Annotated in this window: 49 protein-coding genes, 4 tRNA genes, 3 rRNA genes and 1 pseudogene (2 of these 57 running past the window's edge); 34 read left to right on the top strand and 23 right to left on the bottom strand. The window is 61.2% G+C overall.

What is annotated here, in order from left to right:
- Window positions 1–2,015, bottom strand: partial view of a monovalent cation/H+ antiporter subunit A gene (locus L1P09_RS09440; RefSeq protein WP_154211276.1) — the 5' portion only. Its footprint begins 901 nt before the window's first position; only the first 2,015 of its 2,916 coding nucleotides appear in the window; the start codon lies at window positions 2,013–2,015; its stop codon lies off the left edge, out of view.
- A 149-nt stretch (window positions 2,016–2,164) separates the two neighbouring features.
- The gene (locus L1P09_RS09445; protein WP_054906209.1) at window positions 2,165–3,115 is read right to left on the bottom strand and encodes a DMT family transporter; all 951 of its coding nucleotides are present in this window, start codon (window positions 3,113–3,115) and stop codon (window positions 2,165–2,167) included.
- Window positions 3,116–3,199: 84 nt separating this feature from the next.
- Here L1P09_RS09445 and L1P09_RS09450 point away from each other — a divergent pair, with 84 nt between their 5' ends.
- Window positions 3,200–3,763 (top strand): helix-turn-helix domain-containing protein, encoded by a 564-nt coding sequence (locus L1P09_RS09450; protein WP_054906208.1) that lies wholly within the window; start codon window positions 3,200–3,202, stop codon window positions 3,761–3,763.
- 78 nt (window positions 3,764–3,841) lie between these two features.
- On the opposite strand, the gene L1P09_RS09455 is transcribed toward L1P09_RS09450, so the two are convergent.
- A complete protein-coding gene (locus L1P09_RS09455) occupies window positions 3,842–4,396 on the bottom strand; it encodes a cysteine hydrolase family protein (protein WP_054906207.1) in 555 nt (184 codons plus the stop codon).
- A gap of 82 nt (window positions 4,397–4,478) precedes the next feature.
- Here L1P09_RS09455 and L1P09_RS09460 point away from each other — a divergent pair, with 82 nt between their 5' ends.
- Window positions 4,479–5,462, top strand: coding sequence for a GlxA family transcriptional regulator (locus L1P09_RS09460; RefSeq protein WP_054906206.1), 984 nt, complete (start codon window positions 4,479–4,481; stop codon window positions 5,460–5,462).
- 90 nt (window positions 5,463–5,552) lie between these two features.
- Window positions 5,553–5,933: an antibiotic biosynthesis monooxygenase gene (locus tag L1P09_RS09465; RefSeq protein WP_192439885.1), complete on the top strand. Its 381-nt coding sequence runs from the start codon at window positions 5,553–5,555 to the stop codon at window positions 5,931–5,933.
- On the opposite strand, the gene L1P09_RS09470 is transcribed toward L1P09_RS09465, so the two are convergent.
- Both L1P09_RS09470 and L1P09_RS09475 read right to left on the bottom strand, forming a co-directional pair.
- Entirely contained in the window at window positions 5,912–6,682 is a 771-nt protein-coding gene (locus tag L1P09_RS09470; RefSeq protein WP_235768747.1) for an alpha/beta hydrolase family protein, read from the bottom strand. The two genes, L1P09_RS09465 and L1P09_RS09470, sit on opposite strands and share 22 nt — an antisense overlap.
- Entirely contained in the window at window positions 6,666–7,778 is a 1,113-nt protein-coding gene (locus L1P09_RS09475; protein ID WP_192439886.1) for a DUF3182 family protein, read from the bottom strand. Before L1P09_RS09475 ends, L1P09_RS09470 begins: the two co-directional genes overlap by 17 nt.
- 186 nt (window positions 7,779–7,964) lie before the next feature.
- On the opposite strand from L1P09_RS09475, the gene L1P09_RS09480 reads away from it, so the two are divergent.
- A complete protein-coding gene (locus L1P09_RS09480; RefSeq protein WP_235768748.1) occupies window positions 7,965–9,773 on the top strand; it encodes an aminopeptidase P family protein in 1,809 nt (602 codons plus the stop codon).
- A gap of 39 nt (window positions 9,774–9,812) precedes the next feature.
- On the opposite strand, the gene L1P09_RS09485 is transcribed toward L1P09_RS09480, so the two are convergent.
- Window positions 9,813–10,094: a hypothetical protein gene (locus L1P09_RS09485; RefSeq protein WP_009684158.1), complete on the bottom strand. Its 282-nt coding sequence runs from the start codon at window positions 10,092–10,094 to the stop codon at window positions 9,813–9,815.
- Between the two features lie 189 nt (window positions 10,095–10,283).
- Complete coding sequence (gene rhtA, locus L1P09_RS09490) at window positions 10,284–11,171, bottom strand: threonine/homoserine exporter RhtA (protein WP_235768749.1); 888 nt, start codon at window positions 11,169–11,171, stop codon at window positions 10,284–10,286.
- 527 nt (window positions 11,172–11,698) lie between these two features.
- On the opposite strand from rhtA, the gene L1P09_RS09495 reads away from it, so the two are divergent.
- The 5 genes from L1P09_RS09495 to L1P09_RS09515 all read left to right on the top strand — a co-directional run bounded on the left by L1P09_RS09495 (window position 11,699) and on the right by L1P09_RS09515 (window position 19,298).
- A 16S ribosomal RNA gene (locus L1P09_RS09495) occupies window positions 11,699–13,235 on the top strand.
- Between the two features lie 281 nt (window positions 13,236–13,516).
- Window positions 13,517–16,409 (top strand): 23S ribosomal RNA (locus L1P09_RS09500).
- A 134-nt stretch (window positions 16,410–16,543) separates the two neighbouring features.
- A 5S ribosomal RNA gene (gene rrf / locus L1P09_RS09505) occupies window positions 16,544–16,659 on the top strand.
- The 16S, 23S and 5S rRNA genes sit together here, the layout of an rRNA operon.
- A 220-nt stretch (window positions 16,660–16,879) precedes the next feature.
- Window positions 16,880–18,688 (top strand): ABC transporter ATP-binding protein/permease, encoded by a 1,809-nt coding sequence (locus tag L1P09_RS09510; RefSeq protein ID WP_192439888.1) that lies wholly within the window; start codon window positions 16,880–16,882, stop codon window positions 18,686–18,688.
- A gap of 49 nt (window positions 18,689–18,737) precedes the next feature.
- Window positions 18,738–19,298: a histidine phosphatase family protein gene (locus tag L1P09_RS09515; protein ID WP_192439889.1), complete on the top strand. Its 561-nt coding sequence runs from the start codon at window positions 18,738–18,740 to the stop codon at window positions 19,296–19,298.
- Here L1P09_RS09515 and L1P09_RS09520 read toward each other — a convergent pair.
- The 4 genes and pseudogenes from L1P09_RS09520 to L1P09_RS09530 all read right to left on the bottom strand — a co-directional run bounded on the left by L1P09_RS09520 (window position 19,280) and on the right by L1P09_RS09530 (window position 23,105).
- Window positions 19,280–20,065 (bottom strand): sulfite exporter TauE/SafE family protein, encoded by a 786-nt coding sequence (locus L1P09_RS09520; protein WP_009682648.1) that lies wholly within the window; start codon window positions 20,063–20,065, stop codon window positions 19,280–19,282. The genes L1P09_RS09515 and L1P09_RS09520 overlap by 19 nt on opposite strands.
- A gap of 132 nt (window positions 20,066–20,197) precedes the next feature.
- A complete protein-coding gene (locus L1P09_RS26330) occupies window positions 20,198–20,938 on the bottom strand; it encodes a methyl-accepting chemotaxis protein (protein ID WP_408005360.1) in 741 nt (246 codons plus the stop codon).
- 114 nt (window positions 20,939–21,052) lie between these two features.
- Window positions 21,053–22,084: pseudogene (gene mcpA / locus L1P09_RS26335) on the bottom strand (methyl-accepting chemotaxis protein McpA); the annotation flags it as partial.
- Window positions 22,085–22,226: 142 nt separating this feature from the next.
- Window positions 22,227–23,105 (bottom strand): LysR family transcriptional regulator, encoded by an 879-nt coding sequence (locus tag L1P09_RS09530; protein ID WP_110679587.1) that lies wholly within the window; start codon window positions 23,103–23,105, stop codon window positions 22,227–22,229.
- Window positions 23,106–23,206: 101 nt separating this feature from the next.
- Between L1P09_RS09530 and L1P09_RS09535 the strand changes: the two genes are divergently transcribed.
- Window positions 23,207–23,635, top strand: coding sequence for a PACE efflux transporter (locus tag L1P09_RS09535; protein ID WP_009682645.1), 429 nt, complete (start codon window positions 23,207–23,209; stop codon window positions 23,633–23,635).
- Between the two features lie 86 nt (window positions 23,636–23,721).
- Here L1P09_RS09535 and L1P09_RS09540 read toward each other — a convergent pair whose 3' ends face one another.
- The 4 genes from L1P09_RS09540 to folD all read right to left on the bottom strand — a co-directional run bounded on the left by L1P09_RS09540 (window position 23,722) and on the right by folD (window position 27,748).
- Window positions 23,722–24,390 (bottom strand): GntR family transcriptional regulator, encoded by a 669-nt coding sequence (locus L1P09_RS09540; protein ID WP_054905976.1) that lies wholly within the window; start codon window positions 24,388–24,390, stop codon window positions 23,722–23,724.
- A 16-nt stretch (window positions 24,391–24,406) separates the two neighbouring features.
- Window positions 24,407–25,111 (bottom strand): FadR/GntR family transcriptional regulator, encoded by a 705-nt coding sequence (locus L1P09_RS09545; protein WP_009682643.1) that lies wholly within the window; start codon window positions 25,109–25,111, stop codon window positions 24,407–24,409.
- A gap of 44 nt (window positions 25,112–25,155) precedes the next feature.
- Window positions 25,156–26,466, bottom strand: a complete 1,311-nt coding sequence (locus tag L1P09_RS09550) for a C4-dicarboxylate transporter DctA (protein WP_009682642.1) — start codon at window positions 26,464–26,466, stop codon at window positions 25,156–25,158.
- Between the two features lie 427 nt (window positions 26,467–26,893).
- Window positions 26,894–27,748: a bifunctional methylenetetrahydrofolate dehydrogenase/methenyltetrahydrofolate cyclohydrolase FolD gene (folD, locus tag L1P09_RS09555; protein WP_009682641.1), complete on the bottom strand. Its 855-nt coding sequence runs from the start codon at window positions 27,746–27,748 to the stop codon at window positions 26,894–26,896.
- Between the two features lie 270 nt (window positions 27,749–28,018).
- On the opposite strand from folD, the gene L1P09_RS09560 reads away from it, so the two are divergent.
- From L1P09_RS09560 to L1P09_RS09610, 11 genes are all read left to right on the top strand, one after another.
- Window positions 28,019–28,095: transfer RNA gene (locus L1P09_RS09560), tRNA-Arg, on the top strand.
- 41 nt (window positions 28,096–28,136) lie between these two features.
- Window positions 28,137–28,212, top strand: a tRNA-His gene (locus tag L1P09_RS09565).
- 51 nt (window positions 28,213–28,263) lie between these two features.
- Window positions 28,264–28,348: transfer RNA gene (locus tag L1P09_RS09570), tRNA-Leu, on the top strand.
- Window positions 28,349–28,384: 36 nt separating this feature from the next.
- A tRNA-His gene (locus L1P09_RS09575) sits at window positions 28,385–28,460 on the top strand.
- 196 nt (window positions 28,461–28,656) lie between these two features.
- Window positions 28,657–28,956: a DUF6388 family protein gene (locus tag L1P09_RS09580; RefSeq protein ID WP_009683823.1), complete on the top strand. Its 300-nt coding sequence runs from the start codon at window positions 28,657–28,659 to the stop codon at window positions 28,954–28,956.
- 247 nt (window positions 28,957–29,203) lie between these two features.
- Window positions 29,204–30,517: a trigger factor gene (tig, locus tag L1P09_RS09585; protein ID WP_029884960.1), complete on the top strand. Its 1,314-nt coding sequence runs from the start codon at window positions 29,204–29,206 to the stop codon at window positions 30,515–30,517.
- 92 nt (window positions 30,518–30,609) lie between these two features.
- Window positions 30,610–31,251, top strand: a complete 642-nt coding sequence (clpP, locus tag L1P09_RS09590; protein ID WP_009683825.1) for an ATP-dependent Clp endopeptidase proteolytic subunit ClpP — start codon at window positions 30,610–30,612, stop codon at window positions 31,249–31,251.
- A gap of 108 nt (window positions 31,252–31,359) precedes the next feature.
- Window positions 31,360–32,643 (top strand): ATP-dependent Clp protease ATP-binding subunit ClpX, encoded by a 1,284-nt coding sequence (gene clpX / locus L1P09_RS09595; protein ID WP_009683826.1) that lies wholly within the window; start codon window positions 31,360–31,362, stop codon window positions 32,641–32,643.
- Window positions 32,644–32,806: 163 nt separating this feature from the next.
- A complete protein-coding gene (lon, locus tag L1P09_RS09600; protein ID WP_009683827.1) occupies window positions 32,807–35,203 on the top strand; it encodes an endopeptidase La in 2,397 nt (798 codons plus the stop codon).
- A 152-nt stretch (window positions 35,204–35,355) separates the two neighbouring features.
- Window positions 35,356–35,628, top strand: a complete 273-nt coding sequence (hupB, locus tag L1P09_RS09605; RefSeq protein ID WP_009683828.1) for a nucleoid-associated protein HU-beta — start codon at window positions 35,356–35,358, stop codon at window positions 35,626–35,628.
- Window positions 35,629–35,808: 180 nt separating this feature from the next.
- Window positions 35,809–37,680: a SurA N-terminal domain-containing protein gene (locus L1P09_RS09610; protein WP_009683829.1), complete on the top strand. Its 1,872-nt coding sequence runs from the start codon at window positions 35,809–35,811 to the stop codon at window positions 37,678–37,680.
- Window positions 37,681–37,746: 66 nt separating this feature from the next.
- Here the strand turns inward: L1P09_RS09610 and L1P09_RS09615 are convergent, their stop codons facing one another.
- Window positions 37,747–38,787: a patatin-like phospholipase family protein gene (locus L1P09_RS09615; RefSeq protein WP_054905356.1), complete on the bottom strand. Its 1,041-nt coding sequence runs from the start codon at window positions 38,785–38,787 to the stop codon at window positions 37,747–37,749.
- Between the two features lie 178 nt (window positions 38,788–38,965).
- On the opposite strand from L1P09_RS09615, the gene L1P09_RS09620 reads away from it, so the two are divergent.
- The 3 genes from L1P09_RS09620 (at window position 38,966) to L1P09_RS09630 (ending at window position 40,913) form a co-directional block, all read left to right on the top strand.
- Window positions 38,966–39,244 carry a hypothetical protein gene (locus tag L1P09_RS09620; RefSeq protein ID WP_003259403.1) on the top strand — a complete coding sequence of 93 codons (279 nt, stop codon included), beginning with the start codon at window positions 38,966–38,968 and terminating at the stop codon, window positions 39,242–39,244.
- A 14-nt stretch (window positions 39,245–39,258) separates the two neighbouring features.
- Entirely contained in the window at window positions 39,259–40,038 is a 780-nt protein-coding gene (locus tag L1P09_RS09625; protein WP_235768750.1) for a CHAD domain-containing protein, read from the top strand.
- Between the two features lie 77 nt (window positions 40,039–40,115).
- Entirely contained in the window at window positions 40,116–40,913 is a 798-nt protein-coding gene (locus L1P09_RS09630) for an acyl-CoA thioesterase (RefSeq protein WP_235768751.1), read from the top strand.
- A gap of 23 nt (window positions 40,914–40,936) precedes the next feature.
- On the opposite strand, the gene L1P09_RS09635 is transcribed toward L1P09_RS09630, so the two are convergent.
- The 3 genes from L1P09_RS09635 to L1P09_RS09645 form a co-directional block, all read right to left on the bottom strand.
- Window positions 40,937–41,305 (bottom strand): Mpo1-like protein, encoded by a 369-nt coding sequence (locus tag L1P09_RS09635; RefSeq protein WP_235768752.1) that lies wholly within the window; start codon window positions 41,303–41,305, stop codon window positions 40,937–40,939.
- 74 nt (window positions 41,306–41,379) lie between these two features.
- Entirely contained in the window at window positions 41,380–42,858 is a 1,479-nt protein-coding gene (locus L1P09_RS09640) for a methyl-accepting chemotaxis protein (RefSeq protein WP_235768753.1), read from the bottom strand.
- Window positions 42,859–42,996: 138 nt separating this feature from the next.
- The gene (locus L1P09_RS09645; protein ID WP_009683836.1) at window positions 42,997–43,791 is read right to left on the bottom strand and encodes a TatD family hydrolase; all 795 of its coding nucleotides are present in this window, start codon (window positions 43,789–43,791) and stop codon (window positions 42,997–42,999) included.
- A gap of 153 nt (window positions 43,792–43,944) precedes the next feature.
- Here L1P09_RS09645 and L1P09_RS09650 point away from each other — a divergent pair, with 153 nt between their 5' ends.
- The 4 genes from L1P09_RS09650 (at window position 43,945) to greB (ending at window position 46,940) form a co-directional block, all read left to right on the top strand.
- Window positions 43,945–45,348 (top strand): MltF family protein, encoded by a 1,404-nt coding sequence (locus L1P09_RS09650; RefSeq protein ID WP_235768754.1) that lies wholly within the window; start codon window positions 43,945–43,947, stop codon window positions 45,346–45,348.
- 113 nt (window positions 45,349–45,461) lie between these two features.
- Complete coding sequence (locus L1P09_RS09655; RefSeq protein WP_235768755.1) at window positions 45,462–45,899, top strand: DoxX family protein; 438 nt, start codon at window positions 45,462–45,464, stop codon at window positions 45,897–45,899.
- Between the two features lie 248 nt (window positions 45,900–46,147).
- Window positions 46,148–46,456: a hypothetical protein gene (locus tag L1P09_RS09660; protein WP_009683839.1), complete on the top strand. Its 309-nt coding sequence runs from the start codon at window positions 46,148–46,150 to the stop codon at window positions 46,454–46,456.
- 10 nt (window positions 46,457–46,466) lie between these two features.
- Complete coding sequence (gene greB / locus L1P09_RS09665; RefSeq protein WP_009683840.1) at window positions 46,467–46,940, top strand: transcription elongation factor GreB; 474 nt, start codon at window positions 46,467–46,469, stop codon at window positions 46,938–46,940.
- 48 nt (window positions 46,941–46,988) lie between these two features.
- On the opposite strand, the gene L1P09_RS09670 is transcribed toward greB, so the two are convergent.
- A complete protein-coding gene (locus L1P09_RS09670) occupies window positions 46,989–49,496 on the bottom strand; it encodes an ABC transporter permease (protein WP_235768756.1) in 2,508 nt (835 codons plus the stop codon).
- Window positions 49,496–50,179, bottom strand: coding sequence for an ABC transporter ATP-binding protein (locus tag L1P09_RS09675; RefSeq protein ID WP_054905364.1), 684 nt, complete (start codon window positions 50,177–50,179; stop codon window positions 49,496–49,498). The genes L1P09_RS09670 and L1P09_RS09675 overlap by 1 nt, the downstream gene beginning before the upstream one ends.
- 10 nt (window positions 50,180–50,189) lie before the next feature.
- Between L1P09_RS09675 and L1P09_RS09680 the strand changes: the two genes are divergently transcribed.
- From L1P09_RS09680 to L1P09_RS09690, 3 genes are all read left to right on the top strand, one after another.
- Complete coding sequence (locus L1P09_RS09680) at window positions 50,190–50,795, top strand: arylesterase (protein WP_009683844.1); 606 nt, start codon at window positions 50,190–50,192, stop codon at window positions 50,793–50,795.
- 58 nt (window positions 50,796–50,853) lie between these two features.
- Window positions 50,854–51,144, top strand: a complete 291-nt coding sequence (locus L1P09_RS09685) for a hypothetical protein (RefSeq protein ID WP_009683845.1) — start codon at window positions 50,854–50,856, stop codon at window positions 51,142–51,144.
- 113 nt (window positions 51,145–51,257) lie between these two features.
- Window positions 51,258–52,235, top strand: coding sequence for a L,D-transpeptidase family protein (locus tag L1P09_RS09690; protein ID WP_009683846.1), 978 nt, complete (start codon window positions 51,258–51,260; stop codon window positions 52,233–52,235).
- 129 nt (window positions 52,236–52,364) lie between these two features.
- Here the strand turns inward: L1P09_RS09690 and oprI are convergent, their stop codons facing one another.
- The gene (oprI, locus tag L1P09_RS09695) at window positions 52,365–52,616 is read right to left on the bottom strand and encodes an outer membrane lipoprotei OprI (RefSeq protein WP_003259780.1); all 252 of its coding nucleotides are present in this window, start codon (window positions 52,614–52,616) and stop codon (window positions 52,365–52,367) included.
- A gap of 508 nt (window positions 52,617–53,124) precedes the next feature.
- Between oprI and L1P09_RS09700 the strand changes: the two genes are divergently transcribed.
- The gene (locus L1P09_RS09700) at window positions 53,125–53,406 is read left to right on the top strand and encodes a GNAT family N-acetyltransferase (protein WP_235768757.1); all 282 of its coding nucleotides are present in this window, start codon (window positions 53,125–53,127) and stop codon (window positions 53,404–53,406) included.
- 49 nt (window positions 53,407–53,455) lie between these two features.
- Here L1P09_RS09700 and L1P09_RS09705 read toward each other — a convergent pair whose 3' ends face one another.
- On the bottom strand, window positions 53,456–54,532 hold the full coding sequence (locus L1P09_RS09705) for a 3-deoxy-7-phosphoheptulonate synthase (RefSeq protein ID WP_009683848.1): 1,077 nt from the start codon (window positions 54,530–54,532) through the stop codon (window positions 53,456–53,458).
- A gap of 232 nt (window positions 54,533–54,764) precedes the next feature.
- Here L1P09_RS09705 and L1P09_RS09710 point away from each other — a divergent pair, with 232 nt between their 5' ends.
- Entirely contained in the window at window positions 54,765–55,712 is a 948-nt protein-coding gene (locus L1P09_RS09710; RefSeq protein WP_235768758.1) for a putative 2-dehydropantoate 2-reductase, read from the top strand.
- A 126-nt stretch (window positions 55,713–55,838) separates the two neighbouring features.
- A protein-coding gene (locus L1P09_RS09715) for a universal stress protein (protein ID WP_009683850.1) crosses the window boundary here: on the top strand, window positions 55,839–56,108 show its 5' portion. It continues 228 nt past the right edge of the window; 270 of the gene's 498 nt are visible here — the first part of the coding sequence; it begins with the start codon at window positions 55,839–55,841; the stop codon falls past the right edge of the window.

The raw sequence follows: 56,108 nt of genomic DNA on the forward strand, positions 1-56,108 counted from the left end.
AGGATAAGCACGGTGGTGACGACTTCCACCACCAGCTGGGTCAGGGCCAGGTCGGGTGCGGAGAACCAGACGAAGGTGATGCAGGTCATCAGGCCGCAGACGCTGACCATGGTCAGGGCTGCCAGGCGATGGTACTTGGCCTGGTAGGCAGCGCCGACGGCGCAGGCGATTGCGATCAGCCACAGCGCGACGAATACCCCGGACCCGGGAATTTTCGGCCGCTCGCCCCAGCTCAGGCCGCTGTAGAGCATGGGCGTGAGCCCGGCCAGGAATGCGGCGACCACCAGCATGAACAGCTGCGACTGCAAACGCCGGCTGGTGAGCAGGCGCTCGATGCGCCGGGCAAGCAACATCAACTGCACCTGGCCGTATTCGAACAGGCGCTTGCCGTTGAACCGCTCGATCACCGGCGGGGAAGGGAAGCGCCCCCGGCGCAGTTGCTTGCGCAACATGATGTACAAGACGATACCGCCGCTCATGGCGAGCAGGCTCATGATCAGCGGCGCATTCCAGCCATGCCAGATCGCCAGGCTGTATTCCGGCAGGGTGCCGCCGACCACCGGCAATGCCGCGGCAGCCAGCAGCGGCCCGACCGACTGTGCGGGGAAAATACCCACGACCAGGCAGGTGAGTACCAGCAACTCTACCGGTGCACGCATCCAGCGCGGCGGTTCATGCGGGGTGTGCGGCAGGTCCTGGGCCGTAGGGCCGAAGAACACATCGACGGTAAAGCGCAGCGCATACGCCACGCTGAACGTGCCGGCGAGGGTGGCGACTACCGGCAGGGCGGCTTCGACCCAGGCGGTGGAGCTGATGAACACTGTTTCAGCGAAGAACATTTCCTTCGACAGGAAGCCGTTCATCAAGGGCACGCCAGCCATCGAGGCACTGGCCACCATGGCCAGGGTGGCGGTGTACGGCACCAGGCGGATCAGGCCACTGAGGCGGCGGATGTCGCGGGTGCCGCTTTCGTGGTCGATGATGCCGGCGGCCATGAACAGCGAGGCTTTGAAGGTGGCATGGTTGAGGATGTGGAACACCGCGGCGACCGCGGCCAGGGGGCTGTTCAGGCCGAGCAGCAGGGTAATCAGGCCGAGATGGCTGATGGTCGAGTAGGCCAGAAGGCCCTTCAGGTCATTCTGGAACATGGCGGCGAAGGCGCCGAGCAACAGCGTGATGGCGCCGGCGCCGCCGACGATCCAGAACCACTCCTCGCTGCCGGAGAGCACTGGCCACAGGCGGGCCAGCAGGAATACCCCGGCCTTGACCATGGTTGCGGAGTGCAGGTAGGCCGATACCGGCGTTGGCGCAGCCATGGCGTGGGGCAGCCAGAACTGGAAGGGGAACTGTGCGCTCTTGCTCAGGGCGCCGATCAGGATGAGGGGCAGTAGCACTGGATACAGCGCGTGCTGGCGGATGGTGTCGCCGGCAGCCAGGACCTTGTCCAGGTCGTAGCTGCCGACCACATGGCCGAGCAGCAGCGCCCCCACCAGCAGGCACAGGCCGCCTGCGCCCGTTACCATCAGTGCCATGTAGGCGCCGCGGCGGGCGTCTGCCCGGTGGTGCCAGTAGCCGATAAGCAGGAAAGAGAACAGGCTGGTGAGCTCCCAGAAGAACACCAGCTGGATCAGGTTGCCGGAGATCACCAGGCCCAGCATGGCGCCCATGAACGCCAGGAAAAAGGCGAAGAAGCGCGGCACCGGGTCTTGGGGTGACATGTAGTAGCGCGCGTACAGCGACACCAGCGTGCCGATGCCCAGCACCAGCAGCGAGAACAGCCAGGCGAAGCCGTCCATGCGCAGCACCAGGTTCAGGCCCAGGCTGGGCAGCCACAGGAACTCTTCGCGAATCACGCCCCCGTGGGCGACCTGAGGGTAAAGCAGTGCTACCTGGACGGTACCGACCAGGGCTACGAGCCCGGCAAGGATGGACTCGGCGTTTCGTGCGTTGTGCGGCAGCACGGCTGCCAGGCAACTGCCCACGAACGGCAGAAGCAATAGCACTATCAAAGACATAGCGGCCTATTCTGGAGAAGTTTGCAAGGATCATACGTGCCGGGGGGGTGATCACCAACACGCAAGCTGTCGCAGAATCCTACAAATAGACTGTGACAAGTGATTTTTTTATAACAGTTTTTTACAAAGCATAGCTGCAGTTGGCTGCTTCACAGCCCTGCCTGCCGCTCACCCGGTACCCCTTGGCCGTCCACAGCGGCGCCTTCGCTGCGCCGCCGTACCTTGAGTTCGCTGACTACCACCGCGATCACGATCAGCAGGCCGCCCAGCAGCGCCACGCCGGGGAGCCGTTCGCCGGCGATACGCCCGACGATACCAGCCCACACCGGTTCACCAGCATAAATAAGCGTTGCCCGGGTGGGCGAGACCGACTTCTGCGCCCAGTTCATCGCCACCTGGATTACCGCACTCATCGCGCCCAGGCCGATAGCGCTGACCAGCAGCAGCCAGGAAAAGTCGGGGATGCGCTCCTGGGTCGGGACGATCATCAAAAACGCCAACACCGACGCGGTCGCCAACTGGACGACGGTGACCCGACGCACATCGACCTGGCCGGCGTAGCGGCTGATCAGGATGATCTCGCCAGCGATCGCCACAGCGCTGACCAGGGTCACCATTTCGCCTTCGCTGAAATGCAGGCTGCCGCCTTCCGGGCCGGCCAGCAGCATCAGGCCGGCGAACGCCAGGCAAATGCCGATGCTGGGCATCAGGCCTGGCCGGCGGCCAAGTACCAGCCACTGCAACAGGGGCACGAACGGCACATACAGCGCAGTGATGAACGCCGACTGGCTGCTACTGATGGTTTGCAGGCCCATGGTCTGCAAACCATAGCCGAGCATGATCGTGACACCGATCAGCATGCCGGCCTTGAGCTCGGTGAAGGTCAGCCCAGGCAGCGCCCGCGCTGAGACCACGCCCACGAACAACGCCGCTGCCGCAAAGCGCAGGCCGACGAAGAACATCGGGCCGCTGACACTCATCACGTTATGGACAAGCAGAAAGGTGCCGCCCCACAACATGGTAATGAACACCAGCACGACTTCGGCCTTGCTCAGGCGAAAGGTAACGGTGGGGGTCGGCTTGCTGCTGGGCTGGATCATGGTCTTGCACACTCGGCGTCAGGCGGCGCACAATCGCCGCAAAGTGGGCAGTATACTGCGCAATACACAACGGTGAGCAATATAGTGCACAAAGAATCCGCGCACCGTGCTTCGGTGCTGCAACACGTCAGCCTAAATGTTCGCAGCCTGCGCAATGCCGCTGGTATGAGCCAGGCGGTGCTGGCTGAACGCTCGGGGGTCAGCCGGCGCATGCTGGTGGCCATCGAGGCGGGGGAAAAGAATGTCAGCCTGACCACCCTGGATTTGATCGCCGAGGCGTTGGGGGTGGCCTTCAGTACGCTGATCCAGGCGCCGGACCTGCGTGATCCAGGGCGTATCGAAGAGCTGGCCTGGGCGGGCGAGCACCCCCAGAGCCGGGCGGTTTTGCTGGGCACCAGCGCGGCGCGGCGCGAGGTCGAGCTGTGGGAGTGGACGCTGGCGCCGGGCGAGCGTTATGCCAGCGAGGCCGATGCCGAGGGTTGGAGTGAGCAGATCTATGTGTGCGCAGGGCAACTTACCCTGATCATCGAGGGGATAGAACATCGCCTGCAGGTGGGGCAGTTCCAGGTATTTCCCAGCAATTGCCAGTACGCCTACCGGAACGATGGCACTGTGCCGGTGCGGTTTGTGCGTAATGTGGTGATCTGAGGCCCCGCAGGTTCGTCGCCCCGTGGTGGTTTGCAAGCGATCTGCCGGCGGGATGGGGCGCAAAGCGCCCCGAGCACCTCAAGCCTGTTCGGCCACCATTTCGCTCGTCTTCACGACTTTGGCGTAGGCAAAGGCCAACGCTGCCATGGTCGCATCCTGTACCTGGGCCGCTGGCACCTGCTTGCCGTCGAACGTCAGTGCCAGGGTCGCGCAGGCATCGTGCACCACGGTCACTTCAAAGCCCAGGTCGGCGGCTGCCCGGGTAGCGGCATCAATGCACATGTGGCTCATGCTGCCAACGATGGTCACGGCTTCGATGCCATGCGTTCGGAGCGTTTGTTCAAGGCCAGTTTCGAGAAAGGCGTTGACCTTGTGCTTGAGTATCACCGGCTCGCCTGCAGCCGGCTGGACCTTGCTGTAGAAGGCGGCGCCCGGCGAACCCGGGGCAAAGAATGGCGCATCGGCGCTGGTGAACTCATGCCGCACGTGCACCACCAAGTCGCCGCGCGTGCGGGCCGCGGCCAGCACGCGGGCCGCGTTTTCGGCCGCTGCCTCAGCCCCATCGAGGGGCCACTTGCCGCCTGGGAAGTAGTCGTTCTGGATGTCGATGATGATCAGCGCGTGCTTGTTCATGCTGCCTCCTGTGGCAGTAGTCGTGGGTTGGCGTTAGTTATAGGCTGTGGGGCCCGACCTGAGGATTGGCGTGAACGACACTATGCGGGTGAAAACTGACAACACGGCCAGGCTGGACATCGGCTTGCTGCTTTACCCTGGGGTACAGCAGGCTGCCCTGTATGGCCTGCGCGACCTCTTTACCGTGGCCAATCGGGTCGCAGCCGAACTGGGTGCTGTCGCGTTGCCGCAGGTGCGCATCAGCTTCTGGCAGGCCGACGTCGCAGGTCACTTGCAGCTGGCCCCTGGCAGCCCGGCTGTCGACTTGGCAGGTGTGCGTGTCCTGATCATCCCGCCAAGCCTGGAATCGACCCCGCATGGCGACCTGCTGGAACAGCATCGGCCGTCCCTGTGCCTGTTGCACGGGCGTGGCGCGGTGCTGGCGTCGGTGTGTATCGGCGTGTTTTTCATCGCCGCCAGTGGCTTGCTGGATGGTCGCCCGGCCTGTACCCACTGGAACTACGTGCAGGCGCTGGCGCAGCGGTTCCCCAACGTGCGCGTGCAGACCCAGCAGCCGGTACTGGACGACGGCGACATTGTCACCTCGGCGGGGTTGATGGCCTGGACCGACCTGGGGCTGCGGCTGCTCGAACGTTTTCTGGGGGCGACGGTAGCGCGGGAAACTGCCCGCTATCTGGCAGTCGAACCTGTCACCGCGGCATTGCCCGGGGCGTTGTTCAACCCTCGGCTGGACCATGGCGACGAAGCCATCCTGAAAGTGCAGCATTGGCTGCAGGGCAGTGACGGGCAGCATGCAGACCTGGCTGCAATGGCGGCCTGCGCGGGGTTGGAAGCGCGCACGTTCCTGCGGCGTTTTCGAGCCGCCACCGGGTTGCGCCCCACCGAATACTGCCAGCAGGTGCGCGTAGGGCGCGCGTGCCGGTTGCTGGAGTTCACCCGGCGCAATGTCGAGCAGATCGCCTGGGGGGTTGGCTATCAGGATCCGGGGGCGTTTCGCAAAGTCTTTCAGCGCATCACCGGGTTGACGCCGAGTGAGTACCGGCGACGCTTTGCGGTAACGGCGTAGCGCGTGCACAAACCGCTTGACCTTGACTTAACTTGAGGTTTTACCCTGCTCGGCATCGCGCTGCATGCGCCCGTAGCCAGGAGACTGTCGATGTCGGCAAACCCTCAATCCCTGTGGTTCACCCAGATGATCGAATATGAAGTGCCGAGCCCGTGCCAGCAGGCGTTGGCTCAAGCGCTGGTGGTGCGCAGCGAAGTGTTGGCAGCGCGCTGTGAAGGCCTGCAAGGCGTCAGCATTCAGGCAAGCGACGATGGCAGCCGGGTGCTGCAGTACCTGCAATGGCAGTCACGCCAGGCCTGGTCGGCGGCGGCCGAGTATTTCAACGAGGAACCCTTCCTCGAGCTGTTGCGCCGGCACCAGGCACGGGGTGTCAATTTTGCGGCCTACCAGACCTTGCGCAGCCTGGTGCGCAGCGCCGATGGCGGCCTGCATTGCCAGGTAGGAGAGGGTCAGGCGTACCACGGTGCGTAGTGTGGGTAGCGGTCCAGGCGGGCACCGATGACCATTTCGCTGATCCATGCCGCCAGCATCGAGCTGTAGGCTTTCTGGCTTTCTTCACTGGATAACGCGTGGTCGGCGCCGTCGACCATGCGGTGGGTCAGTGAGTGGGCGCTGACGAATGCCGAGCGGTAGCTCATCAAGGTGCTGTGCGGGACATAGTCGTCCTGTTCGGACTCCACCAGCAGCACATCACCGACGAACTCGGCGCAGGCGGCCAGGGCGCGATTGTCGGCCGGCCCCAGGGGGCGCTGGCGGTAGGCGTTCAAGCGCTGACGATCAAGGGCTTGCTTGGGGCTGTCCCATTCTTCGTCCCAGTACATGGCCGGCACCCGCAGGGCCAGCCATTTCACCGGGCGTTCGCGGGTCAGCAAGGTGGCCAGGTAGCCGCCATAGCTGCTGCCGATGATGGCGATGGCGTTGCTGTCGACCGCCGGGTGGCTGATCAGGCGGTCGTAAGCCGCCAGCAGGTCTTGCAGGTTCTGCTCACGGGTAACGGTCAGGCGCTGGCTTTGGGTTTTTTCATGGCCGCGCAGGTCGAAGGTCATGCATACGCAGCCCAGGCCGGTGATGTGTCGGGCGCGAGCCAGGTCACGTTGCTGGCTGCCACCCCAGCCGTGGACGAAGAGAATACCTGGCATCTTGCTGCCAGGGCTGACCAAGGTCCCGGCGATGCGGTCGTTCTCGACCTGCAGTTCGACGGTTTCACTCTGAATGGCCATGCTCGCGAATCCGCGCAAATTTGCTGAGTTGTCCGAGTTCACTGTCGTTTCCTTGGTAGAAAAGGGTGGCATCCGCGGGCAGGTCGGCGCTGCCGAACACTTCATGGGTGGACGCACGTACCTGCTGCAGTGCCGGGTCGTCGGCAAATGCCTGCAGGGCCAGCAGCTCGGCGCTGCTGGCACCGCCCAGGCGCCAGGATTGTTCGAGTACCCCGCTGCATGGCTGGCCGGAGGCAGTGGTGCCGCGGGCGATATCGTAGTTGCGCCGCGACGCCACAAAGCCCGGAAAATGCCGTTCGGCAGCCTGTTCGTAGACCATGGCCTGGTTCACGGCCAGCCGCAGGTGGTCTTCAAGGGGGCGTTGCAACAGGGCCTGATAGTCGCCACGGACTACGATCAGGTCAGATCCCCCGTACACCTCGCAGCCCTGATGGTCACGGGTGAGTTGCTGGGTGCCATGGTAGCTGCAGGTCAGGCCGGCCACCCTGACCTGACCAACGCTGAAGGTCTGCACTTGGCTCAGGTCTTCTTCCAGCACCAGTCCCCATACCGCCAACTGCTGGTCGTCCATACCGTTCAACAAAGGGGTCAGCTGATCCAGTTCTGTGATCACCTGTTGCCCGCGGCCTGCGCTGGCCCGTACTGGCTTGACCCGCACAGGGCCAGCGCGCAACAGCAAGGCTGCAGCATGGCGGGCATCGGGTTTGCTGAACACCGTAAAACCGCGCAGCAAGGCGCCGCCGGCCTGGCGGGCGAAGCCATCGGTCCAGCCCTCAGGGCCGGAGGCTCCCGCAGGCAGCGGGTGGGAAATGGCTTTGGTGGCCATGTAGGGGCAGGGTACCAAGCCGCCGAATAGATCGGACTCACTGACAATGCCCAGGCTGGCAGCCTGCTCGGTGTCGGTCAGGGTTTCGGTCGGGATGCAATAGTAGTTGTCGGTGGCGACAGGCAGCCGCGTGGGCTGCACATGGGGGCAGCCCAGCAAGCGTCCCAGGCCCTCGGCGAGCTTCAGGTGCACGGCCCGCTCATGCTCGGGTGTATGTTCCCGAGTGTCGAGCAGCACGACTGCAGTTTTAGCGGGGCAGGCACTGGGCATGGTCTGCTGCCTGTGTGCGGCGAATGTACAGTGTGTGAAGCCGTGACCCTGGGGAAGTTCAGCACTACTTGATCGGCGGTCCTTGTGTAGGACGGTTCCGGTTCGCGCCTGGGCGATTGCAGGGCTTTGGCGCCTGCTCCATTATCCGCCTATTGGATCAACCGTGATGTAGCCGCAGGAGAGCGCATGAACGTGCAGACCCCCTTTGAACACAGCGTGCCACAGCGCCTGATGCGTCTGCGCCAGGCCATGGCGGCAAGGCACGTCGATGCCTTGCTGGTGCCTTCATCCGACCCGCATCTCTCCGAATACCTGCCCGGCTATTGGCAAGGGCGCCAGTGGCTGTCGGGGTTTCATGGCTCGGTGGGTACACTGGTGGTGACCTCGGCGTTTGCCGGGCTATGGGTCGATAGCCGCTACTGGGAACAGGCCGAGCATGAATTGGCCGGCAGTGGCATCGAGCTGATGAAGCTGTCGCCGGGCAAGCCTGGCGCGCTGGAGTGGCTGGGAGAGCACGCTGAGCCCAACGGCACCGTGGCAGTCGACGGTGCCGTCATGGCATTGACCTCGGCGCGGCAATTGGCAGAGCGCCTGAAGGCGCGCGGGGCGCGGCTGGTAACCGACCAGGACCTGCTGGGGGAGGTGTGGGACGGGCGCCCGGGGCTGCCTGGCAATCCGGTCTATCAGCATTTGCAGCCGCACGCCACGACGAGCCGGGCGCAAAAGCTCGCGCAGTTGCGCCAGGCCATGCAGGCCAAGGGGGCCGACTGGCACTTCATTGCTACCCTCGATGACATCGCCTGGCTGTTCAATCTGCGCGGTAGCGACGTCTCATACAACCCGGTGTTTCTGGCCTTCGCCTTGATCAGCCAGCAGCAGGCCATGCTGTTCGTTGGCCAAGGCAAGGTGGATGCGCACCTGCGCCAGGTACTGGCGAGCGACGGTGTTGAAGTGCGCGACTACAGCGAAGCAGGGCAGGCGCTGGCTGCCGTGGCGGCAGGCAGCCGGCTGCTGGTGGACCCGGCACGCGTCACCTGCAGCCTGTTAGCCAACTTGCCGGTGGGTGTGGAGCTGGTCGAGGGGCTGAACCCCACCACCCTGAGCAAGGCCTGCAAGGGTGACGCTGATCTCCCCTACATCCGTCAGGTCATGGAGGAAGACGGGGCGGCATTGTGCGAATTCTTCGCCTGGCTGGAAGCCAACCTTGGTCGAGAGGTCGTCACCGAGCTGACTGTGGACGAGCAATTGAGTGCTGCACGTGCACGGCGGGCGAATTTCGTGTCGCTGAGCTTTTCGACCATTGCAGCCTTCAATGCCAATGGTGCGATGCCGCATTACCGCGCCACCGAGCAGTCGCATGCACGCATCGAAGGCAACGGGCTGTTGCTGATCGATTCGGGTGGGCAGTACCTGGGGGGGACTACTGACATCACTCGCATGGTGCCGGTGGGTGTTCCCAGCCACGCGCAGAAGGAAGACTGTACCCGCGTGCTCAAAGGCATGATCGCCCTGTCGCGGGCCACGTTTCCCCGTGGCATCCTGTCGCCCCTGCTCGATGCCATTGCGCGCGCGCCGATCTGGGCTGACCAGGTCGACTACGGGCATGGGACCGGGCACGGGGTGGGCTATTTCCTCAATGTGCATGAGGGGCCGCAAGTGATTGCCTACCAGGCGGCACCGGCGCCCCATACGGCCATGCAGGCGGGCATGATCAGCTCGATCGAGCCGGGCACCTACAGGCCTGGGCAATGGGGGGTACGCATCGAGAATCTGGTGGTCAACCGCGAAGCAGGCACGAGCGCCTTCGGTGACTTCCTGAACTTCGAGACCTTGACGCTGTGCCCGATCGACACCCGCTGCCTCCTGCCCGAACGACTGACCCAATGCGAACTGGAGTGGCTCAATGGCTATCATGCCCACGTGCGCGAGCGTTTGGCCCCGTTGTTGAAAGGGGAGGCGCTTGGCTGGCTCGAAGCGCGCACCGCGCCGCTGTAAAGCGCGGCAAAGAGGGCAGCCGATGCGCTGCCCTTGCTGCTATTTGCAGATGACGATCATGCTGCGGCTGGTGTAGCCCGCTGGGTTGATGCCGAACAAATAGTCACCGTCTTCTTCGTCGCTGTCACCAGACCGTGCGACCACCCGGTAACCGCGGGTGCTGCAAGCGCTTGCAGCCTTGCTGTAACACTTGTCCCACGAGGATGAAAGGCCGGAGCAATTGATATGCAGGCCCTTTTTGCCCTTCTTGACCTCGGTCTTGGCCGTGGCGGCACATCCAGCAATAGCCAAGATGGCCAGGATGAGAAAAATACGTTTCATTCCTGTCCTTATATGCAGGGCGAATCCGATGTCAGACCCTGTCGTTATCGCTTCGGTTCTTCCTGAGTTTCCTCAGCGCCAGTGTTCGCTTCAGTAGAACGCGTGAAGATCGTGATGCTGTGACAGCTTAATCAGCGGGGCCGATCGCGACAATCATTAATACGGTCTCAAATGAAAATATTTCTCATATCAGTCAGCGGCGATCGGTGGGCTGGTTTCTTTTCGCATCGACAGCGTGGTGCCCACAGAGGCCGCAATGATCGCCAGGATCGCCAGCCATTGGGTGACTGTCAGAACTTCGCCAAGGAACAAAAGGCCCGACAGCGCCCCGAATGCAGGCTCGATGCTCATGAGGGTGCCGAAAGTGCGCGCCGGAATGCGCGTCAGGGCAACCATCTCCAGGCTGTAGGGCAGGGCGGTGGACAGCACTGCAACGGCGAGCGCTACGGGAATCAGCGCCGGGGTGAGCAGTGCGCTGCCGGCATGGGCGATGCCGATAGGTGCGACGAACAGGGCGGCTACCACAACGCCCAGGGCGGCACTCTGGATGCCGTGCTCGGCGCCGGCGCGTTGCCCGAACAGGATATACAGTGCCCAGCAAACACCCGCCCCCAGGGCATAGGCTGCGCCCACGGGGGCAAGTGCTTGCCCGCCATGGCCGGCCGGCAGCAAGAGCAGCAAGCCAACAATGGCCAATGCGATCCAAAGAAAGTCGGTGGGTCGACGCGAGGACAGCAGCGCCACGGCTAGCGGACCGGTGAACTCAAGGGCCACGGCAATGCCGATGGGCACCGTTTGCAGTGCCATATAAAAGAGGAAATTCATGCCGCCCAGGGCCATGCCATAAATGATGACGTTGCGCAGGGTTTTGGCGGTCAGGCGAACCCGCCAGGGGCGCAGTATCAGCAGCATGATGATGCTGGCGAAGATCAGCCGCAGGGTGGTGGTGCCTTGTGCGCCAACGATGGGGAACATGCTTTTGGCCAAGGAAGCGCCTGACTGGATCGATGCCATGGCAATCAGCAGCAAGCCTATCGGAAAGAGGGTGGCGGCCAGGCTGCGGGGCTGGGTGTTCATTTAAGGGCGGCATTCCTTGGAGAGGGAGGGGTGAGCAATATAGTGCGCAATTAGCAGGGTAGTGGGCAAGGTGCCCTGCAGAGGTTTTGTAGCGCTGGCTAGCGTGCAGGCCGAGCACGCTGTTGCTCGGCTGCAGGGATTCTGCGGAAAACCTAAATTATTGAAATTAAAGGTTGACCTACAAAAATGCCGCCCTATAATGCGCACCATTCCAACGCGGTAGCAGGCACTGCCAGCCACTGTGTTGTGTCAAGTGTTTGAAGCTAAACGAGTTTCTCGCAAAAAACTTCAAAATAAACGCTTGACAGCAAATGAGGAAAGCGTAGAATGCGCGCCTCGGTTGAGACGAAGCGCTCTTAACCAACCGCTCTTTAACAAATCGAATCAAGCAATTCGTGTGGGTGCTTGTGAGTATGGACTGATAGTCAAAAAGATTATCAGCATCACAAGTGGTCATGCGAGAAATCACATAGTCATTTGAGATTGCTGAGCCAAGTTTAGGGTTTCTTAAAAACCCAAGCAGTATTGAACTGAAGAGTTTGATCATGGCTCAGATTGAACGCTGGCGGCAGGCCTAACACATGCAAGTCGAGCGGATGACGGGAGCTTGCTCCTTGATTCAGCGGCGGACGGGTGAGTAATGCCTAGGAATCTGCCTGGTAGTGGGGGACAACGTTTCGAAAGGAACGCTAATACCGCATACGTCCTACGGGAGAAAGCAGGGGACCTTCGGGCCTTGCGCTATCAGATGAGCCTAGGTCGGATTAGCTTGTTGGTGAGGTAATGGCTCACCAAGGCGACGATCCGTAACTGGTCTGAGAGGATGATCAGTCACACTGGAACTGAGACACGGTCCAGACTCCTACGGGAGGCAGCAGTGGGGAATATTGGACAATGGGCGAAAGCCTGATCCAGCCATGCCGCGTGTGTGAAGAAGGTCTTCGGATTGTAAAGCACTTTAAGTTGGGAGGAAGGGCAGTAAGTTAATACCTTGCTGTTTTGACGTTACCGACAGAATAAGCACCGGCTAACTCTGTGCCAGCAGCCGCGGTAATACAGAGGGTGCAAGCGTTAATCGGAATTACTGGGCGTAAAGCGCGCGTAGGTGGTTTGTTAAGTTGGATGTGAAAGCCCCGGGCTCAACCTGGGAACTGCATCCAAAACTGGCAAGCTAGAGTACGGTAGAGGGTGGTGGAATTTCCTGTGTAGCGGTGAAATGCGTAGATATAGGAAGGAACACCAGTGGCGAAGGCGACCACCTGGACTGATACTGACACTGAGGTGCGAAAGCGTGGGGAGCAAACAGGATTAGATACCCTGGTAGTCCACGCCGTAAACGATGTCAACTAGCCGTTGGAATCCTTGAGATTTTAGTGGCGCAGCTAACGCATTAAGTTGACCGCCTGGGGAGTACGGCCGCAAGGTTAAAACTCAAATGAATTGACGGGGGCCCGCACAAGCGGTGGAGCATGTGGTTTAATTCGAAGCAACGCGAAGAACCTTACCAGGCCTTGACATGCAGAGAACTTTCCAGAGATGGATTGGTGCCTTCGGGAACTCTGACACAGGTGCTGCATGGCTGTCGTCAGCTCGTGTCGTGAGATGTTGGGTTAAGTCCCGTAACGAGCGCAACCCTTGTCCTTAGTTACCAGCACGTTATGGTGGGCACTCTAAGGAGACTGCCGGTGACAAACCGGAGGAAGGTGGGGATGACGTCAAGTCATCATGGCCCTTACGGCCTGGGCTACACACGTGCTACAATGGTCGGTACAGAGGGTTGCCAAGCCGCGAGGTGGAGCTAATCTCACAAAACCGATCGTAGTCCGGATCGCAGTCTGCAACTCGACTGCGTGAAGTCGGAATCGCTAGTAATCGCGAATCAGAATGTCGCGGTGAATACGTTCCCGGGCCTTGTACACACCGCCCGTCACACCATGGGAGTGGGTTGCACCAGAAGTAGCTAGTCTAACCTTCGGGAGGACGGTTACCACGGTGTGATTCATGACTGGGGTGAAGTCGTAACAAGGTAGCCGTAGGGGAACCTGCGGCTGGATCACCTCCTTAATCGACGACATCAGCCTGCTGATGAGCTCCCACACGAATTGCTTGATTCATTTGCTGATGAGAACTCAGAAATGAACATTCGTTGATGAATGTTGATTTCTGACTTTTGTCAGATCGTTCTTTAAAAATTCGGATATGTGATAGATATAGACTGACATGCACTTTCACTGGTGTGTGATCAGGCTAAGGTAAAATTTGTGAGTTCTGCTCTTAATTGAGCGAAATGCGAATTTTCGGCGAATGTCGTCTTCACAGTATAACCAGATTGCTTGGGGTTATATGGTCAAGTGAAGAAGCGCATACGGTGGATGCCTTGGCAGTCAGAGGCGATGAAAGACGTGGTAGCCTGCGATAAGCTTTGGGGAGTCGGCAAACAGACTGTGATCCAGAGATCTCTGAATGGGGGAACCCACTCAGCACAAGCTGAGTATCTTGTACTGAATACATAGGTGCAAGAGGCGAACCAGGGGAACTGAAACATCTAAGTACCCTGAGGAAAAGAAATCAACCGAGATTCCCTTAGTAGTGGCGAGCGAACGGGGACCAGCCCTTAAGTTGATTTGAGATTAGTGGAACGCTCTGGAAAGTGCGGCCATAGTGGGTGATAGCCCCGTACACGAAAATCTCTTATCAATGAAATCGAGTAGGACGGAGCACGAGAAACTTTGTCTGAATATGGGGGGACCATCCTCCAAGGCTAAATACTACTGACTGACCGATAGTGAACCAGTACCGTGAGGGAAAGGCGAAAAGAACCCCGGAGAGGGGAGTGAAATAGAACCTGAAACCGTATGCGTACAAGCAGTGGGAGCCTACTTTGTTAGGTGACTGCGTACCTTTTGTATAATGGGTCAGCGACTTATATTCAGTGGCGAGCTTAACCGAATAGGGGAGGCGTAGCGAAAGCGAGTCTTAATAGGGCGTTTAGTCGCTGGGTATAGACCCGAAACCGGGCGATCTATCCATGGGCAGGTTGAAGGTTAGGTAACACTGACTGGAGGACCGAACCGACTACCGTTGAAAAGTTAGCGGATGACCTGTGGATCGGAGTGAAAGGCTAATCAAGCTCGGAGATAGCTGGTTCTCCTCGAAAGCTATTTAGGTAGCGCCTCATGTATCACTGTAGGGGGTAGAGCACTGTTTCGGCTAGGGGGTCATCCCGACTTACCAAACCGATGCAAACTCCGAATACCTACAAGTGCCGAGCATGGGAGACACACGGCGGGTGCTAACGTCCGTCGTGAAAAGGGAAACAACCCAGACCGTCAGCTAAGGTCCCAAAGTCATGGTTAAGTGGGAAACGATGTGGGAAGGCTTAGACAGCTAGGAGGTTGGCTTAGAAGCAGCCACCCTTTAAAGAAAGCGTAATAGCTCACTAGTCGAGTCGGCCTGCGCGGAAGATGTAACGGGGCTCAAACCATGCACCGAAGCTACGGGTATCATCTTATGATGATGCGGTAGAGGAGCGTTCTGTAAGCCTGTGAAGGTGAGTTGAGAAGCTTGCTGGAGGTATCAGAAGTGCGAATGCTGACATGAGTAACGACAATGCGAGTGAAAAACTCGCACGCCGAAAGACCAAGGTTTCCTGCGCAACGTTAATCGACGCAGGGTTAGTCGGTCCCTAAGGCGAGGCTGAAAAGCGTAGTCGATGGAAAACAGGTTAATATTCCTGTACTTCCAGTTATTGCGATGGAGGGACGGAGAAGGTTAGGCCAGCCTGGCGTTGGTTGTCCAGGTTTAAGGTGGTAGGCTGGAATCTTAGGCAAATCCGGGATTTCAAGGCCGAGAGCTGATGACGAGTTGCCTTTAGGCGACGAAGTGGTTGATACCATGCTTCCAAGAAAAGCTCCTAAGCTTCAGATAACTGGGAACCGTACCCCAAACCGACACAGGTGGTTAGGTAGAGAATACCAAGGCGCTTGAGAGAACTCGGGTGAAGGAACTAGGCAAAATGGCACCGTAACTTCGGGAGAAGGTGCGCCGGCGAGGGTGAAGGACTTGCTCCGTAAGCTCATGCCGGTCGAAGATACCAGGCCGCTGCGACTGTTTATTAAAAACACAGCACTCTGCAAACACGAAAGTGGACGTATAGGGTGTGACGCCTGCCCGGTGCCGGAAGGTTAATTGATGGGGTTAGCGCAAGCGAAGCTCTTGATCGAAGCCCCGGTAAACGGCGGCCGTAACTATAACGGTCCTAAGGTAGCGAAATTCCTTGTCGGGTAAGTTCCGACCTGCACGAATGGCGTAACGATGGCGGCGCTGTCTCCACCCGAGACTCAGTGAAATTGAAATCGCTGTGAAGATGCAGTGTATCCGCGGCTAGACGGAAAGACCCCGTGAACCTTTACTATAGCTTTGCACTGGACTTTGAATTTGCTTGTGTAGGATAGGTGGGAGGCTTTGAAGTGGGGACGCCAGTTCTCATGGAGCCATCCTTGAAATACCACCCTGGCAACTTTGAGGTTCTAACTCAGGTCCGTTATCCGGATCGAGGACAGTGTATGGTGGGTAGTTTGACTGGGGCGGTCTCCTCCCAAAGAGTAACGGAGGAGTACGAAGGTGCGCTCAGACCGGTCGGAAATCGGTCGTAGAGTATAAAGGCAAAAGCGCGCTTGACTGCGAGACAAACACGTCGAGCAGGTACGAAAGTAGGTCTTAGTGATCCGGTGGTTCTGTATGGAAGGGCCATCGCTCAACGGATAAAAGGTACTCCGGGGATAACAGGCTGATACCGCCCAAGAGTTCATATCGACGGCGGTGTTTGGCACCTCGATGTCGGCTCATCACATCCTGGGGCTGAAGCCGGTCCCAAGGGTATGGCTGTTCGCCATTTAAAGTGGTACGCGAGCTGGGTTTAGAACGTCGTGAGACAGTTCGGTCCCTATCTGCCGTGGACGTTTGAGATTTGAGAGGGGCTGCTCCTAGTACGAGAGGACCGGAGTGGACGAACCTCTGGTGTTCCGGTTGTCACGCCAGTGGCATTGCCGGGTAGCTATGTTCGGAAGAGATAACCGCTGAAAGCATCTAAGCGGGAAACTTGCCTCAAGATGAGATCTCACTGGGATCTTGAATCCCCTAAAGGGCCGTCGAAGACTACGACGTTGATAGGTTGGGTGTGTAAGCGCTGTGAGGCGTTGAGCTAACCAATACTAATTGCCCGTGAGGCTTGACCATATAACACCCAAGCAATTTGCTAGCGCAGATTGCGGTGGTGAAGATGACATGAACCGAAAGTTCGCAAGGCATCACAAACATCACATATCCGAATTCGCTGGGCTGTCCATCTGGACATTCTGGCTACAGAATTTCTTGACGACCATAGAGCATTGGAACCACCTGATCCCATCCCGAACTCAGCAGTGAAACGATGCATCGCCGATGGTAGTGTGGGGTTTCCCCATGTGAGAGTAGGTCATCGTCAAGATTCATTTCGCAAAACCCCTATCTGCGCATGCAGGTAGGGGTTTTGTCTTTGTGCTCCCAAAAAGTCCCCTGGCCTCACAACAATCCCTGTGGGAGCGGGCGCGCCCGCGAACACGGGCGCAGCCCGTGCCAGCCAGCTTTCATGAAATGTACGTCATGTATGCCTGAAGCGTTATAGGGCAGTGCTACGCTCGCGGAAATACTCAGCACGGACATTCACCATGGACATGAACTGGCACCAGGCCTTGCAAGAGAGCCTGAGTTGGCTGGCAATCGCCTCGTTCATCACCTTTGTCGGCTTCACAGCCGCCGCTATTCTGGCCGTACGCTACACCCGCTGGGGCAGCCAGTTCTGGCAACTTGCGGGGCCTTATTTCAGTTATAAACGCAGTTGGCGGCCACTGCTGGTGTTTGCGTTGCTGCTGGTGCTGACGTTGTTTTCCGTACGCCTCAATGTGCTGTTCTCGTTCTGGTACAACGGGTTTTACAGCGCTTTGCAGGGGCTGGACCAAGGTGCATTCTGGTACCTGCTCGGGGTCTTCGCCGTGCTGGCCAGCATCCATGTGCTGCGCTCGCTGTGCTCTTTCTATGTGAACCAGGCCTTCAGCATCACCTGGCGGGTATGGTTGACCGAGCGCCTGACCCGTGACTGGATGCACGGTGATGCTTACTACCGTGGACAATTTCTTGCTGAACCGATCGACAACCCCGACCAGCGTATCGAGCTGGACGTAAACGCCTTCGTCAGCAACTCCCTGTCCTTGGCCTTGGGGGCAGTCAGTGCGCTGGTGTCCCTGGTGGCGTTCACCGGGATCCTCTGGGGGTTGTCAGCGCCGTTGGCCGTGGCCGGTGTTGAAATTCCCAGGGCGATGGTGTTTGCCGTGTACCTGTATGTGGTCGTCGCCACCTGGATCGCCTTCCGCCTGGGCCAGCCTTTGATTCGCCTGAACTTCCTCAACGAAAAGCTCACCGCCAACTTCCGCTATGCGCTGATGCGCCTGCGTGAGAATGCCGAGAATGTCGCTTTCTACCAAGGTGCCGAGGTTGAGCGGGGCACCTTGCTGGGGCGCTTCGCGGCACTGATCGTGAATGCCTGGGCGCTGGTATTCCGAAACCTCAAGTTCAGTGGTTTCAACCTGGGGGTCAGCCAGGTGGCAGTCGTGTTCCCGTTCATTCTGCAGGCACCGCGCTTCTTCAGCGGGGCAATCAAGCTGGGTGACGTCATGCAAACGTCTCAGGCATTTGGGCAGGTGCAGGATGCACTGTCGTTCTTTCGTGAATCGTACGATGCATTCGCGCAGTACCGGGCTACGCTGGACCGTCTGACCGGTTTTCTCGATGCCAACGCGCAGGCAAGGGTATTGCCGCGGGTACTCACCGCGGAGCAGGCCCATGCGCTGCAGATTGCCGACCTGAAAGTGCTGCGCCCGGATGGACACGCCCTGATCACTGATCTGAACCTGAGCCTGCAAGCTGGCCAGGCGCTGTTGATCAAGGGGCCTTCAGGCAGCGGCAAGACTACCCTGCTACGCGCCCTGGCCGGCCTGTGGCCCTATGCCGAAGGGGAGGTGCGGCGCCCACTGGGCCATCAGGCGCTGTTCCTGTCGCAGCGTCCCTATTTGCCTTTGGGGGACCTGCGCACGGTCATTGCCTACCCGGCGGTGGGGCAGCCCGAGGATCAGGCGCGTATGCAGCAGGTACTGCACCAGGTCAATCTTGGGCACCTGGCCGAGCGCCTGGAGGTCAGCTGCGATTGGGCGCATATTCTGTCGGTGGGCGAGCAGCAGCGCCTGGCTTTTGCCCGGGTTCTGTTCAACCGGCCGCAGGTGGTGTTTCTTGATGAGTCCACCTCAGCGATGGATGAGGGGCTCGAGCATGCCCTGTATGCGCTGCTGCGCTCGGAAATGCCTGGGGCACTGTTGCTCAGTGTCGGGCACCGCAGCACCCTGGCAGGTTTTCATACTCACCGGCTGGAGGTGGATGGGCGTGGCGGTTGGTCATTGGTGGCGCAGGCGCCTGCGCTGGCATAGTGTTCAGCATGCCAAGCACTGTGCACCAGCCCGCCACCCGAGGCACTTGATGAAAGCTACCCGTTTGACCCTTATTTGCCATGCCCTGACTCAGGCCCAGAAGACCGGGCGCCTGCACTGCGCTGAAGACGGCATCCTGCCGCTTTCGCAACCGCCGGCGCCTCTCCTGCCAGCGGTGCAGTTGCTGACGGCGCCAGAGCGGCGCGCCTGCGAAACAGCGGCGTGGTTGTCGAGCACGGTGCATGTCGAGCCCGCCTTGGCCGATTGCGACCTCGGGCATTGGCAGGGCATGGCGCTGAAGCAGTTGCAGGCCGAGCAGCCAGAAGCGTTGGCCGATTGGTTGCAGGAGCCAGCCAGTAACGTGCATGGCGGGGAGTCGTTCGCTGCGCTGTGCCAGCGGATGGCCGCCTGGCTGGCGGCTTTCGACAGGCCGGGTGAATGGCTGGCGGTAACCCATCCGCAGGTCATGCGTGCCGTGCTGGTGCAGGTACTGGGCTGCCCGATGAGTGCCGGGCAGCGTATCGATGTGTTGCCGCTGTCACGCCTGGAACTGAGCCATACCGGGCAGTGGCGGCTGCGCCTGGGTGAGGTTCAGAACGCCAGCTTGTAGCCGATCAACAACAGCATGGCGGCCAGGCACGGACGCAGCACGCGGTCGGAGATCCGCCCGGTGAGGTGGCTGCCCAGGTAGATGCCCGGCAGAGAACCCAGCAGCAGGTAGCCCAGTAGCGACCAGTCCATATTGCCCATGCCGGCATGGCCAAGGCCTGCCACCAGCGTTAGCGGCACGGCATGGGCGATTTCCGTACCGACCAGGCGACGGGTGACCAGAAACGGGTACAGCAGGAATAACGCCACGGTACCCAGGGCGCCGGCGCCGATGGAGGTCAGGGTCACCATCACCCCCAGCACCACGCCGGTCAGCACGGTGAGGGTATTCAGGGTACCTGCGCTGAGGTGGTAGTGATCGCCGGCATGGTGGCTGGCGAAAGCCTGCAGCCGCGACTTGAACAGAATGGCCAGCGCGGTGAGGATCAACACCACCGCCAGGCCTTGCTTGATGATGGCATTGAGCGCCGATGTGTCGGTATGCAGGGTGCTCAGGAACCACAGGGTCAATGCGGCCGCAGGCACGCTGCCGAGGCTGAGCAGGCCGGTGATCTTCCAGTCGATGTTCTTGTTGCGTGCATGCACCCAGACACCACTGGCCTTGGTGATGGCGGCATAGAGCAGATCGGTGCCGACGGCCGTCGCCGGGTTGATACCGAACCACAACAGGATCGGGGTCATCAGCGAACCGCCACCGACGCCGGTCATACCGACGATGAAACCCACGACCAGTCCCGCAATGGTGAAACCAAAAGAACCTACATCCATACGCTACTCGACCGCCCAACATTGCCCGTTATCGGATGCAGCCAGCATATAGATTTTTTTATAGCCAAATAGACTTGTTCGTTATTAGGTTATAACCGCGTAAAGATGGGGGCGCTGGGCGCCCCCGGCTTCTCAGATCCGGAAACTCCCCACCAGCTGCTTCAAGCGGCCGGCCTGCTGCGCCAGTTGATCGCAGTGGCGCAGGGTTTCATTAAGGTTCTCCACCCCTTGCTGGTTCAGCGCATTGATTTGGGTAATGTCCAGGTTGAGGCTTTCGACCACGGCGGTCTGCTCTTCGGTAGCGGTGGCCACCGACTGGTTCATGCCGTCGATCTCGCCAATACGCTGGGTGACGCTGGCCAGCCGTTCACCGGCCTGGTTGGCCACTTGCACGGTTTGCTCGCTGGACACCTGGCTGGTGTTCATGGTGTGCACCGCTTCGCGTGAACCGACTTGCAGGCTGGTGATCATGCGGTGGATTTCTTCTGCCGATTCCTGAGTCCGGTGGGCCAGGTTGCGCACCTCGTCGGCCACCACGGCAAAGCCTCTACCCGCTTCGCCCGCGCGTGCTGCCTCGATCGCAGCGTTCAGCGCCAGCAAGTTGGTCTGCTGCGAGATGCCTTTGATCACGTCCAGGATCTTGCCGATTTCATCAGTGCTGGCATTGAGCGTTTCAATCTGTGCGCACGATTCGCTGATGCGCTGCGACAGCGCAGTCATGGCGTTGATCGCTTCTTCCACCACTTCCCGGCCACCGTTGGCCTGCTCGCTGGCACCACTGGCATGCTGCGAGGCATCTGCGGCGTTGCGCGCGATTTCCTGGGTCGCGGCGCCCAGTTCGTTGATGGCTGCGGCCACGCTGTTGGTGCGCATGCTCTGCTCTTCGGAGCCACTGATCGACGCATTCGACGCGCTGACCACTTTCTCCGACAGGTCATGCACCAGGCGGGTGGCCGACGACACTTCGCTGATCGAGGCGTGAATGCGTTCGACAAAGCGGTTGAACGACGTTGCCAGTTCGCCGAATTCGTCCTGGTTCTGCACCACCAGACGGCGGGTCAGGTCGCCTTCACCCTCGGCGATATCGCGCATGGCACGGCCCATGGTGGTCAGCGGGCGCATCAGTAGTGGAATCAGCAGGCCCAGCAGGCCGGCAATGGCCGCCACGGCAATCAGCATGGCGATGATGGCCGATGTGCGGAACTGGCTGAGTGCGGCGTAGGCCTTGTCCTTGTCGATCGACAAGCCGATGTACCACTGGGCCGAAGGCAGCCCGGCGACCGGCGCGAACGAAATGATCCGGTCCTGGCCGTTCAGGGTGACATCCTGCATGCCGGCAGCGACGCGCAGGTCGCTGCCGGGGTAGATGTCCTTCAGGTTTTTCATGACCTGGTCTTTGTTCGGGCTGACGATCACCTGGCCATTGGCATCGGCGAGGAAGGCGTGGCCGAGCCCACCGAAATCCACCGAGTTGATGATCTCCACCAGGGTATCGAGGGTCAGGTCACCGCCAACCACACCGATCATTTCCCCCGTGGCCTTGCTTTTCACCGGGGTGGCGATAGTGACCATCAGGCCGCCGACCGCACCCTGGTACGGTGGCGTCAGCACCGTTTGCCCGGCATTGGCCGCCGCTGCATACCAGGGCCGTTGCCGTGGGTCGTAGCCGGCAGGCATCTGGGCGTCCGGGCGCTGGGTGAACACGCCGTTGGCCTGGCCGAGGTAGGTGAACAGGAAGTTGCGCGTGTAGGAGGGTTGCTCGATCAACCCGGCCAGGGTCTCGCCGGCACCCTGCTGGCCGATATCCTGGGCCAGGTTTTCCAGCACCAGGATGCGGCCGCTCATCCAGTTTTGCACGCTGCTGGCGGTCAAGGCCCCGGCCTGCTGCACCGAGGCTTCTATGTTCTGGCGGATAGTGTTGCGTTGCAGGTAGTCGTTATAAAGCGTGAACAGGGCGAATGCCAGGACCACGACGCCGCAGGCGCTGAGCAGGATCTTGTGGCGAAATTTCAGGTTCATGTTTCGAGACCTTGAGCCAATGTGGGGAGGACGCAGCGCGCTTATGACGTTCTGCGGGGCCTATCGACCGGGATATCGGCTCGGGGGGTAAAACATTGAAGTACTTACAGTAATTTCTTACAGACCTTTCGACAGACGGCACTCAGCCCTTGGTCAGTTGCTCTATCAGCAACCTCGCCGCTTGCTGCAGAGGCTGTTGTTTGCGCCACAGGATATGCACCGGCAGTTGCAACTCGTTGCGCGTATTACGAAAGGCCAGGCGCACCAAGCGCCCGGTTGCCAGCAGTGGGGCTACCCGAGACAACGGCAGGTCGCCCCAGCCCAGGCCGGCTTCGACCATCTGCAGGGCCAGGTCGAAGCTGTCGGTCGACCAGTGCGTGGCGCCGATCAGCGGGCGTGGATCGGCCAGCGGCAGGTCCCGGCTGCGCACGAGGATCTGGCGCACCCGGGTCAGGTCTTCGAGGTAGTGGATGCGTGCTTCACGCAGCGCCGGGTGGCTAGGGGCGAGGGTGGCTACCAAGGCTTCCATACCGATGTGCTGAAAGCCCCGGCGCGCATCCACCTGCAGGCCAGCGAAGGCCACGCAAAGATCGGCGCGGCCGCTGTCCAGCAAGTGCAGGGCCTCTTCCTGCGGGGCGCTGAGCAAAGCGATATCGAGCAATGGGTGGCGCACACCGAGGTCGGCGATAGCCGCCAGCAACGGGCGGTGATCGATGTCCGGCACCACCGCCAGCGTCAGGCTGCTTTCAAGCCCCTGTGAGAGCTCCAAGGCATGGACTTGCAACAGCCCGAGTTGCTCGGCAATCAGCCTGGCGTGCGGTTCCAGGGCCAAGGCCCGGGCGGTGGGCCGAACTTCGCGGGGCCCGCGTTCGAACAAGCTGTATCCCAGCTCCGCTTCCAGATTGCCAATGGCCATGCTGACCGCCGACGGGACCCGTTTGAGGGCGCGAGCGGCGGCGGAGAACGAGCCGCGGTCGAGCACGGCAAGAAACAGCTGGATGTTGTCGCTGGAAAAGTTCATGGCAGCCTCCTATCAGTAGATCTGACAGCTGCTGACTTTTGCTGTCAAGCGAGGTGAAGCATTATCGCGCCCTTCGTTATTGAGATTGGAGGGAAATGCAGGTGCAGGGTTTGAAGCGCAAGCTGGTGTACGTGACGTGCTATGAGCTGATAGGGCTGAGCATGTCGACCCTCGGGCTGGCTTATCTGTCAGAGACCCAGGCGTCGCATACCGGGCCATTGGCGGTGATGATCACTACCATTGCCATGCTCTGGAACCTGATTTTCAACACGTTGTTCGAGCGCTGGGAAAGCCGCCAGGCCAAGCGCGGCCGCAGCGTGGCGCGACGGGTGGCGCATGCGGTCGGCTTTCAGCTGACCCTGGTGGTGTATCTGATCCCGCTGATTGCCTGGTGGCTGGACATGACACTGGTAGAGGCACTGCTGGTGGACATGGCGTTCATTGTGCTGATCCCTTGCTACACCTTCGCCTACAACTGGGTGTTTGACCGGATCTTCGGCTTACCGACCTCGGCCATGGCCAAGGCTTGACTCAGGCGCTACAGGCCACCGCCTGGTACACCCGCTGCTGGACCGGTGCATGGCCGTCAGCAGCGGGCTTGGCCCTTGGGCGCGGGCTACGCCAGGTCGAGTTTCTCTTCCAGCCGGTCGAGGTGGGTGTGCATCAGCCCCAATGCCGCCTCGGCATCGCCTTGCTCCACGGCATCGATGATCGCCGCGTGTTCTTCCCACGCACAATGTTCGCAGCACGGCGACTCGTAGCGGGCAATGATCAGCGAGGTCATCGGCACCAGGCCGTTGAGAAACCGTGCCAGGGGCGCATTGGCCGCCACTTGCGCCAGTTTGAGGTGGAACTCGCCACCCAGGCGGATCGCCGCGCAACGCTCGCCACTTTCATGGTGCTGGCGCTCACGTTCAACCAACTGGCGCAGTTGGCGTATCTGCGCAGGGCGGGCGCGCTGCGCGGCCAGGGTGATCAGGGTGGTCTCCGCCAGCCGCCGGGCACTGAGCACCTGCCGCGCCTGCTCGGGGTCGGGGGCTGCCAGGTGCGCGGTGTGGCTAGGGCGCTGCACCACCACTTGCTGGTCACACAGGCGCCCGAGCACGCGGCGGATCACGGTACGGCTGACCCCAAACGCCTGGCCCAACGCCTGCTCGGGCAGCAGGCTGCCGGGGGGCAGGCGCTGCTCGAGAATGGCGTCGAACAGCCGTGGGTAGATTTGCTCGGCCGACAGGCGGGTTTCGCCGGCCGCGAGCAGGGCAGGCAAGTGGGGGGCGGCGTTCATGGTCGCTCTCCTCTGGTCATGGATGCAGGTGTTCATCCGGGATGTTCAGCGGGATGCCCATGCGCGCGCCCTCGGCCAGGATGTGCTGGCGCATCTGGGCACTGGCCAGGGCACTGTTGCGTTCGCGAATGGCGCGTACCACGGCCTCGTTCTCCTTCAGCCTTGCAGCCAGATGCTCCGGTGAGTTGCGCAGCATGTCGGCGCTCTGTTTAAGGGCGTTGCCGGTCTGCTGCACGACACTCTGGAAGATCGGGTTGGTGGTCAGGGCGAAGAGGGCCTCATGGAAAGCGATATAGGCCCTGACCCCAGCTTCGCTGTCATCGGCCTCCAGCGCTTCGCGCATGTCCATCAGGGTGAGGCGCAACTGGCCAACATCCTGGCTGTTGGCCGATTGTGCCACCAGGCCGACGATGAACGGTTCAAGGGTGTAGCGCAGTTCCAGTACGTCAGCCAGGCTGGCGGCGGCGCTGGTATCCAGCCCCGGTTCCAGGGCGGCAGCTTCGGCATCCAGCACCAGTACACCCTTGCCCGGCAGCGCGCGCACCAGGCCCAGGGTTTCCAGCACGGTTACCGCCTCGCGCAGGCTGGGCCGGCTGATGCCCAGTTGTTCAGCCAGCTCGCGCTGGCCTGGCAGCATGTCGCCGCTGCGCCACTGGCCGCGGGCCAGGGCCTGGCGGAGTTTTTCCACCACTGAATTGACGACGGTCGATGAGCTGATCACGGTTCGCTCCTTGAAGGGCCGGCATCAGTGCCGGCCACGTTCGCTCAGAATTCCTGCTGGTGGGCATTGGGCTGTTTGCGTGGCAACGGGGCAAAGCCGGGTTTGCCTGCCAGTACGTTGTTGGCACGCTCCAGGTCGATGTCCTTTTCCCAGCGGGCAATCGCCACGGTGGCTACACAGTTGCCGATCAGGTTGGTAAGTGCCCGGCCGATGCCCATGAACCAGTCCACCGCAAGTACCAGCACCAGGCCGACAACCGGAATCGCCGGTACGGCAGTCAACGTGGCCGCCAGGATCACCAGCGCCGAGCCAGGGATGCCGTGCGCGCCTTTCGAAGTTACCAGCGACACCAGCAGAATGGTCAGCAGGTCAGTCATCTCCAGCGGGGTGCCGGTGGCGTTGGCGATGAACACGATGGCCAGCGTCAGGTAGATGGAGAAACCGTCCAGGTTGAACGAGTAGCCGGTGGGAATCACCAGCCCCACCGTGGAACTGCCGATGCCCAGGTGTTCCAGCTTGCGCATGATCTGCGGCAGAACGGCGTCGGAAGAGGCGGTGCCCAGCACGATGGTCAGCTCTTCACGCAGGTACTTGATCAGTGGCAACAGTTTCAGGCCCGACAGGCGCATCACGGTACCCAGCACGATCAGCACGAAGCCTGCACAGGTCAGGTAGAACAGCGCTACCAGGCCGCCCAGGTGCTGCAGCGATTCCAGGCCGTACTTGCTGGTGGTGAAGGCGATGGCACCGAATACACCGATCGGGGCGAGGCGCACGATCATGCCCATGATGCGGAAGATCACATGGCTTAGTTCGTTGATCAGCCGCGAAATGCCGGCGGCCGAGTCGCCCACCAGGTTCAATGCGCTGCCGAACAGCACCGAAAACAGCAGCACCTGAAGGATGTTGTTGTCGGCGAAGGCGCCGATCACCGAGGTAGGGATCAGGTCCATGAAGAACGCTGCGGCGCCATGGATGTGTTGACCGCGCTCGGCCAGGCTGCTGGCATCGGCACTGGACAGTTGGTCCAGGTGAATATTGGCGCCGCTGCCGATGCCGCTGCTGAAGGCGAATACCAGGCCGATCACCAACGCCAGGGTGGTCAGCACTTCAAAGTAGATTACCGACTTCAAGCCGATGCGCCCGACCTTTTTCAGGTCGCCCGCGCCCGAGATACCACTGACCACCACGCAGAACACGATCAGGCCGATGAGCATCTTGATCAGCTTGATGAAGCCGTCGCCTAGGGGTTTGAGTTGTAGCGAAAGGTCGGGGAAGCTGAGGCCGCAGGCAATGCCGAGGGCAAGGCCAAGCACGACTTGCAGGAATATCGAACGCGAGCACCATTTGAGCATGGGAGAAGTCTCAGATCGGTGTCCTTGCTTCGGTAGCCGCACGGGGCGAAAGAGCGCAGGACTTAATTATTGTGGTCTTACCGGTTTGTTCAGCGCCAGGCCATAAAAGCGCGAAAAATCGTTCTTTGCAAGGATTTTTGGCCTTACCGGTCTGACCAGTTATGGGGCGAGTGGGCCTGCCGCGCTCTAGTTCGGTGCGCAGCGGGAAGTTCATGATTGAGCAGGGCGCTTGAGCGAACACGCCCCCGGTGCCGGTGATACCCTTGAACCTGATTCGAGCAGGGCCCGCCCCCTACGGCCAATGCAAGCTACCTGCCAATCCCGCCTTGCGGTCGCCATTTCTTCTCTTTGCATCAAGCCCGGGCCCTCGAGCCGGGCAAAAAAAAACGGCACCTGCCAGAGGTGCCGTTTTCGCTAGGTGCGAATTTTACTTGTGCAGCTCTTGCGCCGCGTACAGCGTGTTCTCCAGCAGGCACGCCCGGGTCATTGGCCCAACCCCGCCCGGTACTGGGGTGATCCAGCCGGCGCGGGGCAGGGCAGTCTCGTAGACCACATCGCCGACCAGCTTGCCATCTGCCTGGCGGTTGATGCCCACGTCGATCACGATGGCGCCTTCCTTGATCCACTCACCTTTGACCAGGCCCGGCTTGCCTGCGGCCACCACCACCAGATCGGCGCGGCCTACATGGCCGGCCAAGTCCTTGGTAAAGCGGTGGCATACAGTCACGGTGCAGCCGGCCAGCAGCAGCTCCATGGCCATTGGGCGGCCAACGATGTTGGAAGCGCCGACGATGACGGCGTTCATGCCGTACAGATCCTGGCCGGTGCTTTCCAGCAGGGTCATGATGCCTTTTGGTGTGCACGGGCGCAGCAGCGGAATACGCTGGGCCAGACGGCCGATGTTGTACGGGTGGAAGCCGTCCACGTCTTTGTCAGGGCGAATGCGCTCGAGCAGCAGCGACGCCTCCAGGTGCGCCGGCAGCGGCAACTGCAGCAGAATGCCGTCGACGGCCGGGTCGTCGTTAAGACGGTCGATCAGCTCGGTCAGGGCTTCTTGCGTGGTCTCGGCGGGCAGGTCGAAAGCCTGCGAAATGAAGCCGACCTCTTCGCAGTCCTTGCGCTTGTGCGAGACATAGACTTGGGAGGCGGGGTCGGTGCCGACCAGGATCACCGCCAGGCCCGGCGTACGCAGGCCTTGCTGGCGACGCTCCACGACACGTTGAGCGATCTGCTGGCGCAGGCTGGCGGCGATTGCCTTGCCATCGATTAGGTGTGCAGTCATAGACGCGTGATTAACCATCGAGAAGGAAACAATAAAGAGCGCGCATTCTCGCACGACATGGGCGAAGGGCAAAGGCGGGTGGTCGGGCAAATCCCCTAAGCCCTTAAATAATTTAAATTTTTTTGAAAAAGGTGTTGACGACTTTCGGGGTCGCCTATAAGATTCGCCGCACTTGTCGGGCACAGCCTAGCACTGGTTGGCTAAGTCGGGCAGAATGGGTCGTTTGGCAGTTAGCTGTTAAATACTTGTTCGGTTAGGCTTGAAGCTTAAGCGCCCGTAGCTCAGCTGGATAGAGCATCCGCCTTCTAAGCGGATGGTCGCAGGTTCGAGTCCTGCCGGGTGCGCCATTAGGCAGCTTTGGCAAGCAAGTTGGCTGTAATGCAATATGGTGGGCGTAGCTCAGTTGGTAGAGCGCTGGATTGTGATTCCAGTTGTCGTGGGTTCGATTCCCATCGTCCACCCCATATTTTCGAAGGCGCCTCGATAGCATCTGGCGCCTTTGTTTTAAGCGTTACGCGGACGTGGTGAAATTGGTAGACACACTGGATTTAGGTTCCAGCGGCGCAAGCTGTAAGAGTTCGAGTCTCTTCGTCCGCACCATGTTTTTGTAAGGTTGTACCGTAACACCGCACTATGGTGGGCGTAGCTCAGTTGGTAGAGCGCTGGATTGTGATTCCAGTTGTCGTGGGTTCGATTCCCATCGTCCACCCCATATTTTAAAGAGGCGCCTTGGTCGTGAGATCAGGCGCCTTTTTTGTTTTCATTGCTCCGTCATGCGGGCACTGCACGGTTCAGCACAAAATCTTCGTGATTCCCCCCTTGCAATGCTCTGGTGGCAGCCCAATAAAAGCTGTTAGATTTCAGCCGGTTGAAGCACCGGCCCCGTTGGCCGGCAGAGGAACAGCCCGATGATTGCAAAAGAAGCCCGTCAGGCCTTGGCGCTGCAGCGATTTGCCGACGCCAACCCGCAGCTGCTCGAGGAGATTCGCGAGCTGGATGCGCGCGAGCAGGCCCAGCAAATCGAGTGGGCGTTCGAAGATGCGGCCCAGGAGCAGGGGCTGCAGCCCTGGGAGCTGGCGCTGCAACTGATCGCCGAAAGCCCGGAACAGTTGCGGGCCATGCGCCTTGAAACGCACCGCGAGGTCGCCGAGGCGCTGGGCCTGGAGTGGGAAGAATACTGTCAGTTCAACGAAATCGACCCTGAATAAAGGCAGCGAATTCGCCACTGGCAGTTGTTTGACAAGTTATTACGGCTGCACTGCGCCATGGGCAGGGTGCCGCTCTTGATGAAGGGGGCCCGGCGGCACGCCGTGCGGGCCTTGAAAGCTAATCGACCGGCGTGGTTTCCCGTCGTCCCGTGTGGGGTGACTTCTGCCGCGCGACTCACTAGAATGCTTGCCCTTGATTCTGGAGTCGGGCTAACGCCGGCTAACGTCTGTGCAACGAGGAATATCCATGCAAGTTTCTGTTGAAAACACTTCCGCTCTCGAGCGCCGCATGACCATCGCCGTTCCGGCCGAGCGCGTCGAGAACGAAGTCAACAAGCGTCTGCAACAGACTGCCAAGCGCGCCAAGGTTGCCGGCTTCCGCCCAGGCAAGGTGCCAATGAGCGTGATCCGTCAGCGCTTCGAAGCCGATGCACGCCAGGAGGCGTTCGGTGATCTGGTCCAGGCTTCCTTCTATGAGGCCATCGTTGAGCAGAAGCTGAACCCTGCAGGTGCCCCATCCGTTGAACCCAAGTCGTTCGAAAAAGGCAAGGACCTGGAGTTCGTCGCCATCTTCGAAGTGTTCCCGGAGTTCACCGTTTCCGGCCTGGAGTCGATCAACGTCGAGCGCCTGAGCGCCGAAGTGGCCGACGCCGACCTGGACAACATGCTGGAAGTGCTGCGCAAGCAGAACACTCGCTTCGAGGCTGTCGAGCGCGCCGCGCAGAACGATGACCAGGTCAACATCGATTTCGTTGGCAAGGTCGACGGTGAAGCGTTCGCCGGTGGCTCTGCCAAAGGCACCCAGCTGGTACTGGGTTCCGGCCGCATGATCCCGGGCTTCGAAGACGGTCTGGTGGGCGCCAAGGCTGGCGAAGAGCGCGTTGTCAACGTGACCTTCCCTGAGGACTACCAGAACCTGGACCTGGCCGGCAAAGCCGCCGAGTTCACCATCACCGTCAACAGCGTTTCGGCCCCTGTGCTGCCTGAGCTGAACGAAGAGTTCTTCGCCCAGTTCGGTATCAAGGAATCGACCCTGGAAGGCTTCCGCGCCGAAGTTCGCAAGAACATGGAGCGTGAGCTGCGCCAGGCAATCAAGACCAAGGTGAAGAACCAGGTCATGGACGGTCTGCTGGCCGCCAACCCGATCGAAGCGCCGAAGGCCCTGCTGGAAAACGAAGTCAACCGTCTGCGCGTCCAGGCTGTTCAGCAGTTCGGTGGCAACATCAAGCCTGACCAGCTGCCTGCCGAGCTGTTCGAAGAACAAGCCAAGCGCCGCGTAGTGCTGGGCCTGATCGTCGCCGAAGTGGTCAAGCAGTTCGAGCTCAAGCCGGACGATGCCAAGGTTCGCGAGATGATCGAAGAAATGGCTTCGGCTTACCAGGAGCCTGAGCAGGTCATCGCTTGGTACTACAAGAACGACCAGCAAATGAACGAAGTGCGTTCGGTTGTGCTGGAAGAGCAAGTTGTAGATACTGTTCTGCAGAAAGCTACTGTGACCGACAAGTCGGTCTCGTACGAAGATGCCGTAAAACCAGCCCAGGCACCTGCCGAAGCTGAGTAATACGTTTTCTCTCGTAGGAAAACCCCACAAGCCAGCCTTCGAGCTGGCTTGTGCGTTATCAAGCCATGACTATTTGGGAGTGAGCGCAGGACATGTCCCGCAATTCTTATATTCAGCAGAGCTCTGACATCCAGGCCGCAGGCGGCCTGGTCCCGATGGTTATCGAGCAGTCCGCCCGTGGCGAGCGTGCGTACGACATCTATTCGCGCCTGTTGAAGGAGCGAGTGATTTTCCTGGTTGGCCCGGTTGAAGACTACATGGCTAACCTGGTCGTAGCGCAGATGCTGTTCCTCGAAGCGGAAAACCCGGACAAGGATATCCATCTCTACATCAACTCCCCGGGCGGCTCCGTCACCGCGGGCATGTCGATCTACGACACCATGCAGTTCATCAAGCCGGACGTCTCGACCATCTGCATCGGCCAGGCCTGCAGCATGGGCGCCTTCCTGCTGGCCGCAGGTGCCAAGGGCAAGCGTCACTGCCTGCCGAACTCGCGCGTGATGATTCACCAGCCGCTGGGCGGCTTCCAGGGCCAGGCGACCGATATCGAGATTCATGCCCAGGAAATCCTCAATATCAAGGCGCGCCTTAACGAGTTGCTGGCCTACCACACCGGCCAGGATCTGGAGACCATCAAGCGTGACACCGAACGTGACAACTTCATGAGCGCCTCGCGCGCAGCCGAGTATGGCCTGATCGACTCGGTCTACGACAAGCGGCAACTGGCCTCCTGAACCGGGGGGTCAGAGCAGGTGGGTGCGCGAAGCGTCCACCTGCGGACTTGAAAAAGCCCGCAATTGCCTTCATCTTGTGTTGCAAGCCTACCGGATTGGATCGATCGAATGACTGACACCCGTAACGGCGAGGACAGCGGCAAATTGCTCTATTGCTCCTTCTGCGGCAAAAGCCAGCACGAAGTGCGCAAATTGATTGCCGGGCCCTCGGTATTTATCTGCGACGAGTGCGTCGACCTGTGCAATGACATCATCCGTGAGGAGGTGCAGGAAGCCCAGGCCGAGAGCAGCGCGCACAAATTGCCTTCGCCGAAAGAAATCAGCGGCATCCTGGACCAGTACGTCATTGGTCAGGAGCGCGCGAAAAAGGTGCTGGCTGTAGCGGTGTACAACCACTACAAGCGCCTTAACCAGCGTGACAAGAAGGGTGACGAAGTCGAACTGGGCAAGAGCAACATCCTGCTCATCGGGCCTACTGGCTCGGGCAAGACCCTGCTCGCCGAAACCCTGGCACGCCTGTTGAACGTACCGTTCACCATTGCCGACGCCACCACCCTGACCGAGGCCGGTTATGTGGGTGAAGACGTCGAGAACATCATTCAGAAGCTGTTGCAGAAGTGCGACTACGACGTGGAAAAGGCCCAGATGGGCATTGTCTACATCGACGAAATCGACAAGATCTCGCGCAAGTCGGACAACCCGTCCATCACCCGTGACGTCTCGGGCGAGGGCGTGCAGCAGGCGCTGTTGAAGCTGATCGAAGGCACCGTGGCCTCGGTACCGCCGCAAGGGGGGCGCAAGCACCCGCAACAGGAGTTCCTGCAGGTTGACACCCGCAACATCCTGTTCATCTGCGGTGGCGCGTTCTCGGGCCTTGAAAAGGTCATCCAGAACCGTTCCACCAAAGGTGGCATTGGTTTCGGCGCTGAAGTGCGTAGCAAGGAAGAGGGCAAGAAGGTTGGCGAGTCCCTGCGTGAGGTCGAGCCGGACGATCTGGTCAAGTTTGGCCTGATTCCGGAGTTCGTCGGCCGCCTGCCGGTTCTGGCTACCCTGGACGAGCTGGACGAGGCTGCATTGGTGCAGATCCTCACCGAGCCGAAGAACGCCCTCACCAAGCAGTATGCCAAGCTGTTCGAGATGGAAAGTGTCGACCTGGAGTTCCGCAGCGATGCGCTCAAGGCCGTGGCACGCAGGGCTTTGGAGCGCAAAACCGGCGCCCGTGGCCTGCGTTCTATTCTCGAAGGCGTGCTGCTCGACACCATGTACGAGATTCCTTCGCAGAAGGATGTCAGCAAGGTGGTGATCGACGAGAGCGTCATCGACGGCACTTCGCAGCCGCTGATGATCTACGAGAACACTGAGCCGCAAGCCAAGGCTGCGCCAGACGCCTGATACAGGCAAATGCCAGTTTGTGGTTGCAAGCATGAAGGGGCCTACGGGCCCCTTCATGCTTTTCCTGTGCTAATGCTTGTAATTTCCCAAGCCTGCCCCCACATTAGGTCCAAGCATCATTTCCACCGGTTTCCGGCCACAAGGCCGCTGTAGAGGCGAAATCATGAAGACCACCCTCGACTTGCCTCTTTTGCCATTGCGCGATGTCGTTGTATACCCGCACATGGTTATCCCGCTGTTTGTGGGGCGTGAAAAGTCCATAGAAGCCCTTGAGGCCGCGATGACGGGCGAAAAGCAGATCCTCCTGCTGGCCCAGAAAAACCCAGCCGATGATGACCCTGGCGAAGACGCCTTGTACCGTGTCGGTACTGTTGCCACCGTGCTGCAACTGTTGAAGCTGCCTGATGGCACCGTCAAGGTGCTGGTCGAAGGCGAACAGCGTGGCGCCGTCGAGCGCTTCACCGAAGTGGAAGGGCACATCCGTGCCGAAGTTTCGCTGATCGACGAAACCGACTCCGCCGAGCGCGAGTCGGAAGTTTTCGTGCGCACGCTACTGTCGCAGTTCGAGCAGTATGTGCAACTGGGTAAAAAAGTCCCTGCCGAAGTGCTGTCGTCGCTGAACAGCATCGAAGAGCCAGGGCGGCTGGTCGATACCATGGCTGCGCACATGGCCCTGAAGATCGAGCAGAAGCAGGAAATCCTCGAAATTGTCGACCTCACCGCCCGCGTGGAGCACGTGCTGGCACTGCTGGATGCCGAAATCGACCTGTTGCAGGTGGAAAAGCGCATTCGCGGTCGGGTCAAGAAGCAGATGGAGCGCAGCCAGCGCGAGTACTACCTGAATGAGCAGATGAAGGCCATTCAGAAAGAGCTCGGCGATGGTGACGAAGGCCACAACGAAGTCGAAGAGCTGAAAAAGCGCATCGAAGCTGCCGGCCTGCCCAAGGATGCCTTGACCAAGGCCCAGGCTGAGCTCAACAAGCTCAAGCAGATGTCGCCCATGTCAGCCGAAGCCACCGTGGTGCGCTCGTACCTCGACTGGCTGGTGCAGGTGCCGTGGAAGGCCCAGAGCAAAGTCCGCCTGGACCTGGCCAAGGCCGAGGAAATCCTTGATGCCGACCATTATGGTCTGGAAGAGGTCAAGGAGCGCATCCTCGAGTACCTCGCCGTACAGAAACGGGTGAAGAAAATCCGTGGTCCTGTGCTGTGCCTGGTAGGCCCACCCGGCGTCGGCAAGACTTCGCTCGCCGAATCGATCGCCACCGCCACCAACCGCAAGTTCGTGCGCATGGCACTGGGCGGGGTGCGTGACGAAGCCGAGATCCGTGGTCACCGTCGTACCTACATCGGTTCCATGCCGGGCCGCCTGATCCAGAAGATGACCAAGGTGGGTGTACGCAACCCGCTGTTCCTGCTCGACGAAATCGACAAGATGGGCAGCGACATGCGTGGCGACCCTGCCTCGGCGTTGCTCGAAGTGCTCGATCCGGAGCAGAACCACAACTTCAATGACCACTACCTGGAGGTCGACTACGACCTCTCGGACGTCATGTTCCTGTGCACCTCGAACTCGATGAACATTCCACCGGCGCTGCTGGACCGCATGGAAATCATCCGCCTGCCGGGGTACACCGAGGACGAGAAGATCAATATCGCCATCAAGTACCTGGTGCCCAAGCAGGTCAAGGCCAACGGCTTGAAGAAAGACGAGTTGGAGGTCGATGTCTCGGCGATTCGCGACATCATCCGCTTCTACACCCGTGAAGCCGGTGTGCGTGGCCTGGAGCGGCAGATCGCCAAGGTTTGCCGTAAAGTGGTCAAGGAACATACCGGGCAGAAGCAGGTCAAGGTCAAGGTTGCCAGCGAACAGCTGGAGCACCTGCTGGGCGTGCGCAAGTTCCGCTACGGCCTGGCCGAGCAGCAAGATCAGATCGGCCAGGTTACCGGCCTGGCCTGGACCCAGGTGGGCGGCGAGTTGCTGACCATCGAAGCCGTGGTTATCCCGGGCAAGGGCCAACTGATCAAGACGGGCTCGCTGGGCGATGTCATGGTCGAATCGATCACTGCCGCGCAAACCGTGGTGCGCAGCCGCGCCCACAGCCTGGGTATAGCCGCCGGCTTCCACGAGAAGCACGACGTGCACATCCACATGCCCGAAGGGGCCACACCGAAAGACGGCCCGAGTGCCGGTATCGGCATGTGCACGGCGTTGGTCTCGGCCCTTACGCAGATCCCGGTGCGCGCTGATGTCGCCATGACGGGTGAAATCACCTTGCGCGGCCAGGTGCTGGCAATTGGCGGGTTGAAGGAAAAACTGCTGGCAGCACACCGGGGCGGTATCAAGACGGTCATCATTCCGGAGGAGAACGTTCGCGATCTGAAGGAAATTCCGGAAAATATCAAACAGGATCTGCAGATCAAACCCGTCAAATGGATTGACGAAGTCCTGCAAATTGCGCTGCAATACGCCCCGGAGCCCTTGCCAGATGTGGCTCCCGAGATCGTCGCGAAAGAAGAAAAGCGCGACAGCGATGCCAAGGAAAGAATCAGCACGCATTAGTGGTTTTTGGCTGGGAGGCTTTCCTTGACAGTTTTTTCGAGGCCTTGCTATAAAGCGGCTCGTTATTGTCAACAAGCCTCCCAACGTACGTTTCGTAAGCTTTCCATTACATACTTAGAAACAAACTCAATAGAGAAATAAGGGGACTTAGAGTGAACAAGTCGGAACTGATTGACGCTATCGCCGTATCGGCTGACATTTCCAAAGCTGCTGCAGGTAAGGCTCTGGACGCTGTGATCGACTCCGTAACCGGTGCCCTGAAAGCAGGCGACGACGTCGTTCTGGTTGGCTTCGGAACCTTCACGGTCAAAGAGCGCGCCGAGCGCACTGGCCGTAACCCACAAACCGGCAAGGCGATCAAGATTGCAGCCGCCAAGGTTCCAGGTTTCAAGGCAGGCAAAGGCCTGAAAGACGCCGTCAACTAAGTCGTCTTCAGCCGGACCCGGCCAGGCCTGGTCCGAGCACGCTGATGGCGGGGCGCAAACGTTCCCGCCTGACACGTTTGCTAAGCAAAGGCGCATCCTCGGATGCGCCTTTCTTTTATCAGGATTCTACCCACGCTCCGCGGTTGTCGACGCAGTGGTACAGCCGTTTCTGGGGGACGCATGCTGCAAAATATCAGGGACAATTCACAAGGTTGGATTGCCAAGTCCATCATCGGCCTAATCGTCGTATTGATGGCGTTGACCGGTTTCGAAGCCATTTTTCAGGCCGCCACACATAGCCAGGACGCCGCCAAGGTAAACGGCCAGACCATCAGCCAGAACGAGCTGAGCCAGGCGGCCGACATGCAGCGCCGCCAGCTGATGCAACAGTTGGGCAAGGACTTCGACCCAGCGCTGCTGGATGAAAAACTGCTGCGTGAAGAGGCCCTCAAGGGCCTGATCAGCCGCAAGCTCTTGCTGCAGGGGGCTGAAGACGCCAAGTTTGCCTTCTCCGATGCCGCGCTGGATCAGGTGATCCTGCAAACGCCGGAGTTCCAGGTAGACGGTAAATTCAGCGCCGACCGCTTCGACCAGGTCATTCGCCAGATGGGTTATGGCCGCATGCAGTTCCGCGACATGCTGGCCGAGGAAATGCTCATCGGCCAGTTGCGCACCGGCCTGGCCGGCAGCAGCTTCGTCACCGACCAGCAAGTCGATGCCTTCGCCCGCCTCGAGAAGCAGACCCGCGACTTCGCCTCCCTGACCTTCAAGGCCGACCCGGCCGCGGTCAAGGTCAGCGACGCCGAGGTCAAGGCGCACTACGACCAGCACGCCAAGGAGTTCATGTCGCCTGACCAGGTGGTGATCGACTACATCGAGCTGAAAAAGTCTGCGTACTTCGACCAGGTCAAGGTGACCGACGAAGAGCTCAAGGCCCAGTACGAGAAAGAAATCGCCAACCTCGCCGAGCAACGCCACGCGGCGCACATCCTGATCGAAGTGAACGACAAGGTCAGCGACGCACAGGCCAAGGCCCGTGCTGAAGAGATCGAGCAGCGCCTGGCCAAGGGTGAGAACTTTGCCACCCTGGCCAAGGAGTTCTCCCAGGACCCGGGTTCGGCCGGCAACGGTGGTGACCTTGGTTTCGCCGGCCCGGGTGTGTATGACCCGGCCTTCGAAGAGGCGCTGTACAAGCTGCAGGATGGCCAGGTATCGGCGCCGGTGCGTACCCAGTTCGGTTACCACCTGATCAAGCTGTTGGGCGTACAGGCGCCAGAGGTGCCGAGCTTCGCCAGCCTGAAGGACAAGCTTACCCGTGACCTGAAGACCCCGCTGGTCGAGCAGCGTTACGTGGATGCCAGCAAGCAGCTGCAGGATGCTGCCTATGAGGCTTCCGACCTGGCCCAGCCGGCCCAGGACCTGAACCTCAAGGTCCACACCTCTGCACCATTCGGTCGCGAAGGCGGCGAAGGCATTACTGCCAACCGTTCGGTGGTGCAGGCTGCGTTTTCCGAAGAAGTACTCGACGAGGGGGCCAATAGTACCGCCATCGAGCTCGACCCGGAAACCACCGTGGTATTGCGCGTCAAGGAGCACCGCAAGCCTGAGCAACTGCCGCTGGAGGCAGTGGCCCAGAATATCCGCCAGCACCTGGCCAAGGAGAAGGCCACGGCCGAACTCAAGGCCAAGGCGGACAAGCTGATCGCCGGCCTGCGCGACGGTTCCATTGCTGCTGGCAGTGTGCATGAGGGCCAGGGCTGGAAAACCCACGAAGCCGTGACCCGCGGTGAGGAAGGCATCGATCCTGAGGAACTGCAGGCGCTGTTCCGCCTGGCGAAACCGCAAGCCAAGGACAAGCCGGTGTATGGCAGCGTCGTGCTGCGTGACGGTAGCCTGGTGGTGCTGCAGCTCAAGGGCGTCAACGAAGGCACTACCGCCACCGACGAAGAGAAGCAGCAGATTCGCCGCTACCTCGCCTCGCGTGCCGGCCAGCAAGATTTCGCGGCCTACCGCAAGCAGCTGGAAGCCAATGCCGACATCACCCGTTACTGACGTGATCGCTGCATGACGAACGGGCCGCCTAGTGCGGCCCGTTCTGTTTCTGCTGCCTGCTCCGGCCTAGCGCTTCACCCCTTCATGATTATCCAGCGTGTCCCGCGCGATCTCCCGCCCCAGGGCAATCAGCTCGGGCGCCTTGTAGAATTCGAAGAACCGGCATACCCGTTTCGGCACGTTGATCAGCACATCCGGCGGATAGCCGGCGATCTTGTACTGCGCCAATGAGGTCTGCATGACCTCGAAACTCTGGTTGATCAAGTCCAGCAGCGAGGCTGGGCCCACGTTGTCGATGATGAACGAACCGGTAGCCGACTTCGGCGCGCCTTCGCGCTCTGGCGCAGCCGCCGGCTGCTGTGTGCCCGGGCTGGCGGCTTCGCTTTGCCATGGGTTGGGCTGTGCCAGCCCTTCAGCGACGATTTCCTGTTCGATGCGGATCAATTCTTCGGCCGGTTTGCGCCGGAACGGCAGGTGTGCGCCCAATGAACTGAGCAAGGCATCGAAGCGCATCTTGAACGCCGCCGGGCGTTCGATCACCGGCAGCTGGTACTGCTTCTGGTTGGTGGCGTTGAGGTTGACCGCGATGATCAGGTCGCAATGGCTGGACACCACCGGTACGATCGGCAGCGGGTTCAGGATACCGCCATCAACCAGCATACGGTTGCCCTGCATTACCGGTGTAAACAGGCTGGGGATGGCCGCCGAGGCGCGCATGGCCTGGTGCAGGCAGCCCTCCTGAAACCATATCTCCTGCTGGTTGGTCAGGTCGGCGGCAACCGCCGTGTAGGGGATGCGCAGTTGCTCGATATTGATCTCGCCGACGATCTTGCGGATCTGCCCGAACACCTTGTCACCGCGGATGGCGCCCAGGCGAAAGCTGACATCCACCAGGCGCAGCACATCCAGATAATCAAGGCTCTCGATCCAGTTGCGGTACTCGTCCAGCTTGCCGGCGGCATAGATGCCACCGATGACTGCACCCATGGAGCAGCCAGCGATGCAGGCGATATCGTAACCCCGGCGCTCGATTTCCTCGATCACGCCTATGTGCGCATACCCTCGAGCCCCGCCCGAACCCAGTACCAGTGCCACGCGTTTACTCATCAACTTTCCCCGGCCAGTGCCATCATGCCCCTACAATGCACCCATCGTTGCCTCTGCTTCAATGTAGATTGTGTGCAGCTACTGTAGTAAAACCGCTTTGGCAAAGCCGGCCGGGCAGGGCACTTTTGAACTGCCGGGGCGTCGAAATGCCACCGTTTTTTTCCTTGAGGTATCACCGATGAAAGCCTGGATCTGCCTTCCCCTGATTGCTCTGGCCCTTGCCGGCTGCGCAGGCAAGACGGCCTACCGAGAAAGTTGTGCGACCCAGCTGGATGCCGCCTGGAAGGAGCTTGACCTGGCCAAGGCCGAAGGCTTTGCCGGCGCCGTGAGTTATTCCAAGGCTTTGTCGTTACTCACCGGTGCTAAAACCCAGCAGCAGTTCGAAGGTTATGAAAGCTGCACGCGCAAAGCCGAGAAGGCGCGCTTCTACATTCGTGAGTCCCGCGCCGGGCGTTGATCGAGGAGCGTTCCATGTCTGCCATGCTTGACTCCGTCGTTGCCCAGATACTGGCCCTGCAGGTGCGCCTGCTGGCGTGTCGCGAACGCCTGGCTGCCGATACCGACAGCGAGGCCCTGCATGACCTGCGTATTGCCGTACGGCGGCTACGCAGCCTGCTGCGGCCACTGAGGGGGCTGCCAGGGGTGGAGCAGCTGGAGGCCGCTGCAAGCGCGCTGGGGGCCCTGACCACGCCCTTGCGTGACCAGGAAGTATTGGCTGCGCAACTGATCGCTAGCGGTTACACCGAAGCTGGGCAACGCCGTATGCAAGGCCGCGGCAGTACCTACGCCAGCGTTGCTCGCAGCCAGCAGCTGGCCCGGGTGCTGGCGATTGTTGATGCCTTTCCACTGTTCCTGCGCGCAGCAGGCCGCGAAGGCTTGGCCAAGGCATTGGACAAACGCGTCGACAAGCGCTTGGTCAAGCAGTGGCACAAACTGCACCACGCCTTGCAGGACCCCAACCACGACCGTCACCGGCTACGTTTGTTGATCAAGCGTGCGCGCTATGGCGACGAGGCCTACCCGCAATTCCAGCATGCCGGCCGGAAACTGCAGCGTCTGCTGAAAAAAGCCCAGGCCGACCTTGGCGACTGGCACGATCGCTTGCAGTGGCTGCTACAGGCGCGCGACCACGCCGACCTGGCACCTTGCCAAGCCGTTTGGCAGCAGCAGTTGCAGGAGGCCGAGCAACGAGCCGATGTGACCTTGGCCGCGCTGGCCAAGGCCATTGCACGGCGCCAGCCCGGAAAATGACCGAAATGAGGGCTGTTCGTCCCGCGTTAGCTGGCTAGGATGGGCACACCCTTTTCGCCGCAGGCAGGAGCCGGTCCATGAATTTCAATCAACTGCTCGACGCCGTGCGGGCCAACCCCGACGCAGTCAGCATTCCGCCGACCTGGGCGCAAGGCCGAGCGGCATTTGGCGGCCTCATGGCGGCCCTTGTGTACGAGGCGATGCGCCTCAAGCTGTGTGACAGCCGCCCAGCGCGCTCCCTGACCATCACCTTCGTGGCCCCTGCAGCGGCAGACGTACCTATCCGCTTCGAGGTGGAGGTGCTGCGCGAGGGCAAGGCGGTCAGCACCTTGCTTGGCCGCGCGGTACAGGCGGGCCAGGTGGTGACGCTGGTGCAAGGCAGCTTTGGGGCAGGGCGGCCTTCGGTCGTGCAGGTACCGGCGTTACCGGCTACGGAAATGAAGGCGCTCGAAGAGGCGGCTCCGGAGCTGCCCTATATCAAGGGGGTCACGCCGGAATTCATGCGCCATGTGGCCTTGCGCTGGGCCGTGGGCGGGCTGCCATTCAGTGGTAATCAGTCGAGGAAGATGGGCGGTTGGGTGCGCTTGCGCGATGTCGCCGACGAACGCGTCAATGAAGCGCACCTGCTTGCCTTGGTCGATGCGTGGCCGCCGAGCCTGATGCCGTTCCTGAAGCAACCCGCAGCTGGCAGCACGCTGACCTGGACGATCGAGTTCATTCAGCCTGTGGTCACGGTGTCTACCCAGGACTGGTGCCGCTATTGCGTTGAAACCGAATATGCCCGGGATGGCTATGGCCATGCGGCAGCAGCCCTGTGGACCGCTCAAGGTCAATTGCTGGCGCTGAGCCGGCAGACTGTCACCGTGTTCGCCTGACAGGCCGGCACAGGGCCATCGGCTCAGCGCCGGTGCTTGTGGCGCTCCCGCCATGCCTTCAGCCAGGCGCCACTGAAAACAAAACGCGGGAAGGTGATGAACTGCTCCGTCAACAGGCGCTGCACGGCATCCTGGCGGTTAGCGAACGGCTCAGGTTGCTGGGCTTCCAGGCGGTGCCCCTGGCGCTGCAGGCCCAAGCCGGCAACCAAGGCGATGATACCCACCGCGATCTGGCTCAGGTCGAGCCCGAGCAGGCCCGACAGTACCAGCAGCGCGCCCAGGATGAACAACGGGACGGCAATCAGGTGCAGCACCAGGTTTGTCGGGTGACGGTGGTTATGGTGGTAGCCGCGCCATTGCCAGGCGGGCAGGTTGGGCAGACGTTTACTCATGGGCATTTCCTCATCCAATGCCCAAAGCTTAGTGCTGCCCGCGCAGGGGGGCCAATCGAGGCTGGCTATGGTGGCTATAGCTTGAGCTGGCCGATGGCCTTGTTGAGCGCCCCAGCCAAGGTCGCCAGCTCGCTACTGGTGGTGGCCGAGCACACCGTCTGTTGCACGGTCTGCTCGGTGACATCACGAATGCTCACCACCGCGCGGTTCATTTCCTCGGCCACCTGGCTTTGTTGCTCGGCTGCCACGGCAATCTGCGTGTTGCTCTCGCGCATCTGCGCCACGGCACCGGTGATCTCGGCCAGGGCTTCACCGGCTTCCTGAGCCTGGCGCACGCAATCATCGGCCTTGTACGAGCTTTCCTGCATGAACTCCACCGCATCGCGGGTACCCGACTGCAGTGCCGAGACCATTGTGGTGATTTCGTCAGTGGAGGTTTGCACGCGCTTGGCCAGGTTGCGCACCTCATCGGCGACCACGGCGAACCCGCGGCCCAGGTCGCCGGCGCGTGCGGCTTCGATGGCGGCGTTGAGCGCAAGCAGGTTGGTTTGTTCGGCGATGCTGTGAATCACATTGACGACCCCGTTGATTTTCTGGCTGTCATCGGCCAACTGGCGAATCATCTCGGCGGTTTGCTGAACACCGCTGGACAGCCCGGAAATCGAATCCTGGACCCGGCTTACCACCTCTTTGCCGCTGCCGGCCAGGGTGTCGGCGGTTTGGGACAGGTCACGGGTAGCGCCGGCATGCTGGGCGATGTGGTGCACGGTTGCCGACATTTGGTTGATGGCGGTGGCCGCCTGGTCGGTTTCGCTTTGCTGGCCAAGCATGCCGTGGCGCACATCGTTCATGCTGGCGGCCAGGCGCGCAGCGCCCGAGTCCAGCTGCGCGGCAGTGTGGGCGACGGTGCTGACGACGCGGTGGTAGGTGGCCTGCATGGCGTTGAAGGCACCGGCCATCTGGCCGACCTCATCACCACAGGCCAGTGGCACACGGGCTGCCAGGTCGCCGGTTTTTTCCACGTGCAGTATCACATCCTTGAGGGTATTGAGCTGGCTGAGCAGAAAACGGATGAGCAGTTGCGAGGCAGCGAGCATGGCCAGCATCAGAATCAGGACACACACCGCGTAATTGCTGAAGCGTTCGAAGAACACCTGGCGCAGACTGGGCGACGGGGCCACTACCGCCATGTACTGATTGCCGCTGCGCACGACCTGTGCGCCGCGCAGCGGGTTGTCGCCCAGCACCCAGGCACCTGGCAGGTCCACCCAGCCCTGGCCGTCGCGCAGGCGCTCGAGCGGTTCACCGGCAAAGGTGGGCGTTTGCCCGGCTGACCAGCTGATCACATTGGCCTGGCGCGGTATTGGCTGCTGGCTTGGCCAGGCAGCCAGCAGCTCGGCTTGCTGCACCGCCTGTACCTGGGCCACCTCGGCGCGGGCGCGTTGCTCCAGGTGCACGGCATACACCACCAGCAGCAAGGTCGTGACAAAGGCCACCGCGTTGACGGCCCAGAATTTGTACTTCAAGGAAACATTGCTAAGCCAGGCACCCATGGGCAGGTCTTCTCTGAGTTGAGCGGAAACAATATTGGCAAGGTGCCATCATTGTGCCAGCTCGTGCCAGGGCCGTTGTTGATGTGTATCAAGAAAAAACAACGGTGTTGTTCTCCTGCCTCAACCGGCCCCGTCAGCTCAGATCTGGAAGAACGCCCCTGCCGTGGCCGTGGTGTGCGCTGCCGTATGTTCGACCGTTTCACCCCGGTGCAAGGCCACTTCATGCAGTACTTGCGGCAAGAAGGCCGGCTCATTGCGGCCGTTCTTGGGTTTGGGGCGCAGGGTGCGGGGCAGCAGATAGGGGGCATCGCTTTCCAGCATCAGCCGGCCTTCGGCAATGTTGCCCACCAGCGCGTGCAGGTGCGTCCCCCGGCGCTCGTCGCAGATCCAGCCGGTGATACCGATGTGCAGGTCCATGTCGAGGTAGGCGAACAGCGCCTCACGCTCCCCAGTGAAACAATGCACGACCGCCGCGCTCAGGTGGTCGCGGTAATCCTTGAGAATGGCCAGCAAGCGCTCGCTGGCATCGCGCTCATGCAGGAACACCGGCAGGCGTAGCTCAACGGCCAGCGCCAACTGGGCTTCCAGAGCTTTTTCTTGCAGGGGGCGAGGGGAGAAATCACGGTTGAAGTCCAGGCCGCATTCGCCCACAGCACGTACCCGTGCCTCGCTTAGCAGTTGGCGCAGCCGGCCTTCGCTACCGGCCTCCCATGCCTTGGCATCGTGGGGGTGCACGCCGGCAGTGGCAAACAGATGCGCGCCACTGGCGTCCAGTTGCTGGCACAGCTCCAGTGCCTGTTCGCTGACTGCCAGGCTGGTGCCCGTCAGCACCATCTGGGTCACCCCGGCTTCGATGGCGCGCTCGACGACGGCCGCCTGCTGGTCGTGGAAGCTGCTGTTGGTCAGGTTGACGCCGATATCGATCAGTTGCATGGTGGTCTCTCGTGCCGCGGAGCGGCCAGCATAGCAAAAACCGGGTTTTTCTGAACAAAACCAAGAACTTCATGCTGTGGCCGGGGTCTTTTGCCGTCATTTGTCACTTGGCGTGCGACCCTGGATGCCGCCCCCGAATGGATCTTTTTGCGCATGCGATTCTGGCTCACTTTCCTGTTGGCGCTCGGGCTGGTCTTGTCCGGGACGGCCCTTGCGCAAACCCAAGGGCCGCAACATAACCCTGCGCCTGCCAAGGTTCGCGACTTGCAGCAGATCCGCAGCAGCAAGGTGCTGCGGGTGCTGGTCAACCAAAGCCGCAATAGCTCGGGCGAGGTCAAGGGCGAACCGGTCGGCATCGAGTATTACCGCCTGCGGGCCCTGGAACACTTCCTCAACGCGCGCAGCGACGATGATCAACAGATCGAGCTGCAGCTCATACCGCGGGCCAAGGAGCAATTGCTCGGCGCCCTGGCGCGTGGCGAGGGCGACCTTGCTGCACCGGGCGAGCTGCTGGACCCAGGCACTGTGCGCGGTGTCAGCAGCAGCGCACCGCTACTCGATCAGGTGCCGCTGACACTGGTCGGGCGCAAAGGCGAGCGCAGCTTCAGCAAGCTCGAGCAGCTGTCGGGGCGAACCGTGGCATTGACCAGTGCCAGCGCGGCGGGCCCATTCATCCAGCAGGCCAACCAGCAATTGGCCCTGCGCAAGCGGCCGCCGATCAAGGTGGAGTGGGTCGACTCGACATTGGCCGTGGAAGATGTGCTGGAGATGGTCCAGGCCGGCATCTACCACCTGACCGTGGTGGAGCAGCCTATTGCCCGGCGTTGGGCGCGGGTGATGCCGCGCCTGCGCCTGCACAGCGGTGTGCGTCTGGGGCCGCCGCAGGCCATGCGCTGGTATGTCGGGCGTGATGCGCCGCAGCTGCTCGCTGCAGTCGATCGCTTCCTCAAGGGTTACCGGGCGCCAGACAACCAGGATGCCGCGTTCGAGCGGATTTACCGCCGCCAGTATCGGGTGCACAACCCGTTGGCCAGCAAGGACCGCCGGCGTCTGGCAGCGCTGCGGGAGGTGTTGCAGAAGCATGGGCAGGCGCAACAGATCGACTGGCTGAACCTGGCGGCGCTGGCGTTCAAGGAGTCGACACTGAACCCGGCCGCACGCGGCAGCGGTGGGGCCCATGGGCTGATGCAGATCACCCCGGCAGCAGCCCAGCGTGTGGGGGTGAGCAACACGGCCACGGTAGACGGCAACGTGCTGGCCAGCGCGCGCTACCTGGCGCTGATCCGCCGCACGTTTTTCGCCAGCCCCAAAATCAACGAGCGCGAGCGCATGGCGTTCGTGCTTGCTGCCTACAACCTTGGCCCCGAACGCGTTCAGGCCATGCGCGCCGAAGCTCGCCGACGCGGGCTCAATGGCAACCAATGGTTCTTCCAGACCGAGCGTATTGCCATGGAGCAGGTGGGCATGGGGCCGGTGAACTTCGTCAACAGTGTCAACAAGTACTACCTGGCATTCAACCGCGAACGTGCAGCGCTTGAACGTGTAGCCAAGCGATGAAGTATCGATTTATTAGATAGCTATGCTGGGTTTTTTGCGATTCTAATATCTTAGAAACTGATTAAGATGGCGTCCATCTCAACATAACTGCATCGCCTCAAGGACGCTTCGCCATGAACAACAACACGCTCAATGCCCTGTTTTCCACCCGTGCCGGCGTTGGCCTGAGCATTATCCGCATACTGGTCGGCATCATCTTCGTGGCGCATGGTGCGCAAAAGCTGTTCGGCATGTTTGGCGGCTATGGCCTGGAAGGCACCGGCCAGTGGATGGAAAGCATCGGCCTGGCGCCGGGTTATCTGATGGCCCTGTTGTCCGGTAGTGCCGAGTTCTTCGGCGGGTTGGCCCTGGTGCTGGGGCTGCTGGCGCGCCCGGCGGCGCTGGCACTGAGCGTGACCCTGATCGTGGCGATTTTCTCGGTGCACATTGGCAATGGCTTGTTCATGTCCAACAACGGCTACGAGTTTGCCCTGGCGCTGCTCGCCGGTACCGTTGCCGTGATGATCGAAGGTGCCGGGCGCTTCTCGCTGGACCGCCTGATCGCCCGCTGACCCTTTGCAAGCTGTGAGCGACAAGCCGCAAGCAAGGGCGGGCCTTTCCTCGGCCTGCTTCTGCTTGCGGCTTGTCGCTTGCAACTTGAAGCTCATCGCTCTAGCATACCGCCTGCGCCGATTTAAACAGCTACTTGCGGGGCGCAGGAAAGCCCCTTGTGCGGCTCGTCCGAAATACCGCTAAAGCGCTGGTTCGGTGACGCCTCCCACCGCTGCCCAGCGGGATTCGCGAGGCGGAGAGAAGCACCATGAGTTGCCCACGTACCAGTGTCTGTTTGAGCCCTTTGCCTGCACACCAGGCATCCCGCACGCCGCGCATCCTGCTCGGCGGCCAGCATCAGCCCACTCTTTTGCGTCACCTCGAAGGCCTGTCCCGGCGCAAGGGCCAAGCACGCGCATTCCTGATCCAGTTCGCCGATGACGCCTGCAATCTTGCGCAGTATGGGCAGGACCGTTTCGACCTTGCGGTCATTCAGTCGCCCGGCCCGCAGGACGCTGCCGAGGTCATCGGCCACCTCACCCGTATCGCGCGCCAGGGCCTGATCACCCGCCGCTGAGGAGCGTTTGTTGAGCACCAACATCATCACCAGCGAAGGCCACGCGGCGCTGAAGAAAGAGCTGGACCACCTGTGGCGGGTCTATCGCCCCGAGATCACCCAGAAGGTCGCCTGGGCGGCGTCGCTGGGGGACCGTAGCGAGAATGCCGACTACCAGTACAACAAGAAGCTGCTGCGCGAGATCGACCGCCGGGTGCGGTATTTGCGCAAGCGTCTCGAGGATGTGAAGGTGGTGGCCTATTCCCCCGAGCAGGAAGGCAAGGTGTTTTTCGGCGCCTGGGTCGAGATCGAGAACGACGACGGCGAGACCATGAAGTTTCGCATCGTGGGTTATGACGAAATCTACGGCCGCAATGACTACATCTCGATCGACTCACCCATGGCCCGCGCCTTGCTGAAGAAGCAGGAGGGTGACGAGGTGCTGGTACACACACCTACCGGTGAAGCCACGTGGTATGTGAACAGCATCAGCTACGGCCAGTGAATTGCGGCTGCATGTGCCGGCCCGGATGCCGGGCCGGCACATGCAGCCTCAAGTGTCCCGCAGTACCGCCAAAGGGCTGGCATTGAGCGCCCGCCGCGTGCCTATCACCCCCGCGCCGCCTACCAGCAAAGCCCCTGTCAATGGCAGCAACAGCAACCAGGGGTGCGGCCCCCACTGCAGATTGAAGGCATAGCGGTAAAGCACCAGGGTGATCAGTTCGCAACCCAGGGCCGCCAACAACCCGCTGGCTGCCCCGAGCAGGCCGAACTCGATCCGCCGTGCCCTGACCAGCAGCGGCCTGGGCGCGCCCAGTGCACGCAGCAGGGCGCCTTGGCGAATGCGCTCATCCAGCGTTGCCTGCAAACCGGCGAACAGCACCGCCAGCCCTGCCGCCAGGACGAACAGCAGCACATATTCCACGGCCAGGGTCACCTGGGCGAGGATGCTGCGCAGTTGGTCGAGCAGGGCATCGACCTGCAGGATGGTCACTGCCGGGAACGCACGTGACAGGGTCACCACGTCCAGGTCGTGCCCCGGCGCCAGGTAGAAGCTGGTCAGGTAGGTGGTCGGCAGACCTTGCAGGGTGCCGGGTTGGAAGATCATGTAGAAGTTGGGCTGGAAGCTGTCCCAATGCACACTGCGCAAGCTGCTGACCCTGGCTTGGCGCTGTTGGCCGCCGATATCGAACGTCAGCAGGTCGCCAGTCTGAAGCTTCAGGCTCTTGGCCAGCTCTGCCTCCACCGATACCCCGGGGATTTCGTGTTCGCCGGGCAATGCTTGCCACCAGCTCCCGGCTGTCAACGCATTGCCTTCGGGCAGTTCGGCGGCCCAGGTCAGGCTGAGGTCGCGCTGCACGGCGCGCTCGCCTGCCGAATCCTTGCTGACGATCTGCTGCACCGGTTGTTGGTTGATCTGCACCAGCCGCCCCGGTGTCACCGGGTATAGTGGGGCCGCGACGGCGTTGACCTGCTGCAGGTGCTGAGCGAACGGCTCGCGGTCGTCTGGCAGGATATTCAGGGCGAAATAGTTGGGCGCATCCTTGGGTAGCTGGGCCTGCCAGGTGTCGAGCAATTCCGCCCGCAGCAGGGCGACCAGGGCCATGGCCAGCAGGATCAGGCCGAACGCCAACGCCTGGCCAGCGGCGGCCATGGGGTGGCGCAGCAACTGGCCCAACCCCAGGCGCCAGGTCAGCGGGGCGCCGGCCAGCAAGCGGCGCAGGCTGCACAAGCCGAGCAGCAGCAGGCCACCGAGCAGCAGCGCAGCAACCAGGCCGCCAGCCAGCAGGGCGAAGGTCAGCAGCAGGTCCAGGCTTAGCCGCCACATGATCAGGCCTAGCGCGAACAGGGCTGCACCGTAGACCAGCCAACTGCTGGGCGGTATCGGCAACAGGTCGCGGCGCAGTACGCGCAATGGCGGCACCTGGCCCAGCGCCGCGATCGGTGGCAGGGCAAAGCCGGCCAGTGCTACCAGCCCTGTGGCGATGCCGGCCAGGGCCGGTAGTACGCCCCCGGCTGGGACCACGCTGGGAAGCAGGCCGTGCAGTACGCGGAACAGGCCCAGCTGGGCAAGCCAGCCCAGCAGCGCGCCGGCCAGCGCCGCTACTACGCCGAGCATGGCCAGTTGCAGGCAGTACAGGCCAAGGGCCTGCCGGCGCGACAGGCCCAGGCAACGCAGCAGGGCACTGGCGTCCAGGCGCCGTGCAGCGTAGCGGCTGGCCGACAAGGCTACGGCCACGCCGGCCAGCAACACTGCCACCAGGCTGGCCATGTTCAGGTAGCGTTCTGCCTTGCCCAGGGCGCCGCCGATCTGCTGGTTGCCATCGCGGGTATCGCGCAGGCGCTGGTTGGCGGCCAGGCCTTTCTCAATTGCCTGGCGGTACTGCGCCAGTGCTTCGCTGTCGCCACGCCACAGGTCCCGGTAGGTAACCCGGCTGCCAGGCTGGATCACCCCGGTCGCCTGCAGGTCGGCCAGGTTGATCATCACCCGCGGCGTGAGGCTGTAGAAGTTGTTGGCGCGGTCCGGCTCATAGGTCAGTACCCGGCTCATGCGCAGGGTTTTCATGCCGACGTCGATGCTGTCGCCTATCGACAGCCCCAAGGCCGCCAACAGGCGCGGTTCCACCCATGCTTCACCGGGCGCCGGCCCGCCACCCGGGCGTTCAGCACCATATGGGGCCGCGGCGCTGCGCAGCTGCCCACGCAGGGGGTAGGCGCTGTCGGCCGCTTTCACGCTGGACAGCTGGATACCGCTATCGCCGCCGACCACACTGGTGAACTCGACCACCTGAGCGTGGCGCAAGCCCAGTGCCTGGCCGGCCGCGAGTTGTTGTTCTCGGGCCGGGGCGCTGCCTTGCAACACCAGGTCGGCGCCAAGGAATTCGCTGGCGCGCAGTTGCATGGCGCCGTTCAGGCGGGCACCGAAATAGCCGATGGCGGTGCTGGCTGCCACCGCTACCAGCAGGGCGAAGAACAACACCCGCACTTCGCTGGCACGAAGGTCGCGAAGCAACTGGCGCAGGGCAAGGCCGCACAGGCGGGACAGCGGCATGTGCTTCATCAGGCCTCCACCGCTGCCACCAGGCGGCCTGCGTCCAGCCGGATCTGGCGGCGGCAGCGGCGGGCCAGGCGTTCGTCATGGGTAACCAGCACCAGTGTGGTGCCACGCTCCTGGTTCAGCTCGAACAGCAGGTCGCTGATACGCTCGCCGGTGTGGCTGTCCAGGTTGCCGGTGGGTTCATCGGCGAACAACACGGCAGGGTGCGCGGCGAAGGCGCGGGCGATGGCCACCCGTTGTTGCTCGCCCCCGGACAGCTGGCGTGGCGTGTGGCTGAGGCGCGCGCCAAGGCCGACCCGTTCAAGCAAGTTGCGCGCTTGCTCGCGGGCATCGCTGCGCCCGTCAAGCTCCAGCGGCAGCATGACATTCTCCAGGGCGTTGAGGCTGTCCAGCAGTTGGAACGACTGGAACACGAAGCCGACATGTTCGGCGCGCACCCGGGCGCGCTGGTCTTCATCCAGCGGCCCGAGGTCGTGCCCGGCAAGTATCACCTTGCCAGCGCTGGGTTGGTCCAGGCCGGCGAGCAGGCCAAGCAGCGTCGACTTGCCCGAGCCCGAAGCGCCGACGATGGCCAGGCTGTCGCCCTGGGCCAGGTCGAGGGACAGGGCGTGCAGGATGGCGAGGTCACCTTCCGCACTGGGGACCACTTTGCTAAGGTTCTGCGCAACGAGAATGCTGGGGCCCATGGAGAATCCGATGCGAATAAGGTGGCTGAGTGCCGGTCTGGCCCTGTATTGCCTGGCCCAGAGCGCGGCGGCGGGAACGTTGCTGGTGGTTGGCGATAGTATCAGCGCCGGTTTTGGCCTGGATAGCCGCCAGGGGTGGGTCTCTCTGTTGCAGACCCGGCTGGAGAAGGAAGGTTTCGACGCCAAGGTGGTCAATGCGTCGATCAGTGGCGACACCAGTGCGGGTGGCCAGGCGCGCTTGCCCGCGCTGCTTGCAGCGCATAAGCCCAGCCTGGTGGTACTGGAGCTGGGCGGCAACGATGGCCTGCGCGGGCAGCCGCCTGCGCAATTGCAACAAAATCTTGCTTCGATGATCGAGCGCTCGCGGCAGGCTGGCGCCAAAGTGGTGCTGCTGGGCATGCGCCTGCCGCCCAATTACGGTGTGCGCTACACCCGTGCGTTTGCCAACGTGTATGAGCAGTTGGCGGCGGACAAAAAGGTCCCGCTGGTGCCGTTTTTCCTTGAAGGGGTAGGGGGTGTGCCAGAGTTGATGCAGGCTGATGGCATTCATCCGGCCCAGGGTGCCCAGCAGCGCTTGCTGGAAAATGCCTGGCCGGCGATAAAACCCTTGCTGTGATGCTTTAAACGGGGGCAGCTTTCGGCTAATGTTGCGCCCCCCGTTTCGAGTGCCACCGATGCCGCGCCCCGCCTGGTCCCTGTACGCCTACCAATTGATCGAGCCCGATGAGCAGCTTGACCTGTTTGCCTGCCAGGAGGTCCGCGTGCACCTGGTGGCCCGGCAGCTGGAGTTGGGTGTGCCGGTAGATCGTACCTTGTGCGGTGGGCTGCTGCCCGCGCAACCGCGCTGGTCGGGGGTGCCGCGCTCGATCTATCGCGATGGCCGCCTGTGCGAGCTGTGCCGGGCCATCCTCGATGCCCAGCGGCGGGGCATGCGCCCGGTGTGGCCTGAGCTGCACGGCAGCTGAACGACTCGCACCTTTCATCATCTGAAACGCTTGCCGCTCAGCAATGCCTCCCGCTGGCACCAGTGCAGGTGTACAATCGATTCTCTTGACCCACCTTTCGAAGGATTTACCGGATGTTGCCGCGCTTTCCTGCCGTCACCCGTAGCCTGTCCCTGGCCGCCCTGCTGGTAGCAGGCCCCGCTGCTGCGCTGGAGCTGCCACTGCCACCTCCTGGTGAAGACATCGTCGGCCAGGTGCATGTGATCAAGGCCAAGTACGAGGACACCTTCGCCGATATCGGCACCGCCAACGACCTCGGCTACCTGGAAATGATCGCTGCCAACCCGGGTGTGGACCCGTGGTTGCCGGGCGCCGGCACCGAGATCATCCTGCCCACCCGCTACATCCTGCCACCGGGACCGCGCGAAGGCGTGGTCATCAACCTGGCCGAGTACCGGTTGTACTACTACCCGAAAGGTCAAAACGTGGTGTACACCTTCCCGCTCGGTATCGGTCGTGAAGGCTGGGGTTCGCCGATCGCCAACACCAAGATCATCGCCAAGACGCCGAACCCGACCTGGACCCCGCCCGCATCCATCCGCAAAGAGCACGCGGCAGACGGCGATATCCTGCCTGCGGTGGTGCCGGCAGGCCCGGACAACCCACTGGGGCCGTTCAAGTTCACCTTGGGCGTGCCCGGCTACCTGATCCACGGTTCGAACAAGAAGTTCGGTATCGGCATGCGCACCAGCCACGGTTGCTTCCGCATGCTCAACAACAACGTGTTGGAACTCTCCAAGCTGGTGCCGGTGGGTACGCCGGTGCGCATCATCAACGAGCCTTACAAGTTTGGTATCAGTGGCGGCAAGGTGTACCTCGAGGCACACACCCCGCTGGATGACCAGGGCAATCCGTCGGTAGTCGACAAGCATACCGCTGTCATCAATGCCTTGCTCAAGCGCGAAGACCTGGCCAACAACCTGCGCATGAACTGGGACATGGTGCGTGATGTGGTGGCTGCAGAAGATGGCATGCCGGTAGAAATTGCCGTACCGGTCGAAAACCAGGCAGGCGCACCGGTGGTTTCCAGCATTCCCCCAGAACTGCAGTAAGGCAGTGGCGATACAGGGAGGCCCGCCTTTGTGCGGGCCTTTTCGTAACAGTTGGAAGGCGCGGCAACGAGCAGGCAAAAAAAAGCCGACCCACAAGTGGGTCGGCTTCTTAACAATCCGTAAGGATTATTACTTGCGGCTGGCTTTGTCCAGCATACGCAGAGCGCGCTCGTTGGCTTCGTCAGCGGTCTGCTGAGCCTTCTGAGCGGCTGCCAGTGCGTCGTCAGCCTTACGGTAGGCTTCATCGGCACGGGCTTGAGCGCGAGCGGCTGCGTCTTCAGTCGCAGTCAGACGAGCTTCAGTTTCTTTGGAGACGCTGCTGCAACCGGTAGCCAGAACTGCGGCCAGAGCCAGAGCAGAGAATTTCAGAACGTTGTTCATCGTGTTCCCCTTCAAGGACTTTCTATTAAATAGCCATCTCTCGGAAAAGAGAAACTGGCCGGCGTACATAGTACTCATTACTTGTAGTAAGTAAACTGACTGAGCGCAAGAACTGCAAAAAAAATGTTGCTTGACGTGCCCCCGACACGCTGCGCGAGCTGGGCGTGATCAACAACCTGCCGTGCCCGCAAGCAAGTGTAATACAGGAACTTTTTTGTTGAACTAAGGGTGACTTGTACGGTCTTTCGGCGTCTTAAAGCCTAGAGCATCCAGCGGCTGCAGGGGCAACGGCATTAAGTGAAGAGGGTAGCGCCAGGCCCTTTTTAACTGTCGAAACCTTGAGTAAATCCGCATGCCGCGCCTACTATCTTGTGAGCGCCAGAAGACTCGAACGATTGCAACCGTCCAGTGGTCGTATGGGCAACAGGTGGCGTAGAGCATTCTGTGCCGGATTAAACCACCATCGGTTAAGGGAAGGGTCTACCTGAAAGACCTGCGAGGAGTAGTGATGAGCGAATCGTTGACCATCCACCATGACCAGGCCGGTCATCAGTTCGAGACCATCGTGGACGGTCATCGTGCCTACCTGACGTACATGGACCTGGGCAAGCAAACGCTGGATATCTATCGCACCTTCGTGCCTAACGCCCTGCGCGGCCGTGGCATCGCTGCCGCGCTGACCGAGCAGGCACTGGCTTATGCCGAGCAGATGGGCTACACGGTGATACCGTCGTGCTCATACGTGGAGCGCTACATGGAGCGCCAGCAGCGGCACTCCACCAAGGCCTGAGCCAGGCCATGAGAGCGGGCCATGGTGAGCCCGCTCAGTAGGGCGTCAATCAGCCACGCTTGCGCTGCGGCAATACATCTTTGAGCTTGGCACGCATGCTGCGCAGCGTTTTTTCGGTTGCCGACCAGTCGATGCAGGCATCGGTAACCGACACGCCGTATTGCAGGTCTTCCAGGTTCTTCGGAATCGACTGGCAGCCCCAGTTCAGGTGGCTTTCGACCATCAGGCCGATGATCGACTGGTTGCCTTCGAGAATCTGGTTGGCGACGTTCTCCATCACCAGTGGTTGCAGGGCCGGGTCCTTGTTGGAGTTGGCGTGGCTGCAGTCGACCATGATGTTTGCCTTGATCTTGGCCTTGGCAAGGTCTTGCTCGCACAGCGCAACGCTGACCGAATCGTAGTTGGGTTTGCCATTACCGCCGCGCAGTACCACGTGGCCGTATGGGTTGCCCTTGGTGGTGACGATCGACACGCCGCCTTCCTGGTTGATACCCAGGAAGCGATGTGGCTTGGACACCGACTGCAAGGCGTTGATGGCGACGGTCAGGCCGCCATCGGTGCCGTTCTTGAAACCTACCGCCGATGACAGCCCCGAGGCCATCTCGCGGTGGGTTTGCGATTCGGTGGTACGGGCGCCGATAGCCGACCAGCTGATCAGGTCCTGCAGGTATTGCGGGGAGATAGGGTCCAGCGCTTCGGTCGCGGTCGGCAGGCCCATTTCCGCCAAATCCAGCAGCAGCTTGCGGCCGATGTGCAGGCCGTCCTGGATCTTGAACGAGTCATCCAGGTACGGGTCGTTGATCAGGCCTTTCCAACCGACCGTGGTGCGCGGCTTTTCAAAGTACACGCGCATGACCAGGTACAGGGTGTCGGACACCTCTGCGGCCAGTACTTTCAGGCGCTCGGCATATTCGTGAGCGGCCTTGATATCGTGGATGGAGCAAGGGCCGACCACAACGAACAGGCGATGGTCCTTGCCGTCGAGAATATTGCGCACCACTTCACGGCCGGCAGTCACGGTCTGCAGGGCCTTGGCGCTGAGGGGGATTTCCTTCTTGAGCTGATCAGGGGTGATCAGGGTCTCGTTGGAGGCAACGTTCAAGTCATCGATCGGTAAATCAGCCATCGTGTTACTCGTCAGGTCACGGGTGCCGGCCGCCAACAATCCCCGTGCGGCCCAGCAGCAAGAATAATCGCAACGGGGAGCCGAACCTTAGCGCGTTACAAGGGGCGGGACAATGGGCTGAGCCCAGTCATTGTGGGGTTTTTACCTGTACCAAGGGTTGAAGCGCGAATGGCCTGCCCAGCGTTGCCCAACCGGTGTAAAAAGAACGCCTACCTGTTAGCTGGAGATTGGCATGCATTCGCGCGCACTACGTATTGGCATCATTGGCAGTGGCGCCATTGGCGGCTTCTATGGGTTGATGCTGGCCAAGGCCGGTTTCGATGTGCATTTTCTGCTGCGTAGCGAGTACCCGGCGGTATGTGAGCATGGCCTGAGCCTGGACAGTGCCGAGCACGGCACGCTGCACATGAAGGTGCAAGCCTATGCCAGGGCCGCCGATATGCCGCCCTGTGACTGGTTGTTGATCGGGGCCAAGGCGACCAGCAACGACCACCTGGCCCCGTTGATCGTGCAGGCTGCCGCACCGGGTGCCAAGGTGGTGCTGTTGCAGAACGGCCTGGGGGTCGAGGAGCAGCTGCGCCCGGCACTGCGCAGCGACATGCACCTGCTGGGCGGGCTGTGCTTCATCTGTGTCAACCGGCAGGGGCCAGGGGTGATCCGGCATCAGGCCTTGGGTACCGTGAACCTGGGGTACCACAGCGGGCCTGCCAGCGATGGTGGTACGGCGCTGGTCAGTGAGGGCACAGGCTTGTTCCAGGCGGCGGGCATCGACTCGCACGCCATGCCGAACCTGGCGCTGGCGCGCTGGCAGAAACTGGTATGGAACGTGCCTTACAACGGGCTCTCGGTATTGCTGGGTGCCAGCACCACTGCATTGATGGGCAACGCCGCCAGCCGTGAACTGGTCCTGGCGCTGATGGCAGAAGTTGTGCAGGGTGCCGCAGCATGCGGCCATATGCTGCCGGAAGGCTACGCCCAACACCTGTTCCAGGTCACCGAGCGCATGCCTGATTACTGGCCCAGCATGTACCACGACCATGCACACAAGCGCCCATTGGAGTTACAGGCCATTTATGCCGAGCCGCTGGCGCAGGCGCGGGCGGCTGGCTGCCGCTTGGCGCGCATGGAGATGCTCTACCAGGCGCTGTTGTTCATCGACCAGCACCAAGGCCGGGTCTGAGCGTTTCGAGGGGGTATTCCCAGCCCGATACAGCTCACCCGTGCAGCGCGCCGGACGGCGAAGCGTGCCTCTGCCGCGCTGCTAAGCTGAAGCTTGATCTGCCGCAGCGGCAGTCCAGGAGGTCGAATGATCCGCTCCATGCTGTACGCCACCGACCTCGGTGTCTATGCCCCGTTTGTCATGCAACATGCGCTGGCGCTGGCGCGGACATTCGGGGCTGAGTTGTACGTGATCCATGCGGTCGAGCCCATGGGCCAGTTCGCTGAATCTCTCCTGCAAAGCTACCTCGACGAGCAAACGCTCGACCAGTTGCACAGCCAGGGGGTGAATACGGTAATGGCCAATATAGAGCAGCGCGTGCTGGAGAACTTTCGCGATGAGCTGGGCGAGGAGGCC

The sequence above is a fragment of the Pseudomonas juntendi genome, assembly GCF_021560075.1.
Taxonomy (GTDB): Bacteria; Pseudomonadota; Gammaproteobacteria; order Pseudomonadales; family Pseudomonadaceae; genus Aquipseudomonas; species Aquipseudomonas juntendi.

Excerpts from the sequence above, each read along its gene's own strand:
- L1P09_RS09485 (WP_009684158.1), bottom strand. The coding sequence starts at position 10,094 with ATGAAACGTATTTTTCTCATCCTGGCCATCTTGGCTATTGCTGGATGT.
- L1P09_RS09615 (WP_054905356.1), bottom strand. The coding sequence starts at position 38,787 with ATGAGTAAACGCGTGGCACTGGTACTGGGTTCGGGCGGGGCTCGAGGG.
- L1P09_RS09645 (WP_009683836.1), bottom strand. The coding sequence starts at position 43,791 with ATGCAACTGATCGATATCGGCGTCAACCTGACCAACAGCAGCTTCCAC.
- L1P09_RS09650 (WP_235768754.1), top strand. The coding sequence starts at position 43,945 with ATGCGATTCTGGCTCACTTTCCTGTTGGCGCTCGGGCTGGTCTTGTCC.
- L1P09_RS09710 (WP_235768758.1), top strand. The coding sequence starts at position 54,765 with ATGCATTCGCGCGCACTACGTATTGGCATCATTGGCAGTGGCGCCATT.
- rhtA (WP_235768749.1), bottom strand. The coding sequence starts at position 11,171 with ATGAACACCCAGCCCCGCAGCCTGGCCGCCACCCTCTTTCCGATAGGC.
- L1P09_RS09690 (WP_009683846.1), top strand. The coding sequence starts at position 51,258 with ATGTTGCCGCGCTTTCCTGCCGTCACCCGTAGCCTGTCCCTGGCCGCC.
- L1P09_RS26330 (WP_408005360.1), bottom strand. The coding sequence starts at position 20,938 with ATGCGCACCAACAGCGTGGCCGCAGCCATCAACGAACTGGGCGCCGCG.
- L1P09_RS09475 (WP_192439886.1), bottom strand. The coding sequence starts at position 7,778 with ATGCCCAGTGCCTGCCCCGCTAAAACTGCAGTCGTGCTGCTCGACACT.
- oprI (WP_003259780.1), bottom strand. The coding sequence starts at position 52,616 with ATGAACAACGTTCTGAAATTCTCTGCTCTGGCTCTGGCCGCAGTTCTG.
- L1P09_RS09655 (WP_235768755.1), top strand. The coding sequence starts at position 45,462 with ATGAACAACAACACGCTCAATGCCCTGTTTTCCACCCGTGCCGGCGTT.
- L1P09_RS09680 (WP_009683844.1), top strand. The coding sequence starts at position 50,190 with ATGCGAATAAGGTGGCTGAGTGCCGGTCTGGCCCTGTATTGCCTGGCC.
- L1P09_RS09470 (WP_235768747.1), bottom strand. The coding sequence starts at position 6,682 with ATGGCCATTCAGAGTGAAACCGTCGAACTGCAGGTCGAGAACGACCGC.
- tig (WP_029884960.1), top strand. The coding sequence starts at position 29,204 with ATGCAAGTTTCTGTTGAAAACACTTCCGCTCTCGAGCGCCGCATGACC.
- L1P09_RS09700 (WP_235768757.1), top strand. The coding sequence starts at position 53,125 with ATGAGCGAATCGTTGACCATCCACCATGACCAGGCCGGTCATCAGTTC.
- L1P09_RS09550 (WP_009682642.1), bottom strand. The coding sequence starts at position 26,466 with ATGCTCAAATGGTGCTCGCGTTCGATATTCCTGCAAGTCGTGCTTGGC.
- L1P09_RS09480 (WP_235768748.1), top strand. The coding sequence starts at position 7,965 with ATGAACGTGCAGACCCCCTTTGAACACAGCGTGCCACAGCGCCTGATG.
- L1P09_RS09580 (WP_009683823.1), top strand. The coding sequence starts at position 28,657 with ATGATTGCAAAAGAAGCCCGTCAGGCCTTGGCGCTGCAGCGATTTGCC.
- L1P09_RS09465 (WP_192439885.1), top strand. The coding sequence starts at position 5,553 with ATGTCGGCAAACCCTCAATCCCTGTGGTTCACCCAGATGATCGAATAT.
- L1P09_RS09640 (WP_235768753.1), bottom strand. The coding sequence starts at position 42,858 with ATGGGTGCCTGGCTTAGCAATGTTTCCTTGAAGTACAAATTCTGGGCC.
- L1P09_RS09610 (WP_009683829.1), top strand. The coding sequence starts at position 35,809 with ATGCTGCAAAATATCAGGGACAATTCACAAGGTTGGATTGCCAAGTCC.
- L1P09_RS09705 (WP_009683848.1), bottom strand. The coding sequence starts at position 54,532 with ATGGCTGATTTACCGATCGATGACTTGAACGTTGCCTCCAACGAGACC.
- clpP (WP_009683825.1), top strand. The coding sequence starts at position 30,610 with ATGTCCCGCAATTCTTATATTCAGCAGAGCTCTGACATCCAGGCCGCA.
- L1P09_RS09510 (WP_192439888.1), top strand. The coding sequence starts at position 16,880 with ATGGACATGAACTGGCACCAGGCCTTGCAAGAGAGCCTGAGTTGGCTG.
- L1P09_RS09530 (WP_110679587.1), bottom strand. The coding sequence starts at position 23,105 with ATGAACTTTTCCAGCGACAACATCCAGCTGTTTCTTGCCGTGCTCGAC.
- L1P09_RS09540 (WP_054905976.1), bottom strand. The coding sequence starts at position 24,390 with ATGAACGCCGCCCCCCACTTGCCTGCCCTGCTCGCGGCCGGCGAAACC.
- L1P09_RS09670 (WP_235768756.1), bottom strand. The coding sequence starts at position 49,496 with ATGAAGCACATGCCGCTGTCCCGCCTGTGCGGCCTTGCCCTGCGCCAG.
- folD (WP_009682641.1), bottom strand. The coding sequence starts at position 27,748 with ATGACTGCACACCTAATCGATGGCAAGGCAATCGCCGCCAGCCTGCGC.
- L1P09_RS09675 (WP_054905364.1), bottom strand. The coding sequence starts at position 50,179 with ATGGGCCCCAGCATTCTCGTTGCGCAGAACCTTAGCAAAGTGGTCCCC.
- L1P09_RS09620 (WP_003259403.1), top strand. The coding sequence starts at position 38,966 with ATGAAAGCCTGGATCTGCCTTCCCCTGATTGCTCTGGCCCTTGCCGGC.
- lon (WP_009683827.1), top strand. The coding sequence starts at position 32,807 with ATGAAGACCACCCTCGACTTGCCTCTTTTGCCATTGCGCGATGTCGTT.
- L1P09_RS09685 (WP_009683845.1), top strand. The coding sequence starts at position 50,854 with ATGCCGCGCCCCGCCTGGTCCCTGTACGCCTACCAATTGATCGAGCCC.
- L1P09_RS09515 (WP_192439889.1), top strand. The coding sequence starts at position 18,738 with ATGAAAGCTACCCGTTTGACCCTTATTTGCCATGCCCTGACTCAGGCC.
- L1P09_RS09635 (WP_235768752.1), bottom strand. The coding sequence starts at position 41,305 with ATGAGTAAACGTCTGCCCAACCTGCCCGCCTGGCAATGGCGCGGCTAC.
- L1P09_RS09660 (WP_009683839.1), top strand. The coding sequence starts at position 46,148 with ATGAGTTGCCCACGTACCAGTGTCTGTTTGAGCCCTTTGCCTGCACAC.
- L1P09_RS09625 (WP_235768750.1), top strand. The coding sequence starts at position 39,259 with ATGTCTGCCATGCTTGACTCCGTCGTTGCCCAGATACTGGCCCTGCAG.
- L1P09_RS09630 (WP_235768751.1), top strand. The coding sequence starts at position 40,116 with ATGAATTTCAATCAACTGCTCGACGCCGTGCGGGCCAACCCCGACGCA.
- L1P09_RS09445 (WP_054906209.1), bottom strand. The coding sequence starts at position 3,115 with ATGATCCAGCCCAGCAGCAAGCCGACCCCCACCGTTACCTTTCGCCTG.
- L1P09_RS09460 (WP_054906206.1), top strand. The coding sequence starts at position 4,479 with ATGCGGGTGAAAACTGACAACACGGCCAGGCTGGACATCGGCTTGCTG.
- L1P09_RS09520 (WP_009682648.1), bottom strand. The coding sequence starts at position 20,065 with ATGGATGTAGGTTCTTTTGGTTTCACCATTGCGGGACTGGTCGTGGGT.
- L1P09_RS09455 (WP_054906207.1), bottom strand. The coding sequence starts at position 4,396 with ATGAACAAGCACGCGCTGATCATCATCGACATCCAGAACGACTACTTC.
- clpX (WP_009683826.1), top strand. The coding sequence starts at position 31,360 with ATGACTGACACCCGTAACGGCGAGGACAGCGGCAAATTGCTCTATTGC.